At 46.7% G+C, this 56,447-nt stretch carries 51 protein-coding genes and 2 pseudogenes; 16 read left to right on the top strand and 37 right to left on the bottom strand.

Translation table 11 applies throughout. The annotated features are described in order from the left end of the window. Both WG89_RS31960 and WG89_RS02910 read right to left on the bottom strand, forming a co-directional pair. Positions 1-167, bottom strand: a pseudogene (locus WG89_RS31960) (IS5/IS1182 family transposase); the annotation flags it as partial. 108 nt (positions 168-275) lie between these two features. Next, positions 276-1,388, bottom strand: a complete 1,113-nt coding sequence (locus tag WG89_RS02910) for an FYVE zinc finger domain-containing protein (protein ID WP_062261003.1) — start codon at positions 1,386-1,388, stop codon at positions 276-278. Positions 1,389-1,494: 106 nt separating this feature from the next. On the opposite strand from WG89_RS02910, the gene WG89_RS02905 reads away from it, so the two are divergent. Beyond that, entirely contained in the window at positions 1,495-2,262 is a 768-nt protein-coding gene (locus WG89_RS02905; protein WP_062261000.1) for a phytanoyl-CoA dioxygenase family protein, read from the top strand. Positions 2,263-2,325: 63 nt separating this feature from the next. On the opposite strand, the gene WG89_RS02900 is transcribed toward WG89_RS02905, so the two are convergent. Both WG89_RS02900 and WG89_RS02895 read right to left on the bottom strand, forming a co-directional pair. Then, complete coding sequence (locus WG89_RS02900) at positions 2,326-2,640, bottom strand: SEL1-like repeat protein (RefSeq protein ID WP_153301393.1); 315 nt, start codon at positions 2,638-2,640, stop codon at positions 2,326-2,328. A 111-nt stretch (positions 2,641-2,751) separates the two neighbouring features. Beyond that, positions 2,752-3,690, bottom strand: a complete 939-nt coding sequence (locus WG89_RS02895; protein WP_172806686.1) for a LysR family transcriptional regulator — start codon at positions 3,688-3,690, stop codon at positions 2,752-2,754. A gap of 103 nt (positions 3,691-3,793) precedes the next feature. On the opposite strand from WG89_RS02895, the gene WG89_RS02890 reads away from it, so the two are divergent. The 3 genes from WG89_RS02890 to WG89_RS02880 are packed head-to-tail and all read left to right on the top strand — an operon-like array spanning position 3,794 to position 6,673. Continuing rightward, positions 3,794-4,804: an NADP-dependent oxidoreductase gene (locus tag WG89_RS02890; protein ID WP_062260990.1), complete on the top strand. Its 1,011-nt coding sequence runs from the start codon at positions 3,794-3,796 to the stop codon at positions 4,802-4,804. Between the two features lie 15 nt (positions 4,805-4,819). Beyond that, the gene (locus tag WG89_RS02885; RefSeq protein WP_062260987.1) at positions 4,820-5,977 is read left to right on the top strand and encodes an iron-containing alcohol dehydrogenase; all 1,158 of its coding nucleotides are present in this window, start codon (positions 4,820-4,822) and stop codon (positions 5,975-5,977) included. A gap of 18 nt (positions 5,978-5,995) precedes the next feature. Next, the gene (locus WG89_RS02880) at positions 5,996-6,673 is read left to right on the top strand and encodes a type 1 glutamine amidotransferase domain-containing protein (protein WP_062260984.1); all 678 of its coding nucleotides are present in this window, start codon (positions 5,996-5,998) and stop codon (positions 6,671-6,673) included. 76 nt (positions 6,674-6,749) lie between these two features. On the opposite strand, the gene WG89_RS02875 is transcribed toward WG89_RS02880, so the two are convergent. The 3 genes from WG89_RS02875 to WG89_RS02865 form a co-directional block, all read right to left on the bottom strand. Then, on the bottom strand, positions 6,750-7,733 hold the full coding sequence (locus WG89_RS02875; RefSeq protein WP_062260982.1) for a succinylglutamate desuccinylase/aspartoacylase family protein: 984 nt from the start codon (positions 7,731-7,733) through the stop codon (positions 6,750-6,752). 87 nt (positions 7,734-7,820) lie between these two features. After that, the gene (gene yfcC / locus WG89_RS02870) at positions 7,821-9,350 is read right to left on the bottom strand and encodes a putative basic amino acid antiporter YfcC (protein WP_079253620.1); all 1,530 of its coding nucleotides are present in this window, start codon (positions 9,348-9,350) and stop codon (positions 7,821-7,823) included. Positions 9,351-9,467: 117 nt separating this feature from the next. Beyond that, positions 9,468-10,181 (bottom strand): SDR family NAD(P)-dependent oxidoreductase, encoded by a 714-nt coding sequence (locus WG89_RS02865; protein ID WP_062260979.1) that lies wholly within the window; start codon positions 10,179-10,181, stop codon positions 9,468-9,470. A 356-nt stretch (positions 10,182-10,537) separates the two neighbouring features. On the opposite strand from WG89_RS02865, the gene WG89_RS02860 reads away from it, so the two are divergent. After that, positions 10,538-11,170: a deoxynucleoside kinase gene (locus WG89_RS02860; protein WP_062260976.1), complete on the top strand. Its 633-nt coding sequence runs from the start codon at positions 10,538-10,540 to the stop codon at positions 11,168-11,170. A gap of 90 nt (positions 11,171-11,260) precedes the next feature. Here the strand turns inward: WG89_RS02860 and WG89_RS30145 are convergent. The 5 genes and pseudogenes from WG89_RS30145 to WG89_RS02840 all read right to left on the bottom strand — a co-directional run. Next, positions 11,261-11,399: pseudogene (locus tag WG89_RS30145) on the bottom strand (IS3 family transposase); the annotation flags it as partial. Positions 11,400-11,431: 32 nt separating this feature from the next. Continuing rightward, entirely contained in the window at positions 11,432-12,724 is a 1,293-nt protein-coding gene (locus WG89_RS02855) for a hypothetical protein (protein WP_062260973.1), read from the bottom strand. A gap of 257 nt (positions 12,725-12,981) precedes the next feature. Then, the gene (locus WG89_RS02850) at positions 12,982-14,082 is read right to left on the bottom strand and encodes an enoyl-CoA hydratase/isomerase family protein (RefSeq protein WP_062260970.1); all 1,101 of its coding nucleotides are present in this window, start codon (positions 14,080-14,082) and stop codon (positions 12,982-12,984) included. A 478-nt stretch (positions 14,083-14,560) separates the two neighbouring features. Then, positions 14,561-15,850, bottom strand: a complete 1,290-nt coding sequence (locus WG89_RS02845; protein WP_245662860.1) for a 2-hydroxycarboxylate transporter family protein — start codon at positions 15,848-15,850, stop codon at positions 14,561-14,563. Between the two features lie 177 nt (positions 15,851-16,027). Beyond that, positions 16,028-18,823 (bottom strand): insulinase family protein, encoded by a 2,796-nt coding sequence (locus WG89_RS02840; RefSeq protein ID WP_153301391.1) that lies wholly within the window; start codon positions 18,821-18,823, stop codon positions 16,028-16,030. A 425-nt stretch (positions 18,824-19,248) separates the two neighbouring features. On the opposite strand from WG89_RS02840, the gene WG89_RS02835 reads away from it, so the two are divergent. Next, positions 19,249-20,547, top strand: coding sequence for an inosine/guanosine kinase (locus WG89_RS02835; protein WP_062260960.1), 1,299 nt, complete (start codon positions 19,249-19,251; stop codon positions 20,545-20,547). A gap of 86 nt (positions 20,548-20,633) precedes the next feature. Here the strand turns inward: WG89_RS02835 and WG89_RS02830 are convergent, their stop codons facing one another. Then, entirely contained in the window at positions 20,634-22,601 is a 1,968-nt protein-coding gene (locus WG89_RS02830) for a leucine-rich repeat domain-containing protein (RefSeq protein ID WP_062260957.1), read from the bottom strand. Between the two features lie 223 nt (positions 22,602-22,824). Between WG89_RS02830 and WG89_RS02825 the strand changes: the two genes are divergently transcribed. Continuing rightward, positions 22,825-24,741, top strand: a complete 1,917-nt coding sequence (locus tag WG89_RS02825) for a leucine-rich repeat domain-containing protein (RefSeq protein ID WP_062260954.1) — start codon at positions 22,825-22,827, stop codon at positions 24,739-24,741. Between the two features lie 70 nt (positions 24,742-24,811). Here the strand turns inward: WG89_RS02825 and WG89_RS02820 are convergent, their stop codons facing one another. Next, positions 24,812-26,371, bottom strand: a complete 1,560-nt coding sequence (locus tag WG89_RS02820) for an AbgT family transporter (RefSeq protein ID WP_062260950.1) — start codon at positions 26,369-26,371, stop codon at positions 24,812-24,814. A gap of 365 nt (positions 26,372-26,736) precedes the next feature. On the opposite strand from WG89_RS02820, the gene WG89_RS02815 reads away from it, so the two are divergent. Continuing rightward, on the top strand, positions 26,737-27,189 hold the full coding sequence (locus WG89_RS02815; RefSeq protein ID WP_062260948.1) for a winged helix-turn-helix domain-containing protein: 453 nt from the start codon (positions 26,737-26,739) through the stop codon (positions 27,187-27,189). Further along, the gene (locus tag WG89_RS32835) at positions 27,153-27,782 is read left to right on the top strand and encodes an IS630 family transposase (protein ID WP_079253619.1); all 630 of its coding nucleotides are present in this window, start codon (positions 27,153-27,155) and stop codon (positions 27,780-27,782) included. Before WG89_RS02815 ends, WG89_RS32835 begins: the two co-directional genes overlap by 37 nt. On the opposite strand, the gene WG89_RS30140 is transcribed toward WG89_RS32835, so the two are convergent. From WG89_RS30140 to WG89_RS32670, 12 genes are all read right to left on the bottom strand, one after another. Beyond that, positions 27,681-28,190: a hypothetical protein gene (locus tag WG89_RS30140; RefSeq protein WP_153301390.1), complete on the bottom strand. Its 510-nt coding sequence runs from the start codon at positions 28,188-28,190 to the stop codon at positions 27,681-27,683. The two genes, WG89_RS32835 and WG89_RS30140, sit on opposite strands and share 102 nt — an antisense overlap. Before the next feature lie 224 nt (positions 28,191-28,414). Next, on the bottom strand, positions 28,415-28,759 hold the full coding sequence (locus WG89_RS02805; protein WP_062260942.1) for a VOC family protein: 345 nt from the start codon (positions 28,757-28,759) through the stop codon (positions 28,415-28,417). Between the two features lie 142 nt (positions 28,760-28,901). Beyond that, positions 28,902-29,369, bottom strand: a complete 468-nt coding sequence (locus tag WG89_RS02800) for a GNAT family N-acetyltransferase (RefSeq protein WP_216638423.1) — start codon at positions 29,367-29,369, stop codon at positions 28,902-28,904. A gap of 125 nt (positions 29,370-29,494) precedes the next feature. Then, complete coding sequence (locus WG89_RS02795) at positions 29,495-29,995, bottom strand: HAD family hydrolase (RefSeq protein ID WP_062260936.1); 501 nt, start codon at positions 29,993-29,995, stop codon at positions 29,495-29,497. 69 nt (positions 29,996-30,064) lie between these two features. Further along, positions 30,065-30,460: a nuclear transport factor 2 family protein gene (locus tag WG89_RS02790; protein ID WP_172806685.1), complete on the bottom strand. Its 396-nt coding sequence runs from the start codon at positions 30,458-30,460 to the stop codon at positions 30,065-30,067. 170 nt (positions 30,461-30,630) lie between these two features. Then, positions 30,631-31,032 carry a bleomycin resistance protein gene (locus tag WG89_RS02785; RefSeq protein WP_062260930.1) on the bottom strand — a complete coding sequence of 134 codons (402 nt, stop codon included), beginning with the start codon at positions 31,030-31,032 and terminating at the stop codon, positions 30,631-30,633. Between the two features lie 207 nt (positions 31,033-31,239). After that, positions 31,240-31,521: a transposase gene (locus WG89_RS02780; protein ID WP_062260927.1), complete on the bottom strand. Its 282-nt coding sequence runs from the start codon at positions 31,519-31,521 to the stop codon at positions 31,240-31,242. Between the two features lie 113 nt (positions 31,522-31,634). Next, positions 31,635-31,883 carry a PLDc N-terminal domain-containing protein gene (locus WG89_RS02775; protein ID WP_062260924.1) on the bottom strand — a complete coding sequence of 83 codons (249 nt, stop codon included), beginning with the start codon at positions 31,881-31,883 and terminating at the stop codon, positions 31,635-31,637. Between the two features lie 345 nt (positions 31,884-32,228). Continuing rightward, on the bottom strand, positions 32,229-32,651 hold the full coding sequence (locus tag WG89_RS02765) for a zinc-ribbon domain containing protein (RefSeq protein ID WP_062260919.1): 423 nt from the start codon (positions 32,649-32,651) through the stop codon (positions 32,229-32,231). 480 nt (positions 32,652-33,131) lie between these two features. After that, positions 33,132-34,115 carry a transposase gene (locus WG89_RS02760; RefSeq protein WP_062260916.1) on the bottom strand — a complete coding sequence of 328 codons (984 nt, stop codon included), beginning with the start codon at positions 34,113-34,115 and terminating at the stop codon, positions 33,132-33,134. 601 nt (positions 34,116-34,716) lie between these two features. Continuing rightward, positions 34,717-35,739, bottom strand: coding sequence for a hypothetical protein (locus WG89_RS02750; protein ID WP_062260910.1), 1,023 nt, complete (start codon positions 35,737-35,739; stop codon positions 34,717-34,719). A gap of 177 nt (positions 35,740-35,916) precedes the next feature. After that, complete coding sequence (locus tag WG89_RS32670) at positions 35,917-36,075, bottom strand: GDCCVxC domain-containing (seleno)protein (RefSeq protein WP_281177670.1); 159 nt, start codon at positions 36,073-36,075, stop codon at positions 35,917-35,919. A gap of 309 nt (positions 36,076-36,384) precedes the next feature. On the opposite strand from WG89_RS32670, the gene WG89_RS02745 reads away from it, so the two are divergent. Beyond that, complete coding sequence (locus WG89_RS02745; protein WP_062260907.1) at positions 36,385-37,332, top strand: integron integrase; 948 nt, start codon at positions 36,385-36,387, stop codon at positions 37,330-37,332. 242 nt (positions 37,333-37,574) lie between these two features. Here WG89_RS02745 and WG89_RS02740 read toward each other — a convergent pair whose 3' ends face one another. Continuing rightward, positions 37,575-38,051, bottom strand: coding sequence for a GNAT family N-acetyltransferase (locus tag WG89_RS02740; RefSeq protein ID WP_172806684.1), 477 nt, complete (start codon positions 38,049-38,051; stop codon positions 37,575-37,577). A gap of 458 nt (positions 38,052-38,509) precedes the next feature. Next, the gene (locus WG89_RS02735; RefSeq protein WP_062260901.1) at positions 38,510-40,627 is read right to left on the bottom strand and encodes a carboxy terminal-processing peptidase; all 2,118 of its coding nucleotides are present in this window, start codon (positions 40,625-40,627) and stop codon (positions 38,510-38,512) included. A gap of 519 nt (positions 40,628-41,146) precedes the next feature. Between WG89_RS02735 and WG89_RS02730 the strand changes: the two genes are divergently transcribed. Beyond that, entirely contained in the window at positions 41,147-42,124 is a 978-nt protein-coding gene (locus WG89_RS02730; RefSeq protein ID WP_062260898.1) for an NAD(P)H-quinone oxidoreductase, read from the top strand. Positions 42,125-42,215: 91 nt separating this feature from the next. Here the strand turns inward: WG89_RS02730 and WG89_RS30135 are convergent, their stop codons facing one another. Both WG89_RS30135 and WG89_RS02725 read right to left on the bottom strand, forming a co-directional pair. Beyond that, positions 42,216-42,392, bottom strand: a complete 177-nt coding sequence (locus tag WG89_RS30135) for a hypothetical protein (protein ID WP_153301389.1) — start codon at positions 42,390-42,392, stop codon at positions 42,216-42,218. A 201-nt stretch (positions 42,393-42,593) separates the two neighbouring features. Continuing rightward, positions 42,594-43,898, bottom strand: a complete 1,305-nt coding sequence (locus WG89_RS02725) for a M18 family aminopeptidase (protein ID WP_062260896.1) — start codon at positions 43,896-43,898, stop codon at positions 42,594-42,596. A gap of 23 nt (positions 43,899-43,921) precedes the next feature. On the opposite strand from WG89_RS02725, the gene WG89_RS02720 reads away from it, so the two are divergent. Next, positions 43,922-45,040 (top strand): tRNA-queuosine alpha-mannosyltransferase domain-containing protein, encoded by a 1,119-nt coding sequence (locus WG89_RS02720; protein WP_062260893.1) that lies wholly within the window; start codon positions 43,922-43,924, stop codon positions 45,038-45,040. Positions 45,041-45,116: 76 nt separating this feature from the next. On the opposite strand, the gene WG89_RS02715 is transcribed toward WG89_RS02720, so the two are convergent. Both WG89_RS02715 and WG89_RS02710 read right to left on the bottom strand, forming a co-directional pair. Continuing rightward, positions 45,117-48,206, bottom strand: a complete 3,090-nt coding sequence (locus WG89_RS02715) for an efflux RND transporter permease subunit (protein ID WP_062260890.1) — start codon at positions 48,204-48,206, stop codon at positions 45,117-45,119. Continuing rightward, complete coding sequence (locus WG89_RS02710; protein WP_062260886.1) at positions 48,203-49,243, bottom strand: efflux RND transporter periplasmic adaptor subunit; 1,041 nt, start codon at positions 49,241-49,243, stop codon at positions 48,203-48,205. The genes WG89_RS02715 and WG89_RS02710 overlap by 4 nt, the downstream gene beginning before the upstream one ends. Positions 49,244-49,255: 12 nt before the next feature. On the opposite strand from WG89_RS02710, the gene WG89_RS02705 reads away from it, so the two are divergent. Next, positions 49,256-49,438: a hypothetical protein gene (locus tag WG89_RS02705; RefSeq protein WP_062260883.1), complete on the top strand. Its 183-nt coding sequence runs from the start codon at positions 49,256-49,258 to the stop codon at positions 49,436-49,438. Positions 49,439-49,600: 162 nt separating this feature from the next. On the opposite strand, the gene minE is transcribed toward WG89_RS02705, so the two are convergent. The 3 genes from minE to minC form a co-directional block, all read right to left on the bottom strand. Beyond that, the gene (minE, locus tag WG89_RS02700; RefSeq protein ID WP_062260880.1) at positions 49,601-49,858 is read right to left on the bottom strand and encodes a cell division topological specificity factor MinE; all 258 of its coding nucleotides are present in this window, start codon (positions 49,856-49,858) and stop codon (positions 49,601-49,603) included. Beyond that, the gene (gene minD, locus WG89_RS02695) at positions 49,855-50,670 is read right to left on the bottom strand and encodes a septum site-determining protein MinD (RefSeq protein ID WP_062260877.1); all 816 of its coding nucleotides are present in this window, start codon (positions 50,668-50,670) and stop codon (positions 49,855-49,857) included. The genes minE and minD overlap by 4 nt, the downstream gene beginning before the upstream one ends. Positions 50,671-50,746: 76 nt before the next feature. Further along, complete coding sequence (minC, locus tag WG89_RS02690; RefSeq protein WP_062260874.1) at positions 50,747-51,544, bottom strand: septum site-determining protein MinC; 798 nt, start codon at positions 51,542-51,544, stop codon at positions 50,747-50,749. Positions 51,545-52,066: 522 nt separating this feature from the next. Here minC and lpxL point away from each other — a divergent pair. Together lpxL and WG89_RS02680 are read left to right on the top strand one after the other, a co-directional pair. Continuing rightward, positions 52,067-53,014 carry an LpxL/LpxP family Kdo(2)-lipid IV(A) lauroyl/palmitoleoyl acyltransferase gene (gene lpxL, locus WG89_RS02685; RefSeq protein WP_062260871.1) on the top strand — a complete coding sequence of 316 codons (948 nt, stop codon included), beginning with the start codon at positions 52,067-52,069 and terminating at the stop codon, positions 53,012-53,014. Positions 53,015-53,204: 190 nt separating this feature from the next. After that, a complete protein-coding gene (locus tag WG89_RS02680) occupies positions 53,205-54,326 on the top strand; it encodes a hypothetical protein (protein ID WP_153301388.1) in 1,122 nt (373 codons plus the stop codon). Positions 54,327-54,424: 98 nt separating this feature from the next. On the opposite strand, the gene WG89_RS02675 is transcribed toward WG89_RS02680, so the two are convergent. Next, complete coding sequence (locus WG89_RS02675; RefSeq protein WP_079253617.1) at positions 54,425-55,114, bottom strand: ureidoglycolate lyase; 690 nt, start codon at positions 55,112-55,114, stop codon at positions 54,425-54,427. 140 nt (positions 55,115-55,254) lie between these two features. Here WG89_RS02675 and WG89_RS02670 point away from each other — a divergent pair, with 140 nt between their 5' ends. Then, complete coding sequence (locus tag WG89_RS02670; protein ID WP_062260864.1) at positions 55,255-55,689, top strand: GNAT family N-acetyltransferase; 435 nt, start codon at positions 55,255-55,257, stop codon at positions 55,687-55,689. On the opposite strand, the gene WG89_RS02665 is transcribed toward WG89_RS02670, so the two are convergent. After that, positions 55,660-56,447: DDE-type integrase/transposase/recombinase (locus WG89_RS02665; RefSeq protein ID WP_153301387.1), on the bottom strand; the 788-nt coding region annotated here is incomplete at its 5' end. The genes WG89_RS02670 and WG89_RS02665 overlap by 30 nt on opposite strands.

Genomic DNA, 56,447 nt, shown 5'->3' with positions numbered 1-56,447 from the left:
TTTGATCCTGTGCCTCGATAAGAATTGATCAGTGGAGACAGGTCGAGCTGGTCAACAACATCCACCACAAAGCGAGCCATATGACCTTCTGGAAGATAATCCTGGATGCTGGCAGGGAAAAGGTCGGGAGTGTTTCGGTCGACCGGTTTGAACTTCCACTTATTCATAGTGCTTTGAGTGTTACTGGTACTGGAATCAGGATTTTACCTGTTTTGCTGGTTAAGTCCGACAGGCTCCTAGGAGCCTTTTACAACACTCTATTTGAAACTCCAGTTTCACTTCCTGGGTTGATAAAGGAAGTAATGAACATTCGCCCCGATCTCATGTTCGAAAGCCAGCTTATTAAAGATTCTGTCCAACAATTGCTCTTGAGTATAAAACTCAGCTTCCGAATCCCGGGTGAGATAGTAAGGTTGCATAACAAACATCTGCAGGTCAGGATTATAAAATATGGCGGCCTGAGAATGACCAAACCCCTTAGCCCCCTGACTCTGAATACCATACTCGATAATAACCCCTCCCTGTAACAGATGACTGACGATTACGCTGTTTTCCATCTCAATACTCTGAGTTAATTCTGCCGCAGCGAGCGAAGCACCTTGCTGACCTGTAGAGGACAGCTCTTGAACCAGCTGAGACAATGCACTCGATAGACAGATGAAACCAGCCAGGCAGAGAACCTCATTAAAAACATCATCATTAGCACTGGACTCAAGAAAGGGTTTCACGACATTTTCATAAAAACTATAAAGCACCCCTTCCGGCGTTGGACGTGCTAAATCCGGAATAGTTGCCCAAGCTCCCGTCTCTGTCTGGGAAGCACCAACATGGGAAGCACCAATATGTGAAGCTTCAACCTGGCAAGTTTCAATCTCACTAGATTCAGACTGACTCACTCCAAGACTAATACTGAAATGCTGACTGGCTAGCTTTTGAGTTAAAGTATCTACTAAGCCCCCCATTACCTCCTGATCAACACTCTGTGAACTTTTATAGAGGCCACTCGATACAGCAGAACCAGAAATTGTAGGAACAGCCACCAAAGGCTTGTTGACAATAGGCGTTGATTTCCCTGACGAACACATCTCTGAATCAGAGTCATCGCTGATTAACTCTAGCGGTATTTCACCCTCATCTTCAGGCATCTCATCATAATAGTCATCATTATCATCGTCACTCCCCCCTTCCCCCAGATCTTCCGTGTCCGACTCTTCCTCAGGTATACCCTTGTATTGGAACTCACAGGTCTTGCAGTTCGCTATACCGTCTTTGTTAAGAGGATTATCTGTTTTACCACATAGCGGGCACAGAATAGCTTGAGTACTCAAACTGAAAGACAGACCCAACAACATGCAAACGACCGCACAAAAAGGCTTGTAGTCAACCATGAAATTTTTGAATGCTTATTCTCGGACTGGTAAGTTTAGCCAAGGACAATAGATCACCTCAGTCCAAGCCAACCACCCAAAATCTTTATCATCAAAGTCATAAAAAATGAAAAGTAATTTTACAAGGGATGGATACATCCTCCTGCCAGAGTTCTTTACCTGCGAGGAAATGTCTGAAATCAAACCGGTCATTTTAAATTTTCACAAGGCCTGGGTGAGTGATAACAAAAAACTTTATGACGAAAGAGCCATTAACTCAGCCTACCTGACAGGTACCAAATACCTTGACCATCAGGATCGACTTACATTATTCCGACTCATTGCCTCCCAAAAAATCGCCAGCAGGCTGCTCCCTCTTCCTTTTAAAAAGCCTGCCTTTATGAATACGCAACTATTTTTCAACCCTGCCAACTCCGATCAGAGAAACTACTGGCACAGAGACCCCCAATACCACCTGTCAATCGAAGAACAAAAGCAGGCACTGGATGGGCCAGAGGTCATACACTTCAGGATCCCCCTTGAAGATGAACCCGGTATAGAGCTGATACCTGGAACCCATAAACGCTGGGATACAGAGGAAGAATTTAACGTCAGAACAGAAGCAGCAGGGAGAGCCCACCACGAAGATCTTGTCAATGGACAGAGTATCCCACTAAGACAGGGCGACTTACTGATATTCTCAGCCAACATCATCCATAGAGGCCTTTATGGAAAAAACCGACTGGCCCTGGATATCTTGTTCTGTGAGGCTGAGATCGAGTTACTGGAATTCGTGGATAAAAGTTGCCTGCCTGACGAACAGATAATGAGCCAGCTTGAGTGCTCAGAGGCTTTTGCAAATACCAGCAAATTATTAGCAAGCAGTCATGAATAAAGAACAGATGCTTATGAGTCAGTAATCAGGCCTGAAGACACCAACTCATAAGCATTCAGCCCATCAATGACTCTTAAGCAGTTCCAGCTGCATTATGGACTGTTCAAATCCCTGATTGGCGGCCAGTTTGTAGTAAGTTTTGGAAAGCTCTTTATTCATCGGCGTTCCGTGACCGAGCTGATACATTCTAGCTACCCAGTGCTGTGCGCAATCCAGCCCTCTGTCAGCTTCAACCTTGAGCACCTCAAAAGCCTTAGCGTACTCACCTTCCAGATAGATGGTCAGACCAGATGAACATCTTCCTGCCTGAGCAGTCTCTTCAGCGGATAGTTGCCATGGAAATAATACCAGTAGTAGCGCCAGTCCTGCTGCTTTCATATCAAACACTCCCTGTTTGTTATAGGCCTTTTCCATATTGACAGAAAATTAATGAAGAAATGAAATGATTCTTCATTATTCTGTCTAATCAATCACATCTCTGTGCTCCACTCATACACAACACTCTTCCTGAAGTTCACCAATGACCCGGGTCAGCTCTTCATAGATCAGTTGTCGAAACCAGATATGAGCTGGTTCTTTCATATACCGCTCATGCCAAATGATCGAGTACGTAAAAGGCTTTTGTTCCAGTGGAAAGGGCAGAATTCTAAGGTCATAGTGGCTGGCACAACTTCTGGCCAAACCATAAGGCACTGTGAGGATATAATCGGTATTCGCCACCAATGCCAATGCAGCAACAAAATGCGGCACTCTCAAGACAACGTTTCTGGTCAGCCCCTGTTCCTCTAACAGATAGTCGACAGCACCTTTTCTCTCTCCTCCCATAGTGATCAGGGCATGAGAATGACTGGCATAACGCCTGACATCCATTCCAGACGCTACTAACGGATGGGAAGATCTCACAACACAGACAAACTTATCCTGCCCTACTCCTCTCCCATGAACCACAGCTGGTGCATCCGTGATCGTACAGGTTGCCAGATCCACACTTTGAGCATCCAGCTCATGCAGCAATTGTTGTCGCCAGGGGATAATTTCCAGAGAGACACCCGGTGCTTCCTGGCTCAATCTTTTAACCACTTCTGGTAACAGAACCTGTGCCCCATAATCGGTTGTCGCCAGTCTGAAGCTATGCTGAGACTCCAACGGAATGAACTGAGGTGGCTCAATTAGCTGAACAATGTCCTGTAATGACTGCTGCAACCCCAAAGCGACAGCTTCCGCTCTGGGAGTGGGAGCCAATCCCTGAGGCGTGCGTGTAAACAGGGGATCATTGAACAGCTTTCTCAGCCTCGCAAGACTTCTGCTGATAGCCGGCTGAGTCAGATTCAAACGACCGGCAGCACGAGTGACGCTCCTCTCTTCTAACAACACCTGCAGGACAGGTAAGAGATTAAGGTCAGAAGACGACAAGTTTTCAACAGCCAAAATCATTACTCTCAATCATGACAACTATAACAATGATGCATTGGAGTCATATCCAACTCAAAGATAAATTACATCCATCGAAACGAAGTACGGAAGACAGACTATGTACATTGAAAAAAATCGTGAAGTGCACCTGGCAAGACGCCCCGAAGGTTTACCCGCTAGGGATGTTTTCAAAATAGTGACTCAGCCGGTTGCTGAGCTGAAAGAAGGCGAAGTACTGATCAAAAACCTCTGGATGTCTGTAGATCCTTACATGCGCGGCCGAATGATTGACCGTAAAAGCTACATCCCGCCCTTTGCTGTTGGCGAAGTATTGGAGGGTGGTGCTATTGGCGAAGTCGTTGAATCCCGGAACTCAGCCTTTGTCGTAGGCAGTAAAGTCTCCAGTATGTCCGGCTGGCGTGAATACTTTATTTCCAGCGGACAAGACCTTCAGCCACTGCCTGAAACAACAGTAGACGACCAGGCCTTTCTCGGCATTCTGGGCATGCCTGGCATGACAGCATGGGCAGGCCTCATGCAAATCGCTGAATTAAAAGAAGGTGACCGGGTGTTTGTATCGGCCGCTTCAGGAGCTGTTGGTTCTACGGTATGCCAGATCGCCAAATTGAAAGGCTGTTTTGTAGCAGGTAGCGTAGGCACTGATGAAAAAGCCCACTACCTTAAAGATGAGCTGGGCGTGGATGCTGTTATCAACTATAGAACGACCGATAACCTGCACGAAGCCGTCGCTCAAGCTTGCCCGGAAGGTATCGATGTTTACTTTGAAAATGTTGGCGGCGATCACCTGGAAGCCGTTCTGAACGTAATGAATGATCATGGTCGTATAGCCGTCTGTGGCATGATCGATCAGTATAATGCCACTGCTCCCGTTCCAGGCCCTGCCAATCTTTCACAATTAATCGTTAAAAAGCTGAAAATGCAGGGATTTATTGTCTTTGAACACTGGGAACACTATCCGGAATACGTTAAGCAAATGAGTCAGTGGATACAGGAAGGCAAAGTCTCATGGAAAGAAACTGTTTTTGAAGGGATTGAGCAGGCTCCTGACGCCTTTCTGGGTCTGTTCACTGGCATGAACACAGGAAAAATGCTGGTAAAACTCAGCTGAGCAGTCGAGGCTCCCATGAAAAATTTTTCATTTCAAAACCCAACACGTATTCATTTTGGCAAAGGCATGATTGCCCGTATTGCTGATGAAATTCCCAAGGAGGCCAAAATACTGATCACTTACGGAGGTGGCAGTATTAAAAAAAACGGTACGCTTCTGCAGGTTAAAGAAGCTCTGAAGGATCATGCATCAACGACAGAGTTTGGAGGAATCGAGTCCAACCCTTCCTATGAAACACTGATGGAAGCAGTCGTTCTGGCCAAAGAGGAAAACATTGAGTATCTGCTGGCTGTAGGCGGAGGTTCAGTCATTGATGGCACCAAGTTTATTGCCGCAGCCATCCCCTTTGAGGGAGATCCCTGGACCATACTCAGTGAGAACGCGACCGTGCATAAAGCCATTCCAGCGGGCAATGTACTCACTCTGCCTGCCACAGGCTCTGAGAGCAATTCAGGATCAGTCATCACTCGCAGAGCCACGAATGACAAGCTGGCCTTCCTCAGCCCTGAAGTATTCCCCCGGTTCACAGTACTTGATCCTGAAACAACTTACAGCCTGCCGCAAAGCCAGAGTGCCAATGGCGTTGTTGATGCCTTTGTTCACGTTATGGAGCAGTATCTGACCACCAGAGAGAATGCCCCTATTCAGGACCGGTACGCCGAAGGCCTACTCTTGACTCTGATCGAACAGGGCCCGATTGTTCTGAAACAACCAGACAATTATGAAACAAGGGCCACGATTATGTGGGCTGCAAACCAGGCATTGAACGGCCTGATTGGTCTGGGTGTACCCCATGACTGGTCAACTCATATGATCGGCCATGAAATTACCGCCCTTTTCGGACTGGATCACGCCCAAACACTGGCTGTTGTACTCCCTTCAGTCATGCATGTTATGAGAGAAGAGAAGGCCTCCAAGCTGCTTCAATACGGAGAAAGAATTTGGGGTATAAAAGAGGGTGACGACCAGGAAAGAATGGATGCGGCCATCCATAAAACCCGAGACTTCTTTGAACGAATGGGTGTTAAAACCCGTCTTTCTGACTATGGCATTGAAGAAAGCGCCATTGCTGACCTTGTTGATCAGTTGAAACGGCATAAAATGACCACCCTGGGAGAGAACCAGAACATTACTCCTGAGGTAGCCACCCAAATCCTCAGGCATGCTGCCTGACCATAAGGAGAAGAGTTTATGAAGGTGTTATTCGTCCTGACCTCCCATGATCAATTGGGAAATACAGGTGAGAAAACCGGCTTCTGGATAGAAGAGTTCGCAGCGCCCTATTATGTTTTTTCGGATCACAACGCCGAGGTTACTCTAGCCTCTCCAAAAGGCGGCCAGCCACCTATTGACCCCAAGAGTGCACTGCCTGATTTTCAAACTGCAGCCACTGAACGATTTGAAGCGGACCAATCTCTGAAAGAGGAACTGTCGAATACAGTCAAACTGTCGGACGTTTCTGCTGATGATTTCGATGCTATCTTCTACCCCGGTGGTCATGGCCCACTCTGGGATCTGACGAACAACCAACACTCCATCGACCTGATAGAAGCCTTTGCAAATAAGGGAAAACCTGTCTCCGCCGTATGTCATGCACCCGCTGTGCTGCTCAATGCAAAACAAAGCGACAACACGCCACTGATCAAAGGCAAGAGAGTAACAGGCTTTAGTAACAGCGAAGAAGCCGCTGTGGCATTAACGGAAGTCGTCCCCTTTTTACTGGAAGACGAACTCAAAACTAAAGGCGGAGAATACAGCAAGGGAGATGACTGGGCTCCATACTGCGTAACTGACGGATTACTGGTGACAGGACAGAACCCCGCTTCCTCAGAAGCAGTGGCTGAAGTAGTTCTGTCTCTATTAACCTGACAGACCGCCCTTCTCTTCGAGGTGTGTTTTAGAAAGCGATAGAGACACCTTCCAAAAACACGCCTCGAAAACAAAATCAGTCATGTAGCAGACGGACTAATAAAGCGCCGGGTTCTCTCAGCGGATCAAGGTTCTTACTCAAAACAAATCCATCACAGGGTGCCAGATACCGATGGCACTCCTGCCCGAAACTGTCATGCTGAATCACCAGTAGCTCGCCCTGCGTCACTTGCTGACCCATAGTGACCTGAGGAATAAAGTACCCCCCACTTTCGGCTCGGATACTGGTCAGCTTTTTGCCTTCAAAAGGCTCCTCACCCTCTTTCACCGGCTCTTCAGACAAGATACTTTCAGACTTCAGAATATTGAGAACACCCTTCACAGCACGTTCAACCAGATCCAGCTGCATCAACTTACCCGTGCCGACTTCCACGGTAATACTCGGGATATTGTTCTGATTCCAGACCGTTTCAAGAATACCTGGATCGCCAGGGTCATCCATAATCGCATCCGCTGCCATCCATCTGGCCATTTCGACACTGGCCGGGATACGGTAATCAGCAAAAATATAAAGTGGATACTCCGCACCCTTGGTTTGGGTGTGCAAATCAATCGCCTTCTCAGCATTGGGCATCAGCAACTTATGCCAGATCGAATAAATATACTGCTCGGCTGAACTACCTCCTTCCTTACCTGGAAAAACCCGATTCAGATCCACAGGAGGTGCATCCGGGTCAGAAGGAATAAAGTGTCGTGTGCTGGCATTGATTCCTGACTGATTGATTTCCGGGACCACCATGACAGAACCTTTTATCTCACTGTCACGAAGTTCCGAAATCAGCTTCTGAGCTGTCAACACACCATTCAACTCATCGCCATGAACCCCTGCTGTAATGACAATGGCTCGCCCGGGATGTTGACCTTTTTTGACAAACACCGGCAACAACCACCCTTGCCCCGTGGCGTTGGTAGAAGGTCTGAACCAGAACTCATGACACCCTGGCTCCAACGAACTGACTTGCAAAGACTCAACTACTTTGCGGCCATTCAGTACTTCCATGGTCTAAGATCTCTCCAGAAAAAGTCATTCATCCATCATATAACGAAAATGGGCGGCCAAGGCCGCCCATTTCTCTACTGTGATCAATCAGGCAAAGCCTGTGAGGTGAGCTCCCACCACAATAACACTGGAGAGCACAAACAGCAGAACAATAAAGCGCCAGCAGAATCTGGCCCAGTCACCCCAGTCAATGCGGCAAACACCCAATGTAGCCATCAAAGAAGCCGACGTAGGCACAATAATATTGGTAAAACCATCACCCAGCTGGAAAGCAAGAACGGCAACCTGACGGGTAACACCTGCAATATCAGCCAGTGGCGCCATCAACGGCATCGTCAGGGCAGCCTGACCCGAGCCGGATGTGACGAAGAAATTGAACACGGACTGGAAGACATACATAAACCAGGCAGCCACCACTTCTGGCAGACCACTGATAGCACCACCCGCACTGTTCAGAATAGAGTTCAGAACACTGGGTTCAGCAGAGTCACCGCCACCTAGAATCAACAATACACCTTTTGCCGCACCCACCAGCAGAGCTGGAGCCAACATAATACCGGCGCCCTCCTTGAAAGCTGCGGCTATGTCATTGGCGGTCATATCATTAAGGCGGAAAATCACACCCAGAATACCTGCAACAATGCCCATGGTGAAAAACTGGGAAGCAATTTCCGGCAGATACCAGGCATGAGCCACTACACCCCAAACTACCCAGATGGTTGTAGCAGCTACCGTCATCAGCACCAGAGTGTCGCCCAGAGCCCAACGGGACTCTTTACTCTCAAGAGCCTGTTGTTTGAAGTGAGCATCGCCTTTCTGGCTGAATGAAGCCGCAGGATTTTTCTTGATCCGGCTTGCATAGAACAGCGTGAAGGCAATACCGATCAGGGTAAAGAAGATCCAGATACCGATTCTAAGGCTCGCTCCCGAAAGAACAGGAACCCCTGCAATGCCCTGAGCTACAGCCACTGAGAAAGGATTCATCCAGGAAGTAGCAAAGCCTATCTGGGTAGCGACATAAGTCACCATGACAGTGGTAATACCGTCATAACCCAGACGAACCATAAGAGGTGCAATAATGATGGCAAAAGCCACCGCCTCTTCACCCATTCCAAAGACAGCACCACCCAGCGAGAACAACAGGAAAAGCACGGGAATAAACAGCGCTTCACTGCCTTTGGTCTTGTCAATCAGTCTCAGAATGCCATTATCGATCGTGCCGGTTCTCATCACGACACCAAAGGCACCACCAATAACCAGCATGAACATAATCACGCCAACGGCAGAACCCCATTTATCTCCGGAAACCAACCCCTCGAAGATAAAGTTCATCAAACCAATGCCACCACCGCTTTCAAACAGGCCCACGGTTTTGTATACCAGTTCGCCTGCACTGTCAGTGGCATAGGCAAAGGACGCCGGATCAATGGTTTCCCTGGTTTTCTCCACTCCATCGACAAGATAGGAGATTGTCTGGGAATCAAATGAGCCCGCAGGAATCAGGTAGGTTAAGAGAACGGCCAGAACGCCAATAAAGAAGATCAAAACCAGGGTGTCTGGCATACGCCACTGTCTGGTCTTAACAGCTTGGTAAACTTCCGCTGTTGTATGACTCATATCTGGTACTACTTACTGCTTTACGATGCGCATAAAGTAGCACAAATAAAGCATAAAAAGTCATGTTAATAGTACTTATAGATATTAGAAAATGGTTAGATAGTTAGCTGTTTTAAATTACCAGGGAATTGGAGTGCCGTCGTATGCTAGAAACTGTCCACTGCGCTCAGCCGTTAAATCCCTGATCACACCAATGAGTTGTTCAGCGGAATATTGAGCACTGAATAGCTTTTCTGCAGGCACATTTTTCTGGAAAGGTTCAGACAGATGAGTCGCAACAGTGCCCGGGTGAAGAGCAGCGACACAACAATTTGGCAGCTTTCTTTTCCACTCATTGCTGAGCGTTTTCAGAACCATATTAAGTGCAGCTTTCGACGCTCTGTAACTGTACCAGCCACCCAGACGGTTATCCCCGATGCTTCCGACCCGTGCTGATATTGAGACAAATCGAGCTGAGTCACTGCTTTTCAGATTGTTTTGAAAACATCCGGCTAATAAAAGGGTCGGCAAGACATTAACTTCAACCGTCCTGGAGAAAAATGCTGGTTCTAGCTGAGTAATAGATTTTTCTGGCAGATGCTCATCTGTATGCAGCATCCCAACCGTATTGACTATCCAGTCTAATGAACCGATCTGACGTGATAGCCCTTCAACAGACTCCGCACAAGTAAGGTCTAACTTGTGCCATTCAACAGGAAGACTCTGTAACTCTTTTTCCGGTGAAGTATTGTGAAAGGTTGCATGTATTTCTGTTCCAGGCATTTCATCCAGTATGGACTGCACCAGAGCACATCCAATACCTCCACTGCCACCGGCTATCAATACCTTCATCAGAACCTCAATACTGTTAAACGTAAGTTATACGTCATCAAAGCGGTCTCTGGATCACTTTGCCTGATTCACCAGACTTATGAACAGTTAATACGGATAGGCAGGAAAGAAACAAAAGTACTCTTTGAATTCAACCGAAAGCGGCTGACCGTCCAGATTCGCAGCATGCAACAGACTCTACTCTTCTCAACGATCCTGTTGGTTTCATTACTTATTGCTGAACATCAACCATTCGAATATCGTGCGCACCTGCTATCGCACCTCAAAGCATGATGCAGAAAACTCACTGAAGCCATCACCCCGCTACTAGTGAGCTCAGCCAAGAAAGATTCGCCGTTAACAGTCCAGGTTCCTTAATGAAGCAGACCAATCATTTTGTCGCTGTCGAAGCCAATATTGCCGCTGGTAAAACCACTCTGTTGCCCAAGCTGGCTGAAGCACTGGACTGGGATTCCATTCAGGAACCTGTAGAAGACCCTGAGTTTACTCGTCTGCTGACCGAGTTTACCCAAAACCCTTCTGACTCTTCAAAACGCATCAACTTTCAGCGTTACATCACAGAACGCAGAGCTGACATCGTCAAACAATTACCTAATGACAGGAACTATCTGATCGAAAGATCACTGTATTCCGACCTGATCTTCACCCAGGCCAACTTCCTGTCTATGGAACAGCCTGATACCGACTTTATGCTGCACTATTGTGAAATCCAGCGCAGGCTGAAAGAGTACCCGGTGATCAGTGCTGTGGTTTATTTGCGTACAACACCGGAAGTGGCCCATAGCCGTCTACTGAATCGAGGCCGGGAAGCCGAGAATGGCACCCCCTTTGAATACATCCGTGATATTCATCACTACCACGAAGCCATTCTGCCGCAGATTTGCGAGTCCATGAATACACCTCTGATCACATTGGACTGGAATGAATTTGGCTGCGAAGAAGCTGTTGGCAGGACGCTAATGGAAGTACTCGAGAAAACCAAAGCCTAACTCGGAAAATTCATAAGCCCTCTGTCAGAAATAACAAGCAGAGGGCTATCTCTTAACTTCGCTGTGCCGTTTCAAACTCCCTTTACTGGTCGCTCGAGTTCGTCCGACATCAAGAGAGCGATAGCCTTTTTTAATATCGCCTTTTCTCTTTCATGGCGATTTATTCTGGCTTCCAGCTCCTGATTTTTTACTGCTCAGGCGTCAGTGCTTTTGCCGCTGGAGTGTCACCACCTACAATGGTGTCCGGGATTATTAGATCCACTACATAGTAACGTTAAGTTCAGAACTAATTTTAAATACGCCCTTTTGATATATTACTACTTCAACTATAGATCCGAGCCCACTGCTGCATGGCTCATAACCATACAAAGATGGTCCCTCTCTATACATCATGCCTGACTTGACAGGTAGATGAACCGAGCGGGCATTGGCTGGTATCCGATAAAGCGGCAAATGATTCATACTACAGAGATAACCTTCGCTCGAACTTGCCTGAGGTAATAATAACTCCCCCATATCAATCGAGTTCAACGCCGAAGTCCAATGACTTCGCTCGCCAAACTGTTCATCCCGACTGTACGCTAGGGTTAATCGCTTTAAGTCTTCAACAAACATTGAAGCTTTTGCCTTTTTTCCTGGCAGCGCAACTGAAATATCTCCTCCTGCATACCTCAGCAACTCATCAGCCTTGCAGTCTTGATCTGAGCATAGATCTATTTTTACACCGAAAGCAGGCAGTTTTCCTTTACTGGCTTTTTCAAAGGAACTGGTCTCTGCCGAGACAACCCCTGAGTGACCTGTGTCTGAGAAAAAGTCGTAACGAAGCATCATAGACGCCTTAATCTCCTTGGCCTTTTCCAGTACGGTGAAATAACTCCTCTCCCCCTCCTCACTAGTCAGGGCTTCTGAATACTTATTGGGTTCTAGAGGACTCCAAAATACAGCGCATGGCCTGCCTGACCATCGATTATTATTGCAAAACTCTTCATAAGTGGTTGCCTTGAAACTATTACCTGCCAACCTGGCAGCCATGTCCTTTTTGAGACTTTCCTGATCTTCTGCGCCTGAGCGATAAGGAAGCACATGCATGTAAAAGTCAGCTGACAACAGCTTTACATCACAGAGATTCTCTGAGTAGGGTTTGCCAATAAAAGAACAGTATAGCTCTGTTTTTTTACTCACATTGAGTGCTAAAAACTGTGCATTAACGGTCATTAAGTCCTGTTCTGGCATCTCTTGAACCAACAGCCTGAAGAGCTCTTTTTTGTCTTTTTCTTCTTCTGAAAAGAGCGACTTTGCCTCATTCAGTAATTCCGCCCTTCTGCTTCCATAGTCAGGCGTTGCCAGCCAGTCACGAGTGTATAGGTACCAGGATACAGGTCTTTGAAAGTAACCATTTTGATAAGCGCTGCCAAATAGCACGAGACCTGCAATTTCAGCAACTTTAAATTCCAGCCTCTGGGAAGTGAAAAATTCAAATGCCGCTGAAACAGGCCGTACCGTCAGAACCGTTAGAAAAAGGGCCAATAAAAAAGCGCTGTAAGGACGAGCCATTCTTTTTATTAACATCTTCAAAATCCCAATAAATAATCAGAGGAAGGTTAGCTAACCTGAGAGCATTCACCAGAATTTGATAAAAATAATTTAGGCTGAATTTTATAATGAATAAGACCTATCGGGTCGCCAAAATGGTCATTATTGTCAAGAATGATTAAGTAAAAACAATGAGCTGAAGTTATGAACAAATCCAGCTCAGAGATTCTACTAGAGACCCTATCAGCTCAAGTCCCTGTGAGCTGATTTCTCAAGTTTCAGAGATCGGACAGAGGATGATCTGCACTCCCCCATGGGGCCGTAAACATTTCAGTCACCTTGTCTGCAGGCACGTCTTCAACGACATCGTACTGCCATTGAGGTTTATTGTCCTTATCAACCAGCAACGCTCGCACACCTTCTGGTAGATCTCCGGACAATACACAATTTATGGATAGAGCCAGCTCACTTTGAAAGACTTCTTTCAAGGAGGAGTAACGACTTCTTTTCAGCTGCTCATAAGCCACTACCGCTGAAAGCGCGGATCCTGTCAGAGCAATGGTTCGAGCTTGCTCCATCCAGGCATCTTCCGTTTTCATTGCTTTCAGATCAGCAATGATGGCTGACAATGTGGGTTTATCCATCATACTGGCGATCTGATCACGGTGTTCCCGGATCTTGGAGTACGGCAACCAGCCCGCACTGTTGTCAGCATAGTGCTGCACCACATCAAAAGTGACCTGATAGTGATCACCTGACCAGTCAGCTTCCTGCAGAGATTCCAACACATTTTTTCTGAAGGCATGGTCAATAAAACGATTGGCCAGCCCAAGGTACATGGCATCAGCAGGATTCAGACGACAACCCGTCAACGCCATAAACAGACCAATTCTGGCTGGTAGTCGGTTAAGCACCCATGAACCACCCACATCAGGATAAAGCCCAATCGTAATCTCTGGCATGGCCATGATTGAGGTGTCAGTCACCACTCTGAAATCAGCACCGGCCATCAGACCAAAGCCACCTCCCATGATGACACCATTACCCCAACAGATAACGGGTTTACGATAGGTATGGATTAAATAGTCAAGACGGTATTCTTTTTCAAAAAACTGACCCGGTGCCTGGGTGTCTCCATCCAGTACACTTTGCCTGAGCGAGCGAACATCGCCACCGGCACAAAAAGCTTTTTCACCCTCACCCTGAAGGAAGATGCAAACGACTTTGTCATCATCCTGCCAGCTGGACAGCTGCTCATAGAGACTGTCGACCATGCCCTTGTCCAGGGAGTTGAGACTTCTTTCGGCATTCAGTGTGATCACACCTACTTGGTGCCCGGATACTGTATCGAGCCTGTCGAATAGGACCTTTTCGGTCATTTCTTCTTCTCCTGCCTTGACCGGCGATAAACCGCTCAATCGTTAGCCTATGCATACCCAGGGTCACTGGATAAGTAATCCTTTTATAGGACGCGATCTCAATTAATCATGGAGCTCAGCTCTTTTCAGGAGCATTCAGTGCAAGGCTCAGCAGTGCAGGAATATTCAACATCTTTCAATCTGCTGGAACACTGCAATGGATGCTCCTGAAAGAGCCCTCCGGGCGGGGCGCTCAGCCTGCTCCGTAAAGGGGCCATCTACTGTGTCAGAGCTTGCTTGATGTAGAAAAGCTATAACTGCGCAAGTCTTCCTTGTATCTGACCCCTTTACGGTAGCACTGAGCCCATGATTAATTGAGATCGCGTCCTACGTGACCACTATATGAGACCACCGTGGGCTTTTCAAACATGACCCACCTCATTTTCTGGATACTTTTCAGGATAACGCCTGATCATCAGAGCTACCTGTTCCGGATGGACTACATCATGCCCAAAAGTGCAGTAGCCAGTAGTAAAATAAAGGCGCCACCAATTCTTGAAGAGACCTGGGCATAAGGCATCAAATTCATACGACGGCTTGCTGATAGCACAGCAACATCACCGGTTCCACCCATGTTGGCCATACAAAGGCCCGCTGTGACAGAAGCTTCTATGGGGTAAAAACCTAACATTTTTCCAGCCAGACCCGCACCCAATATGGCTCCTACAACCGTCGTCACAACCAGCACAAAATACTGCAGTGAAATCACTTCTGCGACCTGATGAAGATCAGTAAATCCAACACCAATACAAGCCAGTAATGCCGGTGTCAGTGTCATCACCATAAAATCTCCCCAGAGAGCAGCCCCCTCCTCAAAGCGAGCAGGCATAACACCCAGAGCCTTGACCAGACCCACACAAAGAATCATCAGAGCGTAGGGATGCAAAGAGATAAACTGACTTAACAAATAGCCCATGACATAGAAACTGGTAGCAACAAACAAACCGGTGCCCATCTTTGCCAGATCAGGTATCCGTTCAACCTTTTCTTCATGTCGAAATACTTTCTGACTTTTCATCAGCTTGCCATTACCGGTCAGACTCGGCTTGATCTTGCCAAGTTTCTCGAGCATGCCTGCGGCAACAATAGCGACCAGATTACCCAAAACCACTGCAGGAACCATTTTGGACAACACGGTCGCCGCATCCGAGTTGAGGATGTTGGCAAATATCTCGGCCAGGGGAACAGCTCCCGCCCCCATACCGCCACCCATAATGGGTAAGCCGACATAGAATACAGCCTCAATAAAACCACTTCCGATCAACATGCCTACCAGCCCAACCAGAACGAGAGCGCCCGCAACACCTCCGAGAATAACAGGCAGGTACCAAAGCGCTGACCTTAAGAGAAGTTGACGGTCCATGCCAAATAGACTGCCTGTAATAAGGCCGGAAATAAACAGAGCAAGAAACCCCTGATCACGTACAAAGTTGGTCACTCCGGAGCTGAGCTCAACCGGAATAATCCCTGTAGCCACCATCAGACTGGAACCAAAGATAACCACAATAGGGCCACCCCCCAGATAGTCACGAATCCAGCCCAAACGCTCCCCCAAAGCATTCAGTACTCCACCCAGTGCCATGACAAAAGGAATCAACCCGGCCATTCCTGCAGGCAGGTGACCGGTACAACCGGCAGCAATCAGGACAATACAGAGCAAACTCAGCCAGAACAGTACCGCCCGCTGGGGTGACTGTACCCCGGTAATCTGCTGCAACAACATTTCCATCAACTACCGCCGCTATCCGTTAATTTCAAGATGTCACTAACTAATAGCAAAGCCACAAAAAATAGTGTTACTTATTGTTGCTTCCCGGTAACTTAACCACCGACTTTGAGATACATACCCCATAAAAAAAACCGGGATTAATCCCGGTTTTTTTATAAGCAAATAAGATTTTACATTTTATTTTTTAGGCTGGGTTTTGCCCATTGACTCCACAGTTAAACGACCTTTGTCTTCAAGAATGGTATTCAGAGCTTGCTGAACTTCCTGCACAGAAACAGTCTTCACCTCTTCTGCAATCTGATCACGGAACTCAAAGCCTGACTCCTGGCCATCCAGGGACTGCCAGAATCGTGAGCTGCGCTCATCCAGGTTGGTATCACTCTTGAGAAGGTCACCTATAAGCCCTTGACGATATTGAGCCAGCTCCTCATCGGTCAATGACTTCATTCTTTCCTTCTGCCCCTTCAGGAACTCCTCGACTTTCTGTTCGATACCCTCTGGCCCCAGCACAGGAGACTGAACCACAAAAATCAGCCCGGGATGACGCTCGATAGGACGAGCTCCCGCAAAGACGATATACCCCAATTGCTGTTCTGTTCTCAGTTGGTTGAAGAATGGTGTTGCCATTAGTCGACCTAGCAGGGAATAAACAGCTCGATCTCTGTCATCGGTTCCAGGCCGCTGGTAATAAGTAATATACAGAGAGTCATTGTGATTAAAGTCTGCCTTTATAGTCCGGTTCGTATCCTTCAAAAGATTGAACGGCTGTTTAAACTGACTGTTACGGTTATCGTCTGTCAGCAAGGCATTATCCACCAGCTCAGCCAGCTTTTTACTCTCTTGCGTACTGTGATTACCGTGTACCAGCATCTCTATATAAATCGAACGATAGAAGTCTTTGGCATACTGTTTAACATCACTCAGAGTGGCTTTTTCAGCCGCTGCGAGCAAAATCTTGTCATCACGGTAGTTGGGATAGAGATCCTGACTCAAACGGTCCATACCCAGTCGATAGGGAGGCTGGAACTGTTTGTTCTTGACCCTGCGGATCAGCAAAGCTTTTTCCTGATTAAACTCAGCCTGATCGGGATTAAACTTTTTGATGCCCTTGAGAATATCTTCCAACAACAAGCCTTGCTTGTCCTGATACCCCGACAGAGTAATGGTTAGTCCTTCCCTGCCGGAATTCAGCCCGTAGTTCAAACCCGCTTCTTTGGCAGGATAGCCATACTCGTTCAGACTGCGTGAGAGCAATGTCCTGTAGAGTTGCAGCAGAACAACATCGTCCTCGGTTTTGGACGCTTTCTCCGTTGAAATCTTGATGCGGATATTGGCCCTGGGCACTTCAAAATCAGTGTCCGTCATACTCCAGACCCTGAACCCAGGCTCTTCCATAATGACCTGAGGCACATCATAAGGGCTGTTTTCACGCAGATTCAGATCCTTCGCCAGGAATTCGTTAGGCTTGGGAATGGTCATCTCGGCATGAGAACGAGGCGTTGAGAGCCTGGTAACCAGAGTTTCTGGCAGAGGCTTCATGCTGTAATGGGTTTTGAAATAAGGCTCAACCTGATCCGTCTTCAGATCTCGGGCAATTACCACCTGCCTCATATTAGAGGGCTTCATTTCATCGAGCAGATCACTGATCAACTGACGGTCAAAGTCCTCATAGAGGTAGTTAGCTCTCAAAATGTCCTGAGCAGGAATATCATGAATACGACTGGACAGCCCTGACGCGGTTTGCTGAGGATTAGCATCCTCCTGATAACGGAAGCCCAGATCAGCTACCTGACGGCTCTCGTCATAAATCCAGGAATCAAGCCCCTGCTTGCGAACCAGTTCGAGATAATCGAAGACCAGAGCTGTAATTTCATCAACCTGATCCTGACCTTTAGGCGTCAACTCCATACGCACTGAGAACTCACTGAATTCTCCGGGTACGTCACTGGAATAAGCCGCTAATGACTCAATCAGGCCTCGTTCTTTCAGGTAACTGTGCAGACTGCCTTCACCTTCATAACCCAGGATTCTGGCCAGATGCCCGAGAGGTTTCTTACGATAATTCTCATACTGGCTGGGCATAGGGAAACTCAGGGAAAGCGCCCGGGTGTCCTTCAGAGGCACCAGGTTAATGCGAACACCCAACTGTTCCTTGGTATAAGGTGCCAGACCAATGTGAGTATCTGGAGATTTACCTTCCGGCACTCCGGCAAAAGACTCTCTCAACCATTGCTCAAGGACTTCGGTTGATTCCTTGCCATAGATAACAACCCCCATGTTCTCAGCGACATAGTACTGGTCATAGAAGGACTTGAGGTCATTCCACAGGGATTTACCATCCTCATTGGAAAGCGTTTCCAGGCTGCCAATATTAAACCGGCTTCGAGGGTGTGCAGGGTTGGAGGTGGCATTCTGCGCCGTCATCAGGCGCCAGCCATCTTCCTTGGCGTGCAGTTTATATTCGGAATCAACCGTATTACGCTCCCTGTCTACATAAGCAGGGTCAAGCGTCGGCGAAACAAAGAATTGCGCCAGCTGATCCAACGCGGGTCTCAACTTGCCACTGTTTATGTCAAAGAAATAGTTGGTACGGGTGTTTGCCGTATAGGCATTGGCGCTGCCGCCATTAGCCCGGATGTACTCAAAATACCCGTCCACTTCCGGATACTTTTCATTCCCCAGAAAGAGCATGTGTTCAAGAAAATGGGCCAGCCCCAGGCGATTGTCCGGATCCTGAAAGCTGCCTACTTTAACATCAACCGCCGCTGCCGCCTTATCCGTATCCGGATCGGAGATCAGCAGGGCTTTGAGGCCATTATCCAACTCGACAAAACGGTAGTCCCGGTCGTCAGCTGGACTTTTCACCACCACCTGGCTTTTTTCCATTGCATTCCGTTCAGCAGTCACTGTACACCCACTTACCAGCACTGTTGCCAGCATACCGACAACCAGAGACATGTGCTTTAATGTCATAAAAATTTCCACACCTCAAAAAGGCCAAGATCACGACTGAATACTTTCTGCAGATAAGGTGAATTATCAAGGACAAAGGCGTCCAATTTACTGTTCTTTTACTCTTTGCACAGAGAGTGCAGGTTTTTGTATCGTTTTTTTTATTCTTCAAGCTTTCGAAACCAGAATATAAAAGTAGCAATCATGATCTATTTACACTTGTACCACAGAACAGATTACAGATTCGAGCATTAAATATAGTGCCCGATAGGTCTAAAGACAGACAAATCTGAAATTTCAGAAACAGTCAGCTTTTCCCATTGTAAAAATGGTCTGTAATCACCGACTAAAATGCGATTATCAGGCATCTCCCTACATATACCCATAGCATTTCTGAACGCTTTAGTGAATAATCCGCGCCCCTCTGAATCAATCTCGCTGCTGAAATGAAGTTTCCTGGCCGTCGTAAAATCAAACACTATTTCCCGGTCAATGCGGATAACCGGTTTGACCGGGAAAGCATGACTTTTGGGCATGCCCACACATACGTCTGTGGCATCGACCAGAACATTGTCGACATCTATGCCCATGTTGATGAATCCGTACTGGCGGACTTTGGCCTGAATAAAGCCATGTCCCAACTGATGGACAACGAAACCGCCAGTCGGCTCTATCAGTTCCTTCAGGGTAATGACCTGATCGACAATCAATACGCCGGTGGCACCATTGGCAACACCCTGCACAATTACTCCATTCTGGCCGACGACCGTTCTGTGCAGTTTGGTGTTATGAGCCAGAACATATCTGTGGGTGACTATGCCTACGGCTATCTCTGCAATACCAGCTCCAAGGTAGACCTTTCCTACCTTCAACCCGTGGATGGCCCCATTGGTCGTTGCTACACCCTGATCACTCCGGACGGGGAACGAACCTTTGGAATCAGCCCGGGCTTAATGAACGCTCTGACTCCAGAATTTATTTCTGAAGAAGTCATCCAGAACAGTTCTGCCCTGATGCTGTGCGCCTATACACTGGGAGACGAGAGTCTGCCTATCTACAATGCCACTCTCAGAGCGGCAGAACTGGCCTGCAAACATCAGGTTCCTGTCGTCTTAACACTGGGTACCGCAGGTCTGGTTGAAGCGATCAAAGAACCCTTGACAGAATTCATTCAAAACCATGTCACCGTGCTGGCTATGAATGAAGAAGAAGCCGCATCCCTGATCGGCCAGAAAGACCCTCTTCTGGCCAGTGAAGCCGCATTGGATCTGTCGGATATGGTATTGCTGACATCGGGCCCTGACGGTCTTTATGTATCAGGTCATACAGAGAAAGAGTTGGCGAGAGTAACAGACAACCCCATACTATCTGCCGGTATCAGCGATTTTAACCGCTTTGAATTCAGCCGTCCTTTGATCAAAGCAACCTGCGATGAACCGATGAAGGTTTATTCTCATATTAATCCTTACATGGGTGGCCCGGAGAAAATCAAAAACACCAACGGTGCTGGCGATGGAGCCCTGGCGGCAGTGATTCACGATATGGCAGCTAATGCTTTCCATCGTCAGGTGTTACCGACGTCAGGGAAGCACAACCGAACCTGGCTGACCTACTCTTCTTTTTCACAGATCTGTAAATATGCGAACAGGGTCAGTTATGAAGTGCTGGCACAAAGCTCGCCAAGACTTTCAAGGTCTTTGCCGGAAAGGGAAGATTCTCTGGAAGAAAGTTACTGGGCGAAGTAAGCGTACTTTACGTTTCTATAGACGGCTGTTGAAGGAGACTTTAGCAGTCCTCTATAGAAGAATATGTTGCGAATGAATGGCCAGGTTCAACACCATTCCAGAATCCTAAAGCTCAGCCAAATATTGCTCTCTGGTTCTTGTCGGTAAAGGATTCCCTGCCACAATCTTGGCAGCCGCAGGAAGTCCTTTTTTTCCAGTTCCTGCTGCTGCGCCATAAGCCTGGATAGATTTTCAAACTCCCACTCGTTCAAGTTCGAGTACTCATCGGTCATTAACTCCACATATTTATCACCAATATCCTGAATATATCCAAAGTAGTCCTGCTCAAGCTCTTCAGAGAAAACCTTCCACTCCAGCAGGCTATCTATGACCTGCTCATCCGTTCGTATCGATAACTTTTCCGCCACATTCTCATGGGCTTTATCGAGGTCTTCGTCGGTAATTCGTGAATACCAGCCCCATTTCATTTGCTGACCTGACTCTATGGGTAAATCCAACTTTTCCTGCAACCCCAACAAATATGCCAGTCTTACCTCAATCTGGTCAGGCTTTCTTCGTTGTTCCACCGTCAAAGATTTTCCTGACTTCAGATCGTCTTCATATTCTTTCTCGATCTCTGCAAATCGAGTATCAGCCAGTTCTTCAACGAGCTTTTTGACATAAATATCTCTCTGTAACTTAACCAGCTCCAAAACCCCACCCTTTTTCTCAGCCTTAACAATTCTGGTAGCCAGCTCCATATCATTGAGCCCCAACAGCGCTCGATCCTGACAGCTTTCAACGGCTTCGACAGAAGCTGCAACACAGGCATTCATTACATCCTCGTCTGCTGCCATTTCTTGTAATAAAGCTGTTACTCTTTGAGCCATTGTTCTCGCTTCTGCAAACGTGCCTTCCTTATAATCTCTGGTAGCCACCAGTTTTTGTAAGTGGAGCGTTATGGCAGTGGCCACAGAAGGATCATCAAATGCATCCATAAGATCTGCCGGCATCAGTTCGCCGGCCATTGAAAACCAGTTCTGGATGTTCTTTTCCAGAGAGTTGCCTTTTGCAACAGCCACGCTCATTCGTTTTTGAGCCAGCAGCCTTAAGCTGTTGTGCATAGAATGAGACTGCTTCCACTCCAACACATCTTCCACCACAAATGCATTACCCTGCAGGTATACCTTGCACGGGAATTCAGGGTTTCGTATCTCGGTGAGCTGTTCCGGGATAGTTTGAAACCGGTTAAACGAAAGATGCAGCTGTTGTAAGTTTCTTAATCGATTTAAGCCTGAAGGCACTTCAGAAATCTGATTTCTCCCAAGATAAACTTGGTATAGATTTGTGCACTCCAGCAACTCAGGGGAAAATGTTTTAAGACGATTACCCGTACAATCGAATACCTCCAAACGTTTCAAGTTACTCAAGCCATTTGGGTAAGATTCCAATTGATTATTGGTCAGCTGTATAACTTCAAGTCGTTTCATATCAGAGAAATTGGCTGGCAGGCTTTTCAAGCTATTGTTTTTGCAATAGATCTGTCTGAGTCTGGACAAGCTTGAAATGGATTCTGGTAGCTCTGACAGTTCATTATCCTCGCAAGAGAGAATATTCAGCCAGCTCAACTCACCTACCATGTCAGGCAGACTGGTTAATTGAAGGCCGTCTAAACTGAGCTCTTTTTCTCCCTTTTCAACACAGAACTCTATACGCTCCACCGCCTGCATTCTCAAGTTTCTCTCATCAGGACTGGCTTTATCCACCCAACTTTGGAGTGCCTGCTGCTGCCTCTCACTCAGCCCCCCCACATAACCAATAGCGCGGTCAGAAAGACGTGTAACGGGAGTCGCATCACCAAATGTAGTCTTGGCTTTATTCAGTACATACAAACAGACAGGCTGAATCACCTTTAAATAAAACCTTCCGTGCCTGGCCGTACGATTTGTTGCAACTGTATCAGAAACACTCTTGTCTACAACCCGGTCTTTTATGGGTGTCGGTGTCTCCTCTCCCTTCGCAGGGATAGGCTTGGGTATTTGTGTCTCCACATAATTGGGCTTCATGGGGTCCATGAGACTGTCATCCGTTTTGATCCTTCAAAGCTTCAATCAGTATAGGAGCCAGCCCTTTTCTACCTTTTTACGCATTCTGGCTGATCCCTGACATTCTTTATGGGTTGATCCATCATTGCCTCCAACCCTTCAATATTCTGACGCACAATGATTCATTCTCGGACCCGGTCATTTCTATACTGATTAGACCGACTAAAAAGAGTCTGAGCCCAGGAAGATCAGGATGGATCCTAAAATCAATTACTCCCGGAACGTGCAGAGCCAGTTGCCACGAGTGGATTCAGAAGAGACCACCAGCCAGAAGTCCACCCCTCTAAAAGACCGGGACGCTTATTCAACCACTCAGTCGGCCAAAAGCAGTGGCAAAGGAAGCCGACTCGGACGGTTCTATCTGGAAGTGATCCAACCCAAATGCCTCAATTTACTGAAACGAGCCAGAGAATCCTTCAGTGAATCGCCGAAAATCGTCCGTCTGACAGAACGAGCTATTGGTGTCGTAGGCGGTTTAAATCCCGTACAGCAAGTTAGCCTGGCCGAGTGGGTTCTATCTGGAACAGATGAAGAGCAGCCTCATCGACAAGAAGCTGCCGACCTGATTGCACGATGTGTTTCAAAGGGTAAAAAAACGCTCACATTGAATAATCTGCCCATTACCTCACTGCCCGATGTCATCACCGAAATCAGCTGGTTGAACAAATTACAATGTGAAGGGTGTCAACTGCAGAGCCTGCCAGAAGACATGGGTCGCCTGAGCCGACTAAAGTCACTGGATTGCAGGAATAACCAGCTCACGGCTATTCCCGAGTGTCTATGCACTGCAGAAATGCCAAAGCTGCGCGGTCTCTTTCTATCACAGAATCTCATTCAGATGGCACCAGATGATATGAGCCAGCTCAGCCATCTCAGAGTTCTTGACCTTTATGACAACAAACTTTCAGAGCTTCCGGAAGGCATCACCACCTTACCCAGAGTTCGAACACTTTATTTAGGCAGTAATCAACTCAGTTCATTACCAGGCAGCGTTGGCCAACTGAAAAAACTGGAGACACTTCATCTGGCTCGAAACCAATTTACGGATGTGCCCGATGGCGTCATTGCCTTAAGTAATCAAAACGACAGAAACTGTATTGTTCATCTGTTTGGTAATGGTTTTGGCCAGGACGCTGTTTTCAGTTGGAGAAGATCCCATCAGACAGACCCTTCGGTGAAGCTGCTCGCTATTCGAGCTGTCACTCCCGTCACAGCCAGTAAAATGTCGTTTGAAGAGAAAATTCAGAATTGGTTTGATGTGGCTGGTTTAAGAATGCCCCCTGACTTTCCTGACCAGTTCCCCGACCCATCTGTCAGAACAGCTCTGGGCCTTCATATGGAAAAGCTGGTAGAAACTCTGGACTATCAGCGAGGTTATTTGAGCGCTCAGACCATGGCCAGAAAGCTGGTCAATATTCTTCAACAGATGGCAGAAGACCCCGAAATCATGTCTGCCTGTACAGCAGCATCTATAGAGGCTACGGGGAGCTGTGATGACCGGGCACTACTGGGTTTGAATGAAATGGACACAACGGCAAGAGTCGCCAGCATCAGTAAAAAAGGCGGACTCTCTGAACTCGTAGAGCTGAAAAAATCCCTGATTCGAAAAGAAAAAGTAGAAGCCCTGGCCAAACAAAAATACCAGTATATTTGTAAACACGGTGATCCTTATTTGGTTCCTGATGAAATCGAAGTCAGGCTTTACTACATGCTGGGATTACAGAAGTCACTAAAACTGCCTATAGAAGATGGCCAGAGAATGCGTTATGCCAGTTACTCTCAAGTCACAAAGGATGATTTAAAAGCGGCTGTCCGATCTGTTTATAACTCCATGCAAAGCTACACCAATGAAGATCTCTGCAAAGATCTTTTGGCCTGGCCAGAGTTTGTCGACAAACTGAAAAATGAGTTGGAAGATGAATTAGAAACCATTAATGAGAAGTACGTCGACCTGCTGACTGATGATGAAGAAGTAAAGGCATTAAATTCTGGTGAACTGACCGAATTTGGAAAATTGATGGGTAAACAAAGAGAAATGGAGCTGGATGATTTCTTGAAAACAGAAACGCTTAAACTTTTGAACAGCGGTAATCCTCCCGGCAAATGGTGAAGCTGAATTGACTTCATCAGTGATAAAAAACCAGCCTCCAGGGCTGGTTTTTTATCAGATCAGCAATCCATTAGAAACCCAATGGAATATTGAAGGCAAAGAAGCCAATCAGTACTGCTGTCCAGATGGACATGAACGCAATGGAGTAAGGCATCATGATGCCAATCATGTCACCAATGGTCAGGTCTGGCTTGTACTTCCTCATAAAGGCCAGAATAACACCGGCATAAGTCATCATTGGCGTAATGATGTTGGTAGAAGAGTCCGCCACGCGGAATGCAGCCGCCACCAGATCTGGAGTCATCGCCGGGTTGGCTTGATAGAGCATAGGCACAAAAATAGGCCCCAGCAGCATCCACTTGGAGGTCAAGCCACCTACGAACAGATTGATAAGAGCCGTCGTAATGATAAAACCAATGATCAACAGAATCGGGAAGTTATCCAGACCCAGGAACTGCAGAAAGCTCGCCCCCAGATAAGTGATGTAAGTACCCAGTCCAGTAAAGCTAAGCAGAGCCAGGAAGTTATAGCAGAAGAAGGTCAACACCAGAACATATCCGACAGTGTTCATCTGCTTGACCATGGCTTTGACCACATCCTGCAAACCTTTGAATTTGCCGGTGGACTTACCGAAGCAAACACCCACAATCAGGAAAGTCATAGTGATCATCAAAATGATGTTATTCAGGAACGGGTTCACTACCCTGCCAGCTTCGTTAGTGTATTCCGCCAGAGGGCCTGTGGCCAGAGCAAACATTATGGCGACGGAAGCCAGGAGACCAAAGAAAGCAGCCTTCAGACCTTTATTCTCAGCGTCAGTCACTTCAAAGTTGGAAATATCCAGATCTTCTGGAATCTGGTAGTCCATCTTTTCCAGACGTGGTGTTACAAATCGATGAGTCACCCAGGCACCAACGGTTGCCAGAATAAACGTCGAAGCAAAGATAAAGAAATAATGCATGGTAGCCGGTGTCAGGGCTTCACCGGCAGCATTGGTGAAAGGCACGCCTTGAGACTCTGCAAAAATCTGAGCGTTCACACCGACAATAACGTCAACCGGTGTAGCGGGCAGCAGGTTGGCACTGAAACCAGCGGACACACCGGCAAAGGCTGCAGCCATACCAATCAAAGGGTTTTTACCCAGACCTGCATAAAGCATACCCGCCAGAGGAATCAGAACCAGATAGCCAGCATCAGTGGCCACACTGCTCATGATACCAATGAAAACCAGCAAAGCAGGCAGATACTTGTCGTTTACTTTCAGGCCAGCTTTCTTGATCAGAGTAGATAGCAGACCAGAATCTTCTGCTACCCCTACCCCCAGCATAACGATCAGGATGACACCCAGAACACCCCCACCAAATGCCAGCCAGTTGGTCAGAATGGCATTTTCAAATATCCAGCGGGTATTCTCTGTGGTCAGCATATTCTTGACGGAATGAACCACCTCACCACCATCAGCCCCCATGACGGAAAAGCTGTGCCCCCCCATCAGGAATGAAGCCGCCATCGTGATGCCAAACAGCCAGATAAAAATTATGACCGGATCAGGAATCTTTTTCCCGACACGTTCAATAATGGATTTCCTGCCTTCATTGGCAGGAGGTGTGACCGTTGCCGTTGTACTCATTTAATACCAGCCCGTGTACCCAGTAATTGTGCTTTTCATCCGTCATTTCCGAGGGAATACCGTACCGTCAGACTGAATGCCTGAAGCCATCGGAAAGAAATTGAAATGACAGATTGAACCATCCAGAGTAATTGACTGACCTGAAGTCCCCTAATGATTCAGATCAAACAACATTCAACACCCTGATAAAAATCTCTGCTTTTAACAACACAGATGAAGTATTCACCACCCAATAGAGTTTTATTCAGTCTTTTTAACTTTGTGGTTTTTAGAAAATTTTTTTCACCAGATCGTAATTATTGATTTGGGCCAAAACTTCCCGACAAGAGTTTCTGTATAACTGACACCTCATATTTGAGGTGTACATGAGCAAAGTCGACGGCCGTAAAATTTCCCATGATGTTCGAGAATCTATTCGTTTAGAGGCTATACACCTATGGCTGGAGGGTGCCACTGTCAATCAGCTATCCGAAAAGTATTCTACTCACAGGTCATGCGTTTACGATTGGATTGATCGTTATGAACGAGGTGGCTTGGAAGCCCTGAAAACTCGACCTATCAACGGTCGGCCTTCCAAACTGAGCTTGCAACAGAGAGAAGAGCTCACACTGATTATTTCATCAAAGCTCCCCACTGACTTTGGGTTTTATAAGGCTATGTGGACTCGGGATATTGTAGCTTCTGTCATCAAGTCTGAGTTTGGAGTATCTATGCACCCAGCAGCCGTTGGTAAAATGCTCAAACGGTTGGGTCTCAGTCCTCAGAGGCCTGTACGAAAAGCCTGGCAACAGGATCAAAAAAAGTCGATGACTGGTTAACCCGACGTTACCCCGAGCTACGAAAAGAAGCTGAGGAACAGAATGCTGTCATTTACTTCGCAGATGAAGCCAGTATTCGCTCAGATTACCACAGTGGTACCACCTGGGCTCATAGAGGAAGGACTCCAATCGTTCCAGCAACAGGGGCTCGATTTTCAATAAATATGATTTCAGCAGTGAGCGGCGAAGGCACTATGAAATATATGACAATACCTGGCCGTTTCAATGCAGATGTTTTTATACGCTTCCTGAAACAGTTGCTGAAAGGCCATGATCGTCCAGTCATAGTAGTAGTCGATGGTCACCCGGCACACAAAGCAAAGAAAGTTCAGAATTACCTCAAATCAGAATCTCGATTATTGGGAATACATGTATTGCCTGCCTATTCCCCAGAGCTCAATCCTGATGAATTTGTCTGGGGATTCCTGAAATCAGGATGTATAGGAAGAATGATCTTAAGAACGAAAGATCAATTTCTTAAAGCCATTTCATCAGGCCTTAAGAAGCTTCAGAGGAGTCAAGGTATCATTCTTGGTTTCTTTAGAGCAGAGCATACTGCCTATGCATGCTTGGAGACGTTTTCGGGTAGTTAATGCACACATCAGTAACTTTGATAAAAAGGATGAGTCTTTTCCGCCTCCAAAGGTCAATAAAATGGTATTTTTACTGCTAAAAGCAATTTGAGTCGTTAGAGTATAGGGGATAGTATCGGAAAAATAAGTTTGTGTTTTTAAAAAGAAAATATGCTCTATCGAATTCTTGTCTTTATTGAAAAGCCAGCCATCCGAATTTAAATTTAAAAACAGAACAGGCCTGACTTGCTGACTTTTAGATGACTGCTTAATGACTTTGCAGCCAGTGGTTGATATAACAGCATTAACTGAAGAACCTGATAGTAGCTTATCTTTAAGATCTACAAAGTTATATATAGCAGTAGAGTGCGATACCGTTGACTGTAAGACAATAGCCATAAAAAAAACGGATCTGAGAATGCTATTCATTTCCCTTTCCTGTAAAAATTTACAGAAAGGATTGTAGTCACAGTATTTTAAGTACGATTTCCGAAAATCTTAAAAATCAGGTGTTATGAAGCTTTATTACGTGTAGTAACTAAGATCTGGTCTGACACTTTATCGCATTGCGGCTCAAGGAAGTGCTCCAGCCGTCAAGGGCACTTTATCGTCCCTTGACGGAGTTTCAGCTCATATCTGATTCGAGCAGCCAGTTACTCTGAAAATTGTAAGAGTTCATGTCCAATACCATTGATATCCTCAAAGGTAATGTAGACTCCTACAGGGCAGGGCTTAGGTTGATCATCTAACAACGTCGCTCCGGATAGTTTGAGTTGTTTTATATCGAGCTCAATATCGGTACTCTGAAATGCCAGTTTTACTGATGGTGTATAGTTTTTATCCACTTTTTGTAGAATGAGAGCAACACCATCGCTTTTTAACTGAACAATAGACTCACCAAATTTTTCTTCTACTTCATAACCTAAAGCCTGATTATAAAACGCTATTGATTGCTCAATGTCTTCTACATACAGGGTTTGTACACAAATAGGTTTCATTTATATCACTCCTTTGACTTAAATTAGACGGTTATAGATGATGACTTATTCCCAGAAATATAAATCAGTGTGGAGCATCTATCAAATTGCATCAGAATATAGCAGGGAGTAAAGAGAGCCATGTGAAACCTTTTTTCCTTGGTTATTTACTAGCTACTTCAATATTCTTTTGCATATTGAGACTGACCGTTTGAAAGCCAACACTGTTGTATAAACGGATAGCCGCTGAATTTTGGCTGAATACATGGAGTCCCAAGCTGCTTGCTCCAAAGCTTGCAACGATCGATTCTAAGGTATTTAGTGCAGACTTGGCATAGCCTTTTCTTTGATAAAGCTCGTCTATTTTTATGTCGTATATGAAGGCTGATCGGGTATGGATGTTGTCTATGATTTTCACCCAAATCTGCCCCACTTTCTGCTGATTCACATCTTCGATAACATGGTAAAAATAGTTGTTTTCAGTTTCCTTTCCTACTGGTAGAAGGTCATTATAGGTTTTCCGGGAACGGTCTAAGGCTTCTGACTCATGCCACCGACCAGAATCAACATTGCTTTTAGCGTATGCAGGAATAGCCGTTTCCAGATAATCAGAAAACTCGGCTTCATTCATTGACTTTAATAATACTGACACGGTGTTTGTTCAAGATAATGGCTTATAACATTGTCCTCTTTCCCGCTTCTCAGCCTCTGTTTAAAGAGACTTGGCAAAAAAGGTCAAGGCTGTCCAAATAGAGGCTATTGTGTAGGCATGAGTAAGCTAGGTTGTTTTAGGCTCAATTCACGCAGGTTATGAATTACCTTCACGTTATCAGGTATAGCGTCTACATCATGGGGTGAAAATAAAATCGCCTGTATTCCAATTGACAATGCAGGTTTAATATCTTTTTCAATACTATCCCCGACCATGGCCACAGACTGAGGAGTGACATTTAGCTGAGCAAGAATTGATTTCAAAAACTCCGGGCTTCCTTTTGTGACACCTAAATTCGCTTTGCAAAAATAGCCCGATATATATTGACTCAAGTTAACACGATCAAACGCACTCTTGATTTCTGCTTCAGTTGATTCGGCCGCCCCGGTAGCTACATAGACCAATGCTTCGCTTGAAAGCTCTTCGAGAACTTCTTCAGCACCATCAACGGTCTGAACGACCTCCCAGTCACACATTTTTCCAGGCACTCCGGGAAAATCGATCATGAGAGTATCACCCCAATCAAACAGATATATTTTTATCATGCGAAATCCTCATACCTATAGGGTACTGCCAGCATGTCTATTCAATCGAAGACGACACCGACTACTTTGTTATACACTTTTACCCAATAACTCTGTTACTTTTTTAGAATTGAAGGCACTTAGTCTCTTGCTGCTGGATGAGTCAAAAAAATTACTTCCAGACGCATCGAAATAGTCTCTTAAGAAAACCCATTTGTCATCATTGTCTACTTCTATAACCCCCATTCCTGTTTGAAGGCTGACTTCGTGCGTTTCTTTGTTTTGCCAGACAATTGAAAACTCATTCAAAAGAGAATTGCCATTTACTGAGAATGCTCTGGTTTCAAAATGCAAAACACTGGATATTGCCCAGGCACCCTCAATGGCTTCTTTCATTCTTTGCCATCCAGAAATCTGGATGCCATCGAGTTCCATGACACCATCTTCAGACCAAAAATCCATATAACCATCAAGGTCAGCCGTCATGAAAGCCTGATTTCTCTTTTCAAGTATCTCTCTGGCCTGATCAATTGAAATTGTCATCCTTTATACTCGATGTTTTGATTTTATGTTTCTTGCTTGGAGCAGGAATGCGAACGAAGTGAGGCATCCCTTATGCTTGGCTTTGTTATAACACGATTTGCACTTATAGAATCTTACTTTTCAGGTTTCTCACCAAGATATTGTGTGAAACGAAGCATATAGCCATCCGGATCTTGAATGAGAAACTCCTTTTGACCTGATATAACGGTACCTGTGTTATACCATGATTCTTTGAGATCACGATATAGACTTACACCGCCCTTATATATGCGATCAAGTACTGGCTGAATTTCTGTAAGTTCAATTTGAAAGTTAACCCCGCGACCTAAGGGGTACGTCAACTCTGCCGTATTCCAGCCCTCTGGATGGAATTCTTCGATCATTATCTGAGCTTTTTCTTGCTCTAGATACGCAAAGTTGGGTTTTTGTCTCTGATTTCGAACCCTGAATCCAAGAATTCTTGTGTAAAAATCAAAAGATTTTTCAAAGTCTGTAACGGTTAATTCAGGAACCATTACGTTCCAATATTCACTCGTTCCAAAACCCTATTTACTCCGGAATTAGCATAGTAGTTGTAACGTTGAAGCGACGGCGAATTATAATCTGTATGAGAAGATGGTGGTTACCCATGAACACCATCAAAAACTGGTAAGAGTAGGGGTGAAAGTCATGCTTAATTTCTTGACGAACAATGTGATAAGTGATTCAGAACATCCAAAGAATTATTTGAGGATCTCATCCCGGCTCCATCCCTCTACTTCTCGGGAGTTGATGTGCAGCACAACATGGTAATGGTTGGACATCACTGCGTAGGCACACACCTCAATAGCAAAAATGCTAACCAGCTTCTCGAGCCGATCAACTACCCACTGTCTGCGATGCTCAAAGCTCTTACCGGTCAGATGATCTTCACCACACAAGAATGCCCGACGGACGCAGCGAGCTACACAGTGATAATAGGGTGTGGAACCTGGATCGATCAGTGTACTGCGGGCTCGGGTCATGGCGGCCCCAGTTTGAAAAATTCAGTGACAGGAGAAAAGTAGTTTAACTGGGTGGTTAGTCAAATGTGTAGGTGTCCCTATTTATGCTTTATATGGTTATTAATGATGGACTATCAACTATCATTCGTTGGAATAATGTCATTACTACTATCTGAGTTACCTTTCGCCCACCCAAATGATAAAGTTGTATGTGTAATGATCGGGCCTACTACTGGGATTAACCAAGCAAATAGGATCCAGATGATTTTTTTATTAGTTGTTATATCTTCGGCTTCACATATCTCAATTGTAAGAATAAATGAGAATGAAAAGTTTAATAAAGTTGCTAAACCGAGAAATATTTTATAGCTTTCTTCTATCATTTACCCTTTGAATGTATATACAGATCCAATCCTGATAATAAAGTAATGGTTGATAGTAAAATACTCACCCAAAGCCAAGGGAGTAGAGTTTCTCTGTTTATTGCCAATAAATTATCTTTTCCATAAATAGGGAACCCATTAATCACCCACTTATAGATAAAGAATATGCTACCCATAAATGAAAGTGCACATATTAGTGTATTAATAAATATTCTGAATGATATTTGCACAGTCTATCCATTACCATATAACGCCATGCTGTGGGGCGCCGCGCAGGCAGCGTCCCAGCCCCTTTAGGGGCGAACACGAGCAACTTGTTATGTGTGAAATTGCACTTTGCTTTGCTTAATATTTTTGTTTATTACGTTCAAGCTTTTGAAGGAATGCTCTATGAGGGTGAGGCTTTTCAGATGTTTTTGCCTCCATATGTGCTTTTTGCTGATCTTTTTCTGCTTTGATTTTATTTCTGCATGAAAGACAACGAATAGCTCTTGAATCAATATGGCCTTTAGCAACTTCATACCACCACTTTTGATCTCTTGCACTCCACATTTCTTCAGATTTACAATCAACGCAGATATACAGTTTATCAATATAAAAGTACGGAAGTGATCCGTATGTATTTATATGGGAGAGTTCTTTGTGATCAGCTCTAATCGTTCCTTCAGGAAGGCTTTCCAAGTCTTCATACGGATTCAGAATCACTTCATGCTGCTTCGCCCTGCGCTTTGCAAAAATCTCTTTCTTACGCTTCTTTCCACTCTTCATAATGAACGATGATCTTTGTTTTCACACATAACGCCTGCTTCAGCCGCGCGCCGAAGGCGCGTCGGGTGCCTGCCCTGCAAGGGCTGGCACGAACTGGAAGCATTTGTTAGCTGCCGTTTTATGACTCGACGTTGAGATGGTAATAGTTTCTTACGCTTGTATATCGAACTGGATAATCCGGTTATTAGCAAAAAGTCCTGCACGAGCAAGTGCCTTCTGTGCACTAATATTACTCTTCTCTGTTGAACAAATAGGTAGCAGAGTTTTTTTAGGACATCCAAAGAATTACTTCAACAATGAAACATCACCCACTCTTTCATAATGTGCGAGGCTTACTTATTACCCGATGATGCCTCTGGAAGATCAGCCTAAAACACAGAAAGGTTCTTTGAGGGGATGAATTGATGTTTTTCAGGTATAGAGGTTCTTCTCACTGAACAAAACTCAGAAAGAAATATTGAATGTATTCTAAGGCTTGATTCAACCAGACGGAAATAAACGACTACATGCTTGAAAGCCCTGGAGCCAGTGTTGACCGGTGCTGATAGCATAGGCTTTCATTGCCTTAAGCCTGCCTGCCGCGCGGTAAAAACGATTATTCCAGCTCATGGTTTTCAGCCACTCATCCGAGTCTATTTCCAGCCTGGCCAGAATAGGAGGTGCACTTTCGGGGATTGAGCCTTTTTTATCCTGTCTGACGGCTCTGCCACTCCAGTCCACTAACTCAAGATAATCATGAAGAATATATGGAAGCGCTTGTTCAGGATTTTGTCCTTGGTGGCGAAAAGCCTTTAATTCCAAGGGCTGTTTACGCTCGTTCGGTTTGGATATGTGCTCTATTCTTTTCTGAATGGAGGTGAAATCAGAACGTTCGGGCGTTTTAGCCAGAGAAGCCCGAATTGGATTAAGATCAACATACGCCATACACGTCAGAATAGCGGCTTCATCCAACAGTGCCTGACTCTTGAATCGTCCCTCCCAGAACCGGCCCTTACAACCGTCTTCCCGGTTAGCTTCACGAGCCAGGTGTTCATTTAAGCAACGCATAAACCAGCTGATACTCGTGAGCCGAAGGCGGTATTCTTCTACATATTCATCAACCCGCCTAAGCTCCGAACTGCTTAAGTTATGCCCGCTCAGATAGCGCTGAACCAGTAAGGGGCCGGTAAACAACAGAGTCCAGCGTTTGAGGATTTCATCCCGGCTCCATCCCTCTACTTCTCGGGAGTTGATGTGCAGCACAACATGGTAATGGTTGGACATCACGGCGTAGGCACACACCTCAATAGCAAAAATGCTAACCAGCTTCTCGAGCCGATCAACTACCCACTGTCTGCGATGCTCAAAGCTCTTACCGGTCAGATGATCTTCACCACACAAGAATGCCCGTCGGACGCAGCGAGCCACGCAGTGATAATAGGGTGTTGAGCCTGGATCAATCAGTGTACTGCGGGCTCGGGTCATGGGGGCTCCAGTTTGAAAAATTCAGTGACAGGAGAAAAGTAGTTTAACTGGGTGGTTAGTCAAATGTGTGGGTGTCCCTATTTATTCCTATTTATTGTGTCGTAGATTTTATCACCGTTCTTTTCATAGAACTTTGATTCAACTGACCCTAATGGGATATCTCTCATTATTTGTACCAGTTAACGCCTGCTTCAGCCGCCGGAGGTCGGGTGCATGGCCTTGTTAACTCTTTGACCACGGGTAAATTCTCTTAATGATTGAATGCAACTCTGCTTGGGTCGCTTGATAGTCAGAAATGACTCCTAGCGACGAATACCCTGATAATTCAAAGCCTTCCTCAATACTGTTATACCACACAACTTGTTGCCCAATTATGCCAACAACCCAAAATTCGTATTCATTAATTCCACTTGGGCTTGACGTCCATATCTGGGGCTCTACTTTTATCCGGTCCCAAAACTCTTTTTCCGCTTCATCCATACACCAGTAGTAGGTATCTATTAGATCAAACAGTTTATTCTTGTCGAAAATGTTCATAGTTTTAAATGAGAGTTAACGCCTCAATCAGCCGCCGCCGAAGGCGGTCGGATGGATTGATTTGTTAGGTGGTGGAACTTTCAGTTTTGTTATCCCAAACCGGCAACTCACCGCTAACCTCAAGGGGCGTATACACAGCTTCTACACCTTGTTCTACGAGTGGGCTGAAGCTTCCGGGGTTCTGAGCATAACGATCTACAAAAAAGTCAACGGTTGAGTGCGCATGATCTAATGTGCAATTTGTCATCTCTATACCAGTTTCCGTTCTTCGGTAAGTAGATTCTGAATTATTAGGCCAGTGAACCTTGAACCCGCACATGAGTTCATTGTCATCCACCAATATTTCCATCATTCCTTTGTAGATTTTGTCATATCCTAGAGCTTTCCCTTTGTAGCTGCCCCAGTGAGCACGAGCAGCATTATCAAGTAAAAAGAATGCTGAGATAAATTTCTTTGCCTTTGTGATTTTAATGTTTAAATCAATAAGGCTAATTTTATATGAGTTTAAAGCACCGGCACCACTTCGTGATCTAAACTCTTCCTCTGTTATTATAAAGTCAGAGTGGCTGATTGAATTTCGAAGCTTTGGATCATAGAACTCACCAATTATTTCACCTATGGGGGAATCTGCTTGTTTTGCCAGCTCCTGAATTACTTTTATCTTCTGTAAAGGAAACAATGGCTTGTTTTTAACCCTCTTTTTCTCTTTCCGATTTAGAAATTCTCTAAATGGGTCTGGTCTATAACCTTTTCCCAATTTAAACCTTAAAAGATTTGCAATTACTTCATAGGGAGCATCCATTTCTACTATATGGCTATACATTAACAATCCAAAGCGCCAAGTAGTGTAGTCTGGATTTGTAAATATGCTGTTAGCAGTTTCAGGTTGAATTATTGTATTTATGTCTTCTAAAATGCTTCTTGATTCTAAATGTGGATCCCAGCCTTTATCCTCCATTCCAACTATTCGAAGTAATGAGGCAAAGTACTTGACTATATCGTTGCTGATTGGGTCTTCTGGAAGAAATAAGACTTTTAATGCATCAATATATCTTTGTTCTATTTCTTGTACTTCTTCTTCAGTCATCGTTATTTCCATTTAAACAATACTTGATGCTAGGGAACCACCTAACGCAAAGCTTTGGGACGGACTGCGCAGCAGGCCGTCCCAGCAGCCGAAGGCTGCGACAACAGCGCCTTGTTATGTGTTTTACCCACAGCAGTTGTTTCCTTGTTGAATAGGTGGGCACTTTACCGAACCATACTAACAAAATACACAGCAGTCACCTGGCTTGGGTCTGAGCAGGTTATTGCATTGCTCGCATTTGTAAAAGAACACACAAGAATCTGTGGGCATAACCTCTGTCTTCTGGTGATTGCACACGGGACAAGTAATCGTTGACTTGAGTATCACCTTATCCATTGGCACTTCACCTTGCGGTTGCGATTACACATAACAGTGGTTTATACGGAATAAAGCCGTATAAGTAGTTGTAGGTTGTGAAAGGCGAATACTGCTGAGGTTAATGATGGCAAGCCCTTCAACTGAATTTGGTACATTCGTATTCTTAACAAGAGGTTCGTATTTCATGTTTTCTTTAATTTCCGCTTATGTAATGAATACCCAGAAAATTATGGAAAAAACCTTTGAAAACATAATGTTATAAAGACCTTGATAATTTGCTTAAACGAACTAACTTTGTACTGTATAAAAAAACAGTAATGGTGCTTTATGCGACTTCAGGAAAAATTCAGGATTGCTATTCGTACCGAAAATTATGCTTTGTCCACTGAAAGAAATTACTGGTCCTGGATTAAACAGTTCATTCGTTTCCATCGTATGCAACATCCTGAGCAGATGACTGGCGATGATATTCAGAGTTTTTTAAACCAACTCGTGCTTAGAAGGAATGTTGCAGTCAACACTCAGCAACAGGCGCTATGTGCGATTGTTTTTTTGTATAAAAATGTACTCGGTCGCGAAGACATTCAAATTTCTGACTGGTTGCATGCCAGGCGAACTAAAAAACTACCGGTCGTGTTCTCTGAAACGGAAGCCAAATCGGTTATTGCTCACTTATCAGGCACACCTATGTTAGTGGCTCAGTTAATGTATGGCTCAGGTCTGAGATTAATGGAGTCTATAAGGCTCAGGGTTAAAGATGTTGATTTTGGCCGCTCAGAAATTACAGTACGTGAAGGCAAGGGGAATAAAGATCGGGTTACTGTCCTGCCTGAAAGAGCTGTTTCTGGTTTAAAGGAACATATTGACCTGTCTAGAGTTCTTCATGAAAAAGCACTTCAAGAAGGTGTTTCTTTTGTTCATCTTCCTGGCGCTTTGGCCAAAAAATACCCAAATGCTGGAAAAGAACTGGCATGGCAATACATTTTTGCCAGCAGTCAGTTAAGCCGTGACCCCAGGTCAGGAAATATCGGGCGTCACCATATCAATGAGCGAAGCATTCAAAAAGCGGTAAAAACGGCCATCACAAAAGCCGGTATCCACAAGCATGCCAGTTGCCATACTTTTCGCCACAACTTTGCAACCCATCTACTGGAAAGTGGCTATGACATTCGTACGGTTCAAGAGTTACTGGGCCATGCCAACGTTAACACGACCATGATTTATACCCATGTGTTGAACCGTGGCGGCAGGGGGGTTAAAAGCCCTGTGGATTGAATCTGCAGGCACGCTACCGCCCAAAGACTTTGGCTGTACAAAAATAGTACTGAGCTACTGTCCCTGAGCTCCGTTGTTTCCTTGTGTATAGAGTGCTAATCCGCACTAACGCACTGTGCGACATTGTGCCAGTATTTTGTAGTCAGGGGTAGGTGTTTGTACTTATTTTGTGAGAGGGGGAAAGAAGCTTTCGAATGAGGCGGGAGGCCTGAGAATCTCAGGCCTGGTAGTTAGGTTTTTGGTTATTCACTGACCGGTTTGAATCTTTTTCTCATGTATGTGCTTACGGGTGAAAATCCCATTTCATCGTATAAAGCATGAGCTGCATTATTTTGGCTGCCCACTTCCAATTCAATGCCAATAATGCCTTTGCCTGTTAAGAATTCTTCGACATTGCACAGAGCGGACTTTGCGTAGCCTTTTCTCCGGTGTGCTTCATAGATTTCAATTTCATGAATAAAGGCATAGTTGCCATGGACTTGAATCAAAATGAATCCTATCGTGTTCTCGCTGGTATTTTCTTTGATTTCAAAACAGTGGCAGTTTTCTGAGTTTACTCCGTCAGGAAACATCCTTTTATAGGCTTCTTCTGCTCTCTTGGTTGCATCAGCTTCTTGCCACTGGCCTGACTTGATATGCAGTTCTGCAAAGAAGGGGATCGCTGATTCAAGGTATTGTTTGAACGCGGCTTCACTCATATCGGCTAAAAATGTTTTCATAGTTCCCATTTCGATCTTTTTGGAGCGTTCTGCCTCAGACTTCAATGCAAGAGGCAAGTAGATTCTCCCATTGCAAAGGAGTTTATTGATTCATGGGTCTATGATGTGGTTTGACTGATGTGTACTGATTGTGACGGATCAAATTGAGTTCTGGTCTTAAATCCCTGAGGGTCATGGCATCCTGCTAAGCGTAGAGTCTTTCTTTTTTAATTATTAAACGTCACTGTATCAGTATCGTTTTCGAATGGAAAGCTATGTGTTCTAGGTTTGCTGGTGAAATCAAACGCTAATGCTCATACATATTTCGTTCATTTTGGGTTATCGAAGAATGCAGGTAATACACTTCGACAGGCTCAGTGCGAACGGTATGGAGTTTAAGGCTTAGTTGTATTAGTGGACTGTTTAAAAGTGTGGTGTGGAATGCAGGGCCTGAAGGTTTCAGGCCCTGATAAGGAAAGTTAACGGCTTGCGGTCTGTTTCTTTTCCAGCTGAATCATATCAACCAGAACCATACCGGCTTCCTTGATAAAGGCATCGGCTTCCTTCTTTTTCTTCTTGGCTTCGGCTGAGGCTTCTTCCTGTTCAGCTTCTTCCAGTTCATCCAGGTTGTTGAGCAGTGGCTCGCCCTTGGCTTTTCTCAGACGATTCTCAATAGCCAGCCTCTGGCTGCGCATAGTCTGGATCTCGTGCTTGCGTTTCTCTTCATTCAGAGAGACTTTTTCCTGGTTTTCGTAACGGGCCAGGTAGTCTTTCATTTCATTCAGGTAAACGAAGTCAGGATCATCGTCTGTACGCTCACGGTGCTTCTCATCCAGTGGTTTCAGATAAGGTTTCATATCTGAATACTTTCTATAAGGAATCGGCTTGATGGTATCCCAGGGCAGGGCATCGGGCAGTTTGCTTTCGCCAATGTCGCGGCCGTCGTACAGAGACGGGAAGGCGATATCAGGCAGAACGCCCTGGTTTTGGGTGCTCTGACCAGAGATGCGGTAGAACTTCGCCAGTGTGAGTTTCAGCTGACCATGGTTCAGGGGCTGAATGCTCTGAACGGTACCCTTGCCATAGGTCTGACCACCAATGACCAGCGCACGTCCGTAATCCTGCATGGCTCCGGCAAAGATTTCAGAGGCCGATGCGCTCAGACGATCGACAACAACCGCCATGGGGCCGCCATAAACCTGTGTAGGATCAGGGTCTTGCTGACGCTCTGTACGACCTCTGCTGTCCCTTACCAGAACGGTTGGGCCCTGATCAATGAACAATCCAGTCAGTTCGTTAGCTTCCTGTAACGAGCCACCGCCATTACCACGCAGATCTATGACCAGACCATCGAGGTTTTCTTTCTTGAGTTTTTCCAGTAGCTTGCGTACGTCACGAGTCGTGCTCTTGTAGTTCGGATCACCGGATTGGGCGGCTTTGAAATCAATATAGAAAGTAGGAATTTCAATGACGCCTACGCGCTTATTTTTGCCGTCCTGCTTGAACTCGAGGATACGGCTGCTGGCGTCTTGCTCTTCCAGTTTGACCTTGTCCCGTACAATTTCGTAGATACGGGTGTTGCTGCTCTTGCTGGAGCCCGGAATAATCTCCAGACGAACCAGGGTTTTCTTTTTACCGCGAATCAGTTTGACCACATCATCCAGACGCATGCCAACAACATCTTCCAGCTGGCCTTTCCGGCCCTGGGCCACACTGATGATCTTGTCGCCGGGTTTTAGCTGACCCGCTTTTTCAGCAGGACCGCCAGGTACAACACTGACCACTTTGGTGTATTCGTCTTCAGATGACAGCACGGCACCAATCCCTTCCAGAGAAAGGCTCATGTTGATGTCAAAGTTCTCAGCCGTCTGGGGTGAGAAGTACTGGGTGTGAGGGTCAAAGATGCCGGTGAAGGAATTAATGTAAGTCTGGAAGGCATCTTCACTTTTACTCTGGTGAAGACGACGCAGCAGGTTGGTGTTCCGGCGGCTGAGCTGGTCGGCAATCTCTTCGTCGGTTTTGTTGTTCAGCTTCAGGGTCAGCACGCTGTCCTTGAACTGTTTTCTCCAGAGATCCCGCTGGGCTTTCTTGTTGGCCAGCCAGGGTTGTTCCTTGCGGTCAACAATCAATTCTTCGTTTTTCTTAAGGTCAACCTTGTCGACACCCTGTTTAATGAGCGCCAGCATATAACGGGCACGTTCTTCGGCACGGATGCGGTAACGGTTGAATATTTCGAAAGCAGGCTTAAGGTCACCGCTTTTCAGGGAGCTGTCCAGCTTTTCCTTATACGGCGTAAATTGATCAATATCGCTTTTGAGGAAGAAACTGCGGTTAGGGTCCAGACGATCCAGATAACGCTGGAAAACTTTTTCGCCACTTTCCTTATCCAGATCAATCTTGCGGTAATGATTCCGAGACAGCAGTTGCACTACATTCACACTGGCTATGGCCTGCTGCAAGCTGGGCTTGAGCTCATCAACCGGGCGGTCAAGATTCTGATCAGCGGCAAAAACCGAACTGGTGGTTATACAGAGCGCGGTGAACAGGGCAAAAAAAACCGAGGGTATTTTCCTGGCGTTTCGCAGGGTCGGTATCATGGATTGTGAAGCTCCGTGTCGTTTTTCGATATCGGGTGTGCCGCCTCGGCTTGTGCAGGAAATCGTCCTGTCCCGGAATGCTTAAGACGACGTTAATCGACTATAGGTCACTCCTGAAGGCTGTTCCTGAAACACTTGTACCAAACTATACAGATCGGGCATTCATAGCCCTCTCTGTCCCGGTATTCTTTTGAGCCTTATAACTCTTCCGGGTGATACTGCGTTGTTTGGCGCATGTAGCACTGCTGGCTACCAGACAGTCTGTCCATGTACCCGTCCCAAAGCTTTGGTTGACTTCTATTTTTAAGTTACCAGTGCTTTGGGGGCTTTCTCAATCAGTTTTCGACACTGATTGTGATTCTTCCCTGGGACATAATACAGTCTATACCTGAATGCAGCCAGTTAGGGGTCTATGCCGGGACCGCTATCGGGCAGGAAATACCGACCTTAACGGGGTCTTATAACAGAGGTATTTCCATGATACCTGTATCGGCTTGATGACAGAGGTTTGAGGTAAAGATGCAAGACAACAAAGGCTTTCACGGGCTTGTTGCTATTGACAAGGCTTTGCACTGGCGCTCCTTTCCCGACGAGCCCCTGGGTAAAGATCAGGTAAAAGTTCGTGTAGTGGCTGCAGGCCTTAACCGGGCAGACCTTTCACAGAGGGCCGGAACCTATAATCCACCGCCAGGTGTGACGCCTGTTCTGGGTTTGGAATGCGCCGGAGTGATTGAAGCTGTGGGGGAGAATGTCAGCCAGTGGTTACCCGGTCAGCAGGTTTGTGCCCTGTTACCCGGAGGAGGGTTGGCGACAGACGTTGTTTGTGATCAACGCTTGTTGTTACCAGTACCTGAGTCCCTGAGCCTTTTGGAAGCAGCGGGTATTGTTGAAGTTTATGCCACCGCCTGGTTGAACCTGTTTCATCGTGGAGGGGTGAAACCAGGAGATAAGGTTCTGTTGATGGCTGGAGCCAGCGGCGTTGGCACGGCGGCCATTCAGCTGTGTGCTCATTTTGGTCTTGAAGCTACCGTGGTGGTTGGCAGCGATGAGAAGCTGCAATTTTGCCGGGATCTGGGCGCTCTAAATGGTATCAACCGACATGAGCAGGACTGGGAAGCTCTTAAGGCGTTTGGACCCTTTGATATGGTGCTGGACTGTTGTGCCGGGGATTGGTTGGAAAAATACCTGCGTTTGATGAATACCGGCGGCAGAATTGTCACCATTGGATTAATGGCAGGCCGGAAAGGGCAATTGGATATGGGGCTGCTGCTAATGAAACGAATTCAGGTGATGGGTTCTACACTGCGCTTTTTACCAATAACCGAAAAAGAGAGTCTGTTATCCGAATTAAAAGAAAAGGTCTGGCCTTTATTTGCACAGGGGAAATTAAAAACCGTGGTGGATACGGTGTTACCCATGGAAGAGTATCAGAAGGCTTATGATTTAATGGCGTCTAATAAAACAACAGGCAAGGTAATTATGTCCTTGCCTGTTTAAAAAGCCTTAAGAGGTATTGAATAAATGGTTGGGCCCTGGGCGGGTTGCTGATCGTTCTGCTGAATACATGAAAGGTTCATGGCAGAGCGGATCAGTTATACCCGAGCTCAAAGCATTCGTAGCCTTCAGGCTTGGCAGCTGGCAGCTGGCTGCTGTTTTTCATCAGGGGCTTCAGGCCTTTTGGATAGGCTGTTGCATGATACGCGCGACCCTGAGGACGAATAGCGGTTTTCCGACTTTTAAACGGTGCGAAGTAGTGATGTTTCATAGTCTTTCCTGACCGTGCTGGCTTTTGCATGAATACATCTTAAGAGTAACAGTAACTATTAAATTGGGTTAGTCTGAATTTGTACTTAAGTGAGAGTTTCAATTGCAGTTTGCAACGCAATGTTAATAAAGCGTTGCAAACTGTTGGGAGAGTAGCCGCCGGGTTAATTAAGCGGGTTTTATTTAAAGAAAGGTCAGGGTTTTAATACGGAAACGCTTTTAATTCAAAGAAACGCTTAAGAATATTGCTTAATTCGTAAGCATCTTTAATACCGCAGGTTTCCCGAATCGAATGCATCCCAAAGGTGGGTAAGCCGATATCCAGTGTTTTTATACCCAGCTCTCCAGCGGTTATGGGGCCAATGGTGCTGCCGCAACCCATGTCCGTTCTGACGGTAAAGTGCTGGCACTCAGCCTTTTCCTGCTGGCATAACCATCGGAACAGGGCTGCTGTTTCATCGTTGGTGGCGTATCGCTGGTTAGCATTGATTTTAATCACGGTACCCTGGTTGATGATGGGACCATGATTGCCGTCGTGCTTATCGGCATAATTCGGGTGAATGCCATGAGCGTTATCAGTGGAGATCATCACCGTTTGGGTCATGGCTCTTCGAAATTGCTCCGGTGTCTCACAAATCCTTTCCAGAATGGATTGCAGCATGGGGCCCTGGGCACCTACAGCACTCTGGCTGCCCACTTCTTCATGATCGTTACAGACCAGAACGGTGGAAGCGTCAGATTGATCGGCAGATTGAATAAGGGACTCCAGTCCTACAAAGCAGCTGAGCAGGTTATCCAGCCTTGCACTGGTGATGAACTCATTATTCAGACCGATAATGCTTGCACCCTGAGTGTCATAAAAACTCAGATCGAACTCCAGGACTTCTGCGACATCCTCAAAACCTTCTTCAACGAGTCGCTCCTTTAACAGGGTTCGCACATCGGCTTTCTCATCTTTGCCCAGTTGGGAAAGGATGGGTGGAATGTGTTTCTGAGGATTAACTGTCCTGTTTTTATTGGCTTCACGATCCAGATGAATGGCCAGGCTGGGAATAATTGCAATGGCTCGCTGGTAATCGATCAGTCCAGAAGCCAGTTGGCCCGAGGTTGTGAGATAATGTACGCGCCCGGCCAGGGAAAGATCCCGGTCAAACCAGGGGTTGAGCAGAGCACCACCATAAACTTCAACCCCCAGTTGCAGATACTGGTGCCGGTGCAGTTCGGGTTTGGGCTTGAGTTTCAGGCAGGGTGAGTCTGTGTGAGCGCCGGTCATGCGGAATCCAAGTTCCAGCTGGCCCCGGGTAAAAGCCACAATGGACGAATCATTGCGGGTTACGTAATAACGGCCACCTTCTTCCAGTGACCAGGTCTGGCTTTCGTCCAGTTGGATAAAACCATGGGCTTCCAGTCGGCTGGCCATGTTTTTGACCGCATGGAATGGGGTGGGTGAGTTGTCCAGGAACTGAATCAGGGCCTGGTTAAAAGTATTTTGTTTTTTTGACGTCATCGGGAATGTCAGTCTTGCAACGAATGAAGATATTATTGTTGTCCGCCTATGATGCCATGAGTCACGGTTATTGGCGAAAAGGTTTGGTGGATACGTTTCCAGAGTATGACTGGACGGTGCTGACTTTGACCCCCCGTTATTTCAACTGGCGCCTGAGAGGGAACAGTCTCAGCTGGGCATTGGGGGAACGGGAAGTGCTGGAAGCAGGCTACGATCTGCTGGTGTGTACTTCAATGACGGATTTATCGGCGCTGAAAGGCATGATGCCTGCGCTGTCTAGAATTCCAACTCTCTGCTATTTCCACGAAAACCAGTTTGCCTACCCCCAGGCTGATACCCAGCATAAAAGTGTCGAACCCAAAATATTGAATCTTTATACGGCATTGGCTGCCGATCAGGTGTTGTTCAATACCGCTTATAACCGTGAGACCTTTCTTAAAGGTGTCGATCAGTTGCTGAAAAAACTGCCTGATCATATCCCGCCGGGTGTAGTTGAGCGTCTAAGAGAGTGCTCTGCTGTTTTACCTGTACCACTGCCCGACGTTGTCTTTAAACAACATTCCAGTGCTTTTCTGGATGAGCCATTGCAGATCGTTTGGAATCACCGCTGGGAATACGACAAATCACCGGAACGTTTCTTTCAGGCTCTGGGCTTTCTGAAGGAGAAAGGCGTGTCTTTTAAGGTGCATGTTGTGGGGCAGAGCTTCAGGAAGGTGCCGGAAGTGTTTGCAAGCGCGAAAGTGGAGTTTGCTGATGAGATCGGAAGTTGGGGCTATGTGGAGACGGTAGAAGAGTATCGGACGCTCCTGCAATCTTCTGATGTGGTGGTTTCAACAGCCATTCATGACTTTCAGGGCATTGCGATACTGGAAGCTGTGGCGGCAGGTTGTTACCCATTGGTGCCTGACAGGCTGGCTTACCCTGAGCTGTTTCCTGCAAGGCATCGTTATGGCTCTTTTGAAAATAGTCCTGAGAAAGAGGCCAGACTATTGGCGGATGGTCTGGCAGAGCTGGCAGCAATGAAGGCTGGGGGGGAAGAGTTGGCGGCTCCTGACGTTCAGGGCCTGAGCTGGCATTCACTCAGACCCTGTTATCAGGAATGGTTGGAGCAGTTAGGAAGCACCTCATACCGTTCGCACTGAGCTTGTCGAAGTGCATTACCAGCATCCTTCGACAAGCTCAGGATGAGCGGAGTTATGAGCTTGGCTGCACTGGATCTCAGGCTTCTTTTAACTGTTGCTCCAGTTGCTGGCTGACATGCTCAGGAGATGTCGTCTTTTTAGCCAGCAGGGTATACATGGCCGGAACCACAAAAATAGTCAGCAGGCTGGAGATCAGGACACCGCAGAAGACAACTACACCAATGGTGAATCGAGATTCTGCACCGGCCCCTGTAGAGAGCAGCAGAGGTACAGCACCGGCCACTGTAGTGAGAGCTGTCATCAGAATAGGTCTTAGTCTGAGTTTGGAAGCCTGAATCACCGCTTTTTCAAAAGCCAGACCCTGATCACGAAGCTGGTTGGCAAACTCGACGATCAGAATACCGTTTTTGGTGGCCAGTCCGATCAGCATGATCAAGGCAAGTTGACTGTAAATGTTCAGGGTTTCGCCAGCCAGTAACAGTCCTGCCAGAGCTCCAGCCAGTCCCAGGGGGACCGTCAGCATCACCACCAGAGGGTGAATAAAACTTTCAAACTGAGCGGCCAATACCAGATATACGATCAACATGGCCAGACCAAAGATCATCAGGATGGAACTCTGGTTTGAGCGGTAATCCAGTGACTCACCTTTATAATCGACAGTGGCTTCCTGGGGCAGGTTATCCACCACCAGTTTGTCCAGGTAATCCAGTGCTTCACCTATGGAGTAGCCGTCTTCAAGGCTGGCAGAAAGTGTGATGGCACGGTTTCGGTTGTAGTGACGCAGCTGGGCGGCTTTGCCCACTTCTTCGACCGATACGAGGTTGTCCATTCTGATGAGGGCGCCCGTAGTGTGGGAGCGAACATAGAGTGAAGCCAGGTCTTCAGCGGTCAGGAACGTGTCGTCCGGGGCTTTCAGGTAGACATCGTACTCTTCACCTCTTTCCATAAAGGTGGTGGCGGTGACACCACCAAGCATGATTTCCAGGGTGGAGCCAATCTCATCGGCAGAGACGCCCAGCTGTTGGGCCCTTTCCTTGTTAATGCTGACTTCCAGCTGAGGCTGGTTCTGGTTAAAGTCCAGGTCCAGGTCGGTCAGGCCAGGGTTTTCACTGGCTTTTTCCATCAACAGGTCTGACCACTCAACCAGTTCATCAAACGATCCGCCACCGAGAACAAACTGGATGGGCGCCTGGGAGCGGCCACCTATGGATGAACGCATCACCGGAAAGGCAGAGACGTTGGGAATGTCTGAGGTAAGCTGTCGTATTTTTTTGGCCAGTTCGAAAACTGACATGTCTCGATCAGCCCAGTCATCCATCCCGACAATCAGCATGCCGGAGTTGTTGCCCCGTCCACCCCAGCCAGGGGTTTGCATGAACATAAACTGCAGGGGGCCATTATCCAGCTCGGGTAACAATCGGGATTCAATATCCAGCATGCTGTCTTCCATGCTCTGATAACTGGCGCCTTCAGGCCCTTTTACCATGACAAACACCACACCCCGGTCTTCCGGGGGGGTAAAGGTTTGCGGAATCATGGGGTAGAGCAGGGCCGACAGCGCCAATGAGCCCGCCAGAATGCCAGCTCCCAGCCATTTGTGACGGATAAAGGCGGTCAGCCCGCGCTCATAAAGCTGTTCTATCTTGCCCAGACCCCGTTCGGTCAGCTGATTCAGTCTGGAGGGTTTGACGTTCAGCTTCAGGATCTTGGAGCCCAGCATCGGCGACAGTGTGAGAGCAATCAAACTTGAGAATACGACAGCGCCTGCAAGGGTCAGTGCATATTCCGAGAACAGGCGTCCGATCGTGCCTGACATAAAGACGATGGGCACAAACGTCATCACCAGCACCACCGTGGTAGCGATAACGGCAAAACCTACTTCCCGGGCACCTTTCCAGGCAGCCACTAATGGGGGCTCACCTTCTTCCAAATGCCGGTGAATGTTTTCCAGGACAACAATGGCGTCGTCTACTACCAGTCCAATGGCAAGAATCAGAGCCAGCAGGGTCAGCAGGTTAATGGAATAACCCAGGGCGTAAATAACAATAAAGGCGCTGATCAATGATACCGGAACTGTTACGGCAGGTATCAGTGTGGCACGGGCGCTGCCCAGGAAAATATAGAGCACGAGAATAACCAGCCCAACAGTGATGAACAGGGTCTGGTATACCTCGTTAATGGCACCTTCTATAAAGACTGAAGCGTCATAGGTGGTGCTTAACTCGGCACCTTCCGGCAGGAAGGGGCGGAAAGCTTCGATTTCGGCTTTGACATTTTTGACCACGGTCAGCGGATTAGCGCTGGAGAGTGGCACTATGCCCAGAGTCACAACATTCTGGCCATTGGCTTTGGCCAGACTCTCAGTGTCTTTGGCATCGGTTCGGATGCTGGCAACGTCAGACAGGTAGACAGTAGAGCTGCCATCTTGACGAACCACCAGGCGGCGGAAGTCTTCAACGGTGTTGTAATCCCTGATAACCCGAACCTGCAAACTGCGCTGTTTACTGTTCAGCTCACCGGCAGGGAGTTCAACATTATCCCATTCAAGGGCATTCTGGATATCCGATGCGGTGATCTGTCGAGCGGCCATGGCTAAGGGGTCCAGCTCCACACGCATAACGTATTCACGAATACCGAAAATTTCGGCAGAACTGACACCGTCAACCAGACCAAGGCGGTCCTGCAGGGTTCTCTGGGCGTAGTCCGTCAATTCTATGGGGGACATCCGCTCACTTTTCAGTGTGATCATCAGAATGGATTCACCACTACCGTCGTCTTTCCAGACTACAGGGGATTCCGCTTCGTCAGGCATTCGCCAGGTGATTCTGGAAAGTGCTTCCCGGACGTCATTGGCCGCGCTGTCCATATCCCGATCAGGATTGAATTCGATATTGATTCGGGAGTTACCATGGGAGCTGCTGCTTTCTATGGCTTTGATCCCTTCAATGCCGCCTAACTGATCTTCAATGACATTGGTGATTTTTGACTCAACCACTTCAGCGGAAGCACCGTCATAAGTGGTGGTCACACTGACTTTGGGTGAAGTAGTATCCGGCAGTTCACGAATCGGCAGCATAAGAAAGGTGACTATGCCAAAGGTCACCAGCAAGAGGCTGACTACTGTCGCAAAGACCGGCCTTTTTACCGATAGATCGGACAACATCATGAGCGAGACTCCGGACCTTTATGAGAGTCGGAGTTAACAACGCGATCTTCACCAAGAGACACTTTTCTACCGTCAGAGACTTTGATAATGCCTTCGTCCACGATGCGTTCGCCGATTTCCAGTCCGGAAACTACGGTGATTTGATCACCCAGGGTTTTACCGGTTTGTACACTGCGCTGGTGAGCAACGCCTTTATCATCAATGACATAAACAAAGCGCTGGTTACCGCTGAACAGCAGGCTTCTTGCAGGTACGACCAGGGCGGTGCTGGCGGGGCCGGCAACATTAATTCTCATCAGCATGCCCGGGCGAAGTTTGCGGTCACTGTTTTGCAAAGTGGCGCGTACCTTGAAGGTCAGATTAACCGGGTCTATGCGAGGGTTAATGGTTTCGATGACTCCGCTGAACTGCAGGTTGGGCCAGGCCTCTGTAGAAGCGGTTATGGAGGAGCCGGGATTTATCTTACTCAGGGTGTTTTCAGGCAGCTCAAACGTCAGCTTCATACTGCTGAGGTCGTCAAGCGTGGTGATCACAGTAGCGGCATTAATCAAGGTGCCCAGGCTGACTTCATGAAAACCCAGGGTGCCATTGAAAGGCGCTTCAATAGAGTAATGATCAAGAATGGCTTCTTCAGCACTGAGCTGGGCTGTCAGTCGATCCACTTCTGCCTGCATGGCTTCCAGCTCGTCCTGGGAGACCGCTTTGCGCTTGAACAGCGTCTGCATATAGTCGAGCTGTCGTTTTTTATCTTTAAGTGAAATTTTGGCTTCGGTTACTTTGGCGGATTGTTCTCGGTCGTCCAGCTTGATCAAGGTGTTGCCTTGCTCAACTTTACCACCTTCACTCAGTTCAAGGCTGACTATACGGCCATCAATCTGTGGTGTGATATCCACGGACTGATTGGCAGTGAGTGAACCAATAGCCGACAAAGGTCTTTCAATGGTCTCTTCCTGAACTATGGTAGAAGTCACCCGGGGAGCTTGCTTACCCGCTGCCAGAGTGAAGGGCGATAGACAAAGCAGCAGGAGTGCTGCCATATAAGGGATCGGATGAGTAGTACTTCTGGTCATCAGCTGTGTGTCGAGAACTTCAGTGGAGTGAGTATTCTTGGCTCAGGCTATTCAGGAAATACGGCGGCTGTAAACGACGGGACAAGGCCATTCATAGGTTTTGACGGTAAATCCGGTTTATGGCTGAGGATCAACGGTGTGAAGTTTGATGCCAGCCTTTAGCGTGCGCTTTTATGTGTGAAACCATTCTCGTCTAAATGAGATCAATTATCAGCAAGCTTTACAGACTCTTTCATTCAGACATTAACAAAGTAGCCAGCTGACACAGAATGTTCTGTGTCAGTGCTTTTGAGAAATTATACGGGAGTGAAGCGGGTGGGCGTATCAGGAGTTTTCCGGTAACTGGACGTTCACTTCGAGGGTAGAGCAGTCCCCTTCATTATCCAGCCGAACGGAAATGGTGTTGTCAGCGACCTGAAAATACTTCTCGATGACTTTCAGAATGTCTTGTTTCATGGCAGGCAAAAAGTCATGCCCTGAACGGTTCAGGCGTTCATGAGCCACCAGAATCTGCAGACGTTCCTTGGCGACCGATGCACTGCATTCAGACTTGTTGGATTTAAAAAATTGCAGGAGGCTCATGCGCGGCTCCCAAAGACTTTCTGGAAGAAGCCTTTTTTAGGTGCATCAATAAACCGGTGGGGTAATTCAGCTCCCAGGAAGCGTGCGACCATGTCATTGTAGGCCTGGCCTGCATCCGTTGCCTGCTGGTGAATCACCGGAACACCGTGGTTAGAAGCCTTGAGTACGTCTTTCGATTCAGGTACTACGGCCAGTAATGGAATCGCCAGAATTTCCTGAACGTCCTCAACATTGAGCATGTCACCCATTTCAACCCGGGTTGGGTTGTAGCGGGTCAACAGCAGGTGTTCCTTGACCGGGTCAAGGTTCTGTTCTGCGCGACGGGATTTGCTTTGCAGAATGCCGAGGATGCGATCGGAGTCCCTGACCGAGGAAACTTCCGGATTGGTGGTGATAATGGCTTCGTCTGCAAAGTACAGGGCCATCAGTGCACCGTGTTCAATACCGGCAGGGGAGTCGCAGATGATGTACTCAAAATCTTTAGCCAGCTCATCAAAGACAGCCTGAATGCCTTCGCGGGTCAAAGCTTCCTTGTCCCGGGTTTGCGATGCAGGGAGTACACTGAGGTTCTCGGTGTGTTTGTCTTTGATCAGAGCCTGGTGCAGAGCCGCTTCGCCGTTGATGACATTAATCAGGTCATAGACGACTCTGCGCTCACAACCCATGATCAGGTCAAGATTGCGCAGCCCTACATCAAAATCGATCACCACGGTTCTGTGTCCCTTCATGGCCAGACCCGTGGCAAATGAAGCGCTGGTTGTGGTTTTGCCAACACCGCCTTTTCCTGACGTTACAACTATTATGCGTGCCAAGTTCAAATCCTGTGAATAGTTTGAGGTTGTCAAAAGCAGACTCCCTCACAGTGGTGATCGTTGCTTCCAGTATTTATTAAAGCCTGCTGATGTGCAAGTGATCTGCAGCAAGCTTTATTAAAACAGATTTACCCCAGTGGCGGCTCCAGGTTGATCCTTCCGCCTGGCTGGTCAGTTTGTACTGACCACTGATGGAGATCAGTTCAGCCTCAAAACGGTGGCAGAATATTCTTGCCTGAGTGTTTCCATTAACCCCGGCCAGTGCTCTGCCTCTTAAAGGACCGTAGACGTGTATGTGCCCGCCAGCCAGTAATTCTGCACCTGGACTGACCTGTGATAAAACAACCAGATCGCCGGGAGCGTAAATTTGCTGACCGGAACGAACGGGTTGTTCAATAATTCTTGTTTCTGAAGCTGAAGTCTCTGAGTTGAGTTTCGAGCCTCCCTCAGCTCCGGCCGACGCTTCAGAGGGTTCCAGGCTTTCAACCGGAACCTGCTGGCTGGATTGCTTCATCATGACCACGTTTTTCTCTGAACGTGGTTTTTGGGAAGGTAACCAGGCAATGCCAGCTCGTTCAGCAGACAGTTTATACTGCTCATTGCCTCTTACGGCTACCAACATCATACCCGACTGTTTCAATCGCTCGCTGACGGCAATAAGATCAGGAGCTGCCATGGCTGACGGTAATTTTTCAAGAGCCAGAACAACCGGCGTTTGTTGAAAAAAATGAGGGGCTTTTTCTGACATGGCCTGCAGCTGCTGGCTGAGACTGCTCAGACAGCTGTTGTGCAATTCAAGCGTAGTCAGTGTATAAATACCGCCTTTCAACTGAAAAGCTGCGGTTTGCTGTTTTGAGGTCAGTGTTGAATTCATGGCAGTAACGGCAGTGTGTCAGTGGATCCCTGTGCAGCTGACGGGCCAGTTGATCGTAAAGACAACCTACGGAATCTGATAAAGAATAGACGGTTCTTTCTGGGTGTTATCCTTGAACGATATTCCTGATCAGGGTCCGAGCCTATCACTCCGCTCGAGCGTTCAGATTATGATCATACGGCTAAAATCTCAAGTGCCTTTACAGTCTCTGATACCATGAGAGACATGACCTGAACCAGAGCACCTGAGATAATAGGGCTCAGCACTAATCGGTCTGATTGTTATTTAATGTTATTAATGGTGAATAATTTTTAGTCGACCGTTGCTGAGAATGATTATATCGGTAGCTTAAAATTAATTAATGCTTATTAATAGGAATTTGAGAGGCAGTGCGCAGTGTTGATTATGAAATTGCCGCAGTTTGTACTTTCATGTTTAGGGATGGGCTGCATTTTCAGCTCATGGCTGTTTGATAGTGTGACCTGTTCCTGCAGATTTTTGAGACAGGTTTCTGGTGAATAGATGAAGTCGGAAGAATTAAGCAACACCACAGAAGCGGATCGTTTTCTGTGGTCCTACCTGAAACCAAAGTTCTGGCCGGTTTGGCTGGGATTGGGCTTCACCGCTCTGGTGGCTCTTTTGCCTTTCCCTGTCATGGTGCGTCTGGGGCGCTTGATTGGCCGTCTGTTGCTACGTTTTGGAGGCAGCAGGGTGCGTATCACCCGGGTGAATCTGGAAAAGTGTTTTCCCCGGATGAGTGAGTCAGAGCGTGCAGTGCTTTTAGAAAAGAACTTCGAGTCTGTGGGTATTGGCCTGATGGAAGTGCTGATGGCCTGGTGGTGGCCCCGGGAGCGTCTTGAGCGACTTGTGACGTATAAAGGGCTTGAACATCTGGAATCAGAATCAAAGCAGGGTAATCTTCTGTTGATATTGCACTTCACCACCATAGAAATTTCCGGTGCGCTGATTACTCTGAAGCACAGTGTTGATGCTACCTATCGCGAGCATAAAAACCCTGTGTTCGAGTACATGCAGAGACGTCAGCGTTTGCGTTATGACAGAGGCAGTCGACTGCTGGGGCGTAGAGATGTCCGAGGCATGTTGCGTTCTCTGAGGCAGGGCAAAACCGTCTGGTACTCACCTGATCAGGACTATGGCCCCAAACAAAGTGTCTTTGCTCCATTCTTTGGTGTTCAAACTGCGTCAGTGACCGGTACTTCCCGAATGACCAAAATGGGTAAGGCAAGAGTGGTGCCGATGGTGGTAACCCGAAGGCCGGGTGCTGAAGGTTATGTGCTGGAAGTGTTTGAAGCCTGGAAAGATTTCCCCCAGGGGGACGATTTACAGGATGCCACCCGGGTTAACCAGTTTGTGGAAGAGCAGGTTCGCAAGAATCCAGATCAGTACATGTGGCTGCATCGTCGTTTTAAAACCCGACCTGAGGGTGAAGCAGGGTTTTATCAAAAATAATTTTTTTATCTTTATGAGTACTGAAAAGAGCCCTGTATTTCGGCTCTTTTTAGTGCAGTCAAACTGACAAATCCACAGATAAGAGTCTTTATCCTATGGGACTCGACAAAAGTCTGATCCACTAATTTCCTATAGAGATTATCTATCTGCCTTACTAGTCTCTACTGAATGGGAGTAGTGGGGAAAGCCTATGAATGTATCAACTTCAAATCCAGTGAAGCAGGACTTTATATCGTTATTGCCTTCAATGTCTTCGCCTGCCAAGTGCTGGGAGCCGTATGTAGGGGGGGATGAAAACGGTAATTTCTCTACACCTGTTTTCAGGCAGTTAATTGATCGTGCGGTAAAGAGTTCATCATTTGTTGCTTATATGAAAGCGGGTATTCCCGGGCATGCCTATTTTGAAGTGGGTAACCCTGATCATTTTTATAGTGTCGGTTTTGGCTCAGATGGGTCAAAGGTTTTTGAAAAGTATTGGAAAGGGTTGCCATTCTCGGGTTTTATGGATGAGTTTCTTTCATCTCTGGATGGTTGGGGTTATATCAGCGATCACTATGACTATGTAGAGAATGATCTGGGAAATCATTATCTTGCAATGGCTGAAATTCCACTGTCAGAAGATGCTGCAGAGCGCATTAAGGAGGCAGTCGATAGAGATTATGAAGATTGTCAGGAAGACCCTGATCAAAGTGCTTGTCACTATCGGTTGTTCGGTCAGAACTGTGTGGATTACACCCAGAAATACTTTGAGATGTCGGGCCTTCCCGGTCACTTTATTGATTACTTCACTGCTGATGAGCTTGCCCGATCAGCATCATTCGCCAGCTTTTATGCCAAGCCTGGAATGGAGCAATTGAAAAACCTTGCTGTATCTTCAGATGAAGATATTGCTGGTCTGCGTTCTTCAATGGCTGTGGCCTCTGGAATGGTTGTTTTATCAATGGTGTGCAGTGTGAAATTATGGAACTGGCTGCATCAAAAGCCAGTGTATGAACCTGTAGATTATGATGTGACGTTAACAAATCTACGGGAAGTGAATAAACAGCTTGTTCAGCAGTGCCAAAAGCTTGAATGTGAAATCGATGATTTGGCTGGGCTGATTCCAGATAAAGCTCGGGAGTTGATTGTTTCACGTTTTTTAGATTTTGCTTTTGATGCGGACAATATTGAATATAAGTTGACTGTTGATCCGCACTCTCAAAAGAATCTGCGTGCCTGTCAGGGGGAAATAGATGGAATTATGAAAACTGCCAGTACGCTGGAAGCCGTAATCAGAGATATCAAGAGAAGCTGTGGTTCTGTTCATGCATGATCAGGATGTGGGCTGTTTTTTTACGATACCAAGAGTTTTTCTATTACCTGTTAAGTAGTAAGAGCCGTATATGACGGCTCCTGTTTGGACCGTTCAATTCAATGAGTGTCAGGCGTGGATAGAGGCACTTCCAGATAAACATTGAACTCTTTGACAAAATCTACAGCGATACAAGCGTGTACCTTCCCCTGCTTATCTTTGAATTCAGCGTAATCTGCCACAGGGTAGAGGGGTTGGTGCCAGATGTTTGGGAAGATCTGAATGCCAAAGCTGCCATCGCAATAAAAAGCGACAAAGTCAGATGGTTTTACGTCATCACCGGGAAGTGCAAGCAAGGCTACGAAAGGCTCGCGATTTTTGGGGTAGAAAAGCTGGCCACCATCGGGGTGGTAATTGGCTTCTCTTACCAGAACGCGAGAGTAATCAACGTTCTCAGTATTGTCGGCACTGGCGGTTGCCGGGTCAGCAAACCAGCCCGTGACATATTGGCCATCAACGGCGTGGTTGCGGGCCAGCATTAATTCACCAGCACGCTGAAATTCAAAATCACCTTCCGTAGTGCCACCTTCGTTGCCAGTACCGGACTCTACAGGCCGCCAGCCTTGGGCTGGCCAAGTCTCAATGATGATTTCTTCCTGCTCAAAATTGTCCACAATACGGCCGTATTCGGCAAAACTTACAGCGTCGGCTCTGATCATCGGGACTTTATGGGTGCCCGCGTCATTTAGAGAGACGACTTCATCAAACTGAATGCAGGGTTTATGTTGCTCGACTTCTGGCTGAGACATCGGAGTTTCCATTGGATGAGGTGGCACAACGATGTGAACTATATGGCATGAATGCTTCAGATCCATGTCGGTTTCGTGGCATATTGATGACCGCTTCCAGGGTTGAAGCAAGTAGTATGGATCTATAAGGGAGTGGTTCGATGAAGCCTTTAAAAGTAAGAAATGGACTGGCTGCTGATGTACAGAAAGTCAGTGAGATTCATATCAAGGCTTGGCAGTCCGCCTACCGAGGACTGTTGCCGGATCAAATGCTGGATCAATTGAGTCTGGATCGTCGTATAAATGGCTGGAAGATGATTCTGGATAAGAATCAGGGGCAGCTCTCTGTTTTGGAGGCGGCTGAAACCCTAGTGGGTTTTGTTCATATCCAGGCAGCAAGAGATAAAGAGCTGGCTGCTGAAAAAGTGGGAGAAATCACTTCTATCTATCTCGAGCCGGATTGCATTGGGCTTGGCTATGGGAAGGCGTTGCTTAATCACGCGGTTGAGCAGCTTAGTATTTTCCAATTGAAAAATGAGCCTGAAGAAGAGTGCATGACTCCGGCCTCAGGCTGGTCGTTCATAGATGACTGTTAGTAAGTTCTCTCTGGCGTTTTGAAGCCTTCGTGCCGCTTCATTATCGGTCATGACATGCGCTTTCGCCTCCAAACTTTTCAGGGTGACTCCGCTCTTCAAGTATTGCTGGGCATCTTGCAGAGAAACAAACTTTTCATAGGGCGTCATCATATCTTCGTAACGGTAACGCTTTCTCTCTTTGCCCTTCTTGTCCACGTAAACATCCGGAAAGAAACAAGGCCGGTGATAGTTCAGATAAGGGTTCAGGTATTCTCTGTCGAAGCGGTTGACCAGCACGGCAAACTGCTGGGGAATATGGGCGTATCCCAGTATTTTCCTGATCACTGAACCATTTTTGCTTTCCACCAACGCATTGTCATTACTGTGACGGGAACGTGACTTTGTGAGGGCTATGTGAAGCTTGTTCAGCAGCTTGGCCACCTTATGGTTGATGTACTCTGAGCCGTTGTCAGAATGGAATGCCAGGAGCTTGAAAGGGAACGTCGCCAGAATCTCTTCCAGTACGGATATCATAAAGGTTTCGCTGATGCGCTCCACAGAACAGACTACTTCAAACTGGGTGACCTCATCGACAGCATTGATGTGATACAGCCCTTTCACGCCATCCTTATCGCCCTGGTGAACCGTATCAACTCGAATAAACCCCGGCCTGCCCTGAGGGTCTGGACGACGGCGTACGCCAATAGCTCTCTGGACTGAGCGAGTCCCATTCTTCTTGCGTCGTACCGTCTGATAAGTGTGAGACTGCCTGAGGTTGT

The organism is Endozoicomonas arenosclerae (assembly GCF_001562015.1).
Lineage (GTDB): Bacteria > Pseudomonadota > Gammaproteobacteria > Pseudomonadales > Endozoicomonadaceae > Endozoicomonas_A > Endozoicomonas_A arenosclerae.
Note: the sequence above shows the minus strand (reverse complement) of the source record. Positions and strands in the feature narration are given on the sequence as shown.

Coding starts and splice junctions, on each gene's coding strand:
- WG89_RS02820 (WP_062260950.1), bottom strand. CDS start 26,371: ATGAGTACAACGGCAACGGTCACACCTCCTGCCAATGAAGGCAGGAAA.
- WG89_RS02745 (WP_062260907.1), top strand. CDS start 36,385: ATGCGACTTCAGGAAAAATTCAGGATTGCTATTCGTACCGAAAATTAT.
- WG89_RS02805 (WP_062260942.1), bottom strand. CDS start 28,759: ATGAAACCTATTTGTGTACAAACCCTGTATGTAGAAGACATTGAGCAA.
- minE (WP_062260880.1), bottom strand. CDS start 49,858: ATGAGCCTCCTGCAATTTTTTAAATCCAACAAGTCTGAATGCAGTGCA.
- WG89_RS02800 (WP_216638423.1), bottom strand. CDS start 29,369: ATGAATGAAGCCGAGTTTTCTGATTATCTGGAAACGGCTATTCCTGCA.
- WG89_RS02780 (WP_062260927.1), bottom strand. CDS start 31,521: ATGACCCGAGCCCGCAGTACACTGATCGATCCAGGTTCCACACCCTAT.
- WG89_RS02795 (WP_062260936.1), bottom strand. CDS start 29,995: ATGATAAAAATATATCTGTTTGATTGGGGTGATACTCTCATGATCGAT.
- WG89_RS02885 (WP_062260987.1), top strand. CDS start 4,820: ATGAAAAATTTTTCATTTCAAAACCCAACACGTATTCATTTTGGCAAA.
- minC (WP_062260874.1), bottom strand. CDS start 51,544: ATGAATTCAACACTGACCTCAAAACAGCAAACCGCAGCTTTTCAGTTG.
- WG89_RS02890 (WP_062260990.1), top strand. CDS start 3,794: ATGTACATTGAAAAAAATCGTGAAGTGCACCTGGCAAGACGCCCCGAA.
- WG89_RS02670 (WP_062260864.1), top strand. CDS start 55,255: ATGAAGCCTTTAAAAGTAAGAAATGGACTGGCTGCTGATGTACAGAAA.
- WG89_RS02815 (WP_062260948.1), top strand. CDS start 26,737: ATGAGCAAAGTCGACGGCCGTAAAATTTCCCATGATGTTCGAGAATCT.
- WG89_RS02775 (WP_062260924.1), bottom strand. CDS start 31,883: ATGATAGAAGAAAGCTATAAAATATTTCTCGGTTTAGCAACTTTATTA.
- WG89_RS02760 (WP_062260916.1), bottom strand. CDS start 34,115: ATGACCCGAGCCCGCAGTACACTGATTGATCCAGGCTCAACACCCTAT.
- WG89_RS02845 (WP_245662860.1), bottom strand. CDS start 15,850: ATGGAAATGTTGTTGCAGCAGATTACCGGGGTACAGTCACCCCAGCGG.
- WG89_RS02705 (WP_062260883.1), top strand. CDS start 49,256: ATGAGTAGTACTTCTGGTCATCAGCTGTGTGTCGAGAACTTCAGTGGA.
- WG89_RS30140 (WP_153301390.1), bottom strand. CDS start 28,190: ATGAATAGCATTCTCAGATCCGTTTTTTTTATGGCTATTGTCTTACAG.
- WG89_RS02785 (WP_062260930.1), bottom strand. CDS start 31,032: ATGGTTCCTGAATTAACCGTTACAGACTTTGAAAAATCTTTTGATTTT.
- WG89_RS02850 (WP_062260970.1), bottom strand. CDS start 14,082: ATGACCGAAAAGGTCCTATTCGACAGGCTCGATACAGTATCCGGGCAC.
- WG89_RS02735 (WP_062260901.1), bottom strand. CDS start 40,627: ATGATACCGACCCTGCGAAACGCCAGGAAAATACCCTCGGTTTTTTTT.
- WG89_RS02725 (WP_062260896.1), bottom strand. CDS start 43,898: ATGACGTCAAAAAAACAAAATACTTTTAACCAGGCCCTGATTCAGTTC.
- WG89_RS02905 (WP_062261000.1), top strand. CDS start 1,495: ATGAAAAGTAATTTTACAAGGGATGGATACATCCTCCTGCCAGAGTTC.
- WG89_RS02855 (WP_062260973.1), bottom strand. CDS start 12,724: ATGGCTCGTCCTTACAGCGCTTTTTTATTGGCCCTTTTTCTAACGGTT.
- lpxL (WP_062260871.1), top strand. CDS start 52,067: ATGAAGTCGGAAGAATTAAGCAACACCACAGAAGCGGATCGTTTTCTG.
- WG89_RS02875 (WP_062260982.1), bottom strand. CDS start 7,733: ATGGAAGTACTGAATGGCCGCAAAGTAGTTGAGTCTTTGCAAGTCAGT.
- WG89_RS02750 (WP_062260910.1), bottom strand. CDS start 35,739: ATGACTGAAGAAGAAGTACAAGAAATAGAACAAAGATATATTGATGCA.
- WG89_RS02835 (WP_062260960.1), top strand. CDS start 19,249: ATGAAGTTTCCTGGCCGTCGTAAAATCAAACACTATTTCCCGGTCAAT.
- WG89_RS02720 (WP_062260893.1), top strand. CDS start 43,922: ATGAAGATATTATTGTTGTCCGCCTATGATGCCATGAGTCACGGTTAT.
- WG89_RS02715 (WP_062260890.1), bottom strand. CDS start 48,206: ATGATGTTGTCCGATCTATCGGTAAAAAGGCCGGTCTTTGCGACAGTA.
- WG89_RS02675 (WP_079253617.1), bottom strand. CDS start 55,114: ATGTCTCAGCCAGAAGTCGAGCAACATAAACCCTGCATTCAGTTTGAT.
- WG89_RS02825 (WP_062260954.1), top strand. CDS start 22,825: ATGGATCCTAAAATCAATTACTCCCGGAACGTGCAGAGCCAGTTGCCA.
- WG89_RS02710 (WP_062260886.1), bottom strand. CDS start 49,243: ATGGCAGCACTCCTGCTGCTTTGTCTATCGCCCTTCACTCTGGCAGCG.
- WG89_RS02880 (WP_062260984.1), top strand. CDS start 5,996: ATGAAGGTGTTATTCGTCCTGACCTCCCATGATCAATTGGGAAATACA.
- WG89_RS32670 (WP_281177670.1), bottom strand. CDS start 36,075: ATGGATAAGGTGATACTCAAGTCAACGATTACTTGTCCCGTGTGCAAT.
- yfcC (WP_079253620.1), bottom strand. CDS start 9,350: ATGAGTCATACAACAGCGGAAGTTTACCAAGCTGTTAAGACCAGACAG.
- WG89_RS02910 (WP_062261003.1), bottom strand. CDS start 1,388: ATGGTTGACTACAAGCCTTTTTGTGCGGTCGTTTGCATGTTGTTGGGT.
- WG89_RS02830 (WP_062260957.1), bottom strand. CDS start 22,601: ATGGACCCCATGAAGCCCAATTATGTGGAGACACAAATACCCAAGCCT.
- WG89_RS02765 (WP_062260919.1), bottom strand. CDS start 32,651: ATGAAGAGTGGAAAGAAGCGTAAGAAAGAGATTTTTGCAAAGCGCAGG.
- WG89_RS02900 (WP_153301393.1), bottom strand. CDS start 2,640: ATGAAAGCAGCAGGACTGGCGCTACTACTGGTATTATTTCCATGGCAA.
- WG89_RS02860 (WP_062260976.1), top strand. CDS start 10,538: ATGAAGCAGACCAATCATTTTGTCGCTGTCGAAGCCAATATTGCCGCT.
- WG89_RS02730 (WP_062260898.1), top strand. CDS start 41,147: ATGCAAGACAACAAAGGCTTTCACGGGCTTGTTGCTATTGACAAGGCT.
- WG89_RS02680 (WP_153301388.1), top strand. CDS start 53,205: ATGAATGTATCAACTTCAAATCCAGTGAAGCAGGACTTTATATCGTTA.
- WG89_RS02790 (WP_172806685.1), bottom strand. CDS start 30,460: ATGACGGCTGACCTTGATGGTTATATGGATTTTTGGTCTGAAGATGGT.
- WG89_RS02740 (WP_172806684.1), bottom strand. CDS start 38,051: ATGAAAACATTTTTAGCCGATATGAGTGAAGCCGCGTTCAAACAATAC.
- WG89_RS02865 (WP_062260979.1), bottom strand. CDS start 10,181: ATGAAGGTATTGATAGCCGGTGGCAGTGGAGGTATTGGATGTGCTCTG.
- WG89_RS02840 (WP_153301391.1), bottom strand. CDS start 18,823: ATGACATTAAAGCACATGTCTCTGGTTGTCGGTATGCTGGCAACAGTG.
- WG89_RS30135 (WP_153301389.1), bottom strand. CDS start 42,392: ATGAAACATCACTACTTCGCACCGTTTAAAAGTCGGAAAACCGCTATT.